43 protein-coding genes (1 of these 43 running past the window's edge) are annotated in these 41,143 nt (G+C 29.2%); 12 read left to right on the top strand and 31 right to left on the bottom strand.

The window, feature by feature from the left end; all coding sequences use genetic code 11:
• The 6 genes from CRU95_RS16985 to CRU95_RS09345 all read left to right on the top strand — a co-directional run.
• Positions 1 to 177: glycosyltransferase (locus CRU95_RS16985; protein WP_129100877.1), on the top strand; the 177-nt coding region annotated here is incomplete at its 5' end.
• A 91-nt stretch (positions 178 to 268) separates the two neighbouring features.
• On the top strand, positions 269 to 451 hold the full coding sequence (locus CRU95_RS09365; protein WP_129100876.1) for a hypothetical protein: 183 nt from the start codon (positions 269 to 271) through the stop codon (positions 449 to 451).
• Positions 448 to 696, top strand: a complete 249-nt coding sequence (locus CRU95_RS09360) for a hypothetical protein (RefSeq protein WP_129100875.1) — start codon at positions 448 to 450, stop codon at positions 694 to 696. The genes CRU95_RS09365 and CRU95_RS09360 overlap by 4 nt, the downstream gene beginning before the upstream one ends.
• A gap of 15 nt (positions 697 to 711) precedes the next feature.
• Complete coding sequence (locus CRU95_RS09355) at positions 712 to 1,794, top strand: glycosyltransferase (protein ID WP_129100874.1); 1,083 nt, start codon at positions 712 to 714, stop codon at positions 1,792 to 1,794.
• Positions 1,787 to 3,694 (top strand): glycosyltransferase family 2 protein, encoded by a 1,908-nt coding sequence (locus CRU95_RS09350; protein ID WP_129100873.1) that lies wholly within the window; start codon positions 1,787 to 1,789, stop codon positions 3,692 to 3,694. Before CRU95_RS09355 ends, CRU95_RS09350 begins: the two co-directional genes overlap by 8 nt.
• Positions 3,691 to 5,094: a glycosyltransferase gene (locus CRU95_RS09345; RefSeq protein WP_129100872.1), complete on the top strand. Its 1,404-nt coding sequence runs from the start codon at positions 3,691 to 3,693 to the stop codon at positions 5,092 to 5,094. Before CRU95_RS09350 ends, CRU95_RS09345 begins: the two co-directional genes overlap by 4 nt.
• Before the next feature lie 59 nt (positions 5,095 to 5,153).
• On the opposite strand, the gene CRU95_RS09340 is transcribed toward CRU95_RS09345, so the two are convergent.
• The 12 genes from CRU95_RS09340 to pseB are packed head-to-tail and all read right to left on the bottom strand — an operon-like array spanning position 5,154 to position 16,564.
• Positions 5,154 to 6,152 carry a GDP-mannose 4,6-dehydratase gene (locus CRU95_RS09340; RefSeq protein WP_129100871.1) on the bottom strand — a complete coding sequence of 333 codons (999 nt, stop codon included), beginning with the start codon at positions 6,150 to 6,152 and terminating at the stop codon, positions 5,154 to 5,156.
• 56 nt (positions 6,153 to 6,208) lie between these two features.
• On the bottom strand, positions 6,209 to 7,570 hold the full coding sequence (locus tag CRU95_RS09335; protein WP_129100870.1) for a CDP-glycerol glycerophosphotransferase family protein: 1,362 nt from the start codon (positions 7,568 to 7,570) through the stop codon (positions 6,209 to 6,211).
• Positions 7,570 to 8,934, bottom strand: coding sequence for a bifunctional cytidylyltransferase/SDR family oxidoreductase (locus CRU95_RS09330; RefSeq protein ID WP_129100869.1), 1,365 nt, complete (start codon positions 8,932 to 8,934; stop codon positions 7,570 to 7,572). Before CRU95_RS09330 ends, CRU95_RS09335 begins: the two co-directional genes overlap by 1 nt.
• A gap of 3 nt (positions 8,935 to 8,937) precedes the next feature.
• Entirely contained in the window at positions 8,938 to 10,278 is a 1,341-nt protein-coding gene (locus CRU95_RS09325) for a fatty acid--CoA ligase family protein (RefSeq protein WP_129100868.1), read from the bottom strand.
• Complete coding sequence (locus CRU95_RS09320; protein WP_129100867.1) at positions 10,278 to 10,979, bottom strand: SDR family NAD(P)-dependent oxidoreductase; 702 nt, start codon at positions 10,977 to 10,979, stop codon at positions 10,278 to 10,280. Before CRU95_RS09320 ends, CRU95_RS09325 begins: the two co-directional genes overlap by 1 nt.
• Positions 10,979 to 11,266: a hypothetical protein gene (locus CRU95_RS09315; RefSeq protein ID WP_129100866.1), complete on the bottom strand. Its 288-nt coding sequence runs from the start codon at positions 11,264 to 11,266 to the stop codon at positions 10,979 to 10,981. The genes CRU95_RS09320 and CRU95_RS09315 overlap by 1 nt, the downstream gene beginning before the upstream one ends.
• 8 nt (positions 11,267 to 11,274) lie before the next feature.
• Complete coding sequence (pseI, locus tag CRU95_RS09310; RefSeq protein ID WP_129100865.1) at positions 11,275 to 12,297, bottom strand: pseudaminic acid synthase; 1,023 nt, start codon at positions 12,295 to 12,297, stop codon at positions 11,275 to 11,277.
• Positions 12,294 to 12,851 carry a hypothetical protein gene (locus tag CRU95_RS09305; protein WP_129100864.1) on the bottom strand — a complete coding sequence of 186 codons (558 nt, stop codon included), beginning with the start codon at positions 12,849 to 12,851 and terminating at the stop codon, positions 12,294 to 12,296. The genes pseI and CRU95_RS09305 overlap by 4 nt, the downstream gene beginning before the upstream one ends.
• Positions 12,848 to 13,744 (bottom strand): UDP-2,4-diacetamido-2,4,6-trideoxy-beta-L-altropyranose hydrolase, encoded by an 897-nt coding sequence (pseG, locus tag CRU95_RS09300; RefSeq protein WP_129100863.1) that lies wholly within the window; start codon positions 13,742 to 13,744, stop codon positions 12,848 to 12,850. Before pseG ends, CRU95_RS09305 begins: the two co-directional genes overlap by 4 nt.
• Positions 13,741 to 14,442 carry a pseudaminic acid cytidylyltransferase gene (pseF, locus tag CRU95_RS09295; RefSeq protein ID WP_129100862.1) on the bottom strand — a complete coding sequence of 234 codons (702 nt, stop codon included), beginning with the start codon at positions 14,440 to 14,442 and terminating at the stop codon, positions 13,741 to 13,743. Before pseF ends, pseG begins: the two co-directional genes overlap by 4 nt.
• Positions 14,435 to 15,565 (bottom strand): UDP-4-amino-4,6-dideoxy-N-acetyl-beta-L-altrosamine transaminase, encoded by a 1,131-nt coding sequence (gene pseC, locus CRU95_RS09290; protein ID WP_129100861.1) that lies wholly within the window; start codon positions 15,563 to 15,565, stop codon positions 14,435 to 14,437. Before pseC ends, pseF begins: the two co-directional genes overlap by 8 nt.
• 6 nt (positions 15,566 to 15,571) lie before the next feature.
• Positions 15,572 to 16,564 carry a UDP-N-acetylglucosamine 4,6-dehydratase (inverting) gene (gene pseB, locus CRU95_RS09285; protein WP_129100860.1) on the bottom strand — a complete coding sequence of 331 codons (993 nt, stop codon included), beginning with the start codon at positions 16,562 to 16,564 and terminating at the stop codon, positions 15,572 to 15,574.
• Between the two features lie 104 nt (positions 16,565 to 16,668).
• Here pseB and CRU95_RS09280 point away from each other — a divergent pair, with 104 nt between their 5' ends.
• The 5 genes from CRU95_RS09280 to CRU95_RS09260 all read left to right on the top strand — a co-directional run bounded on the left by CRU95_RS09280 (position 16,669) and on the right by CRU95_RS09260 (position 20,510).
• On the top strand, positions 16,669 to 16,881 hold the full coding sequence (locus CRU95_RS09280; RefSeq protein ID WP_129100859.1) for a hypothetical protein: 213 nt from the start codon (positions 16,669 to 16,671) through the stop codon (positions 16,879 to 16,881).
• An 84-nt stretch (positions 16,882 to 16,965) separates the two neighbouring features.
• On the top strand, positions 16,966 to 18,006 hold the full coding sequence (recA, locus tag CRU95_RS09275; RefSeq protein WP_129100858.1) for a recombinase RecA: 1,041 nt from the start codon (positions 16,966 to 16,968) through the stop codon (positions 18,004 to 18,006).
• A gap of 150 nt (positions 18,007 to 18,156) precedes the next feature.
• Positions 18,157 to 19,434 carry a phosphopyruvate hydratase gene (gene eno / locus CRU95_RS09270; RefSeq protein ID WP_129100857.1) on the top strand — a complete coding sequence of 426 codons (1,278 nt, stop codon included), beginning with the start codon at positions 18,157 to 18,159 and terminating at the stop codon, positions 19,432 to 19,434.
• Positions 19,435 to 19,446: 12 nt separating this feature from the next.
• Positions 19,447 to 19,704: a septum formation initiator gene (locus tag CRU95_RS09265; protein ID WP_129100856.1), complete on the top strand. Its 258-nt coding sequence runs from the start codon at positions 19,447 to 19,449 to the stop codon at positions 19,702 to 19,704.
• Complete coding sequence (locus CRU95_RS09260) at positions 19,701 to 20,510, top strand: AMIN domain-containing protein (protein WP_129100855.1); 810 nt, start codon at positions 19,701 to 19,703, stop codon at positions 20,508 to 20,510. The genes CRU95_RS09265 and CRU95_RS09260 overlap by 4 nt, the downstream gene beginning before the upstream one ends.
• Here CRU95_RS09260 and CRU95_RS09255 read toward each other — a convergent pair.
• The 6 genes from CRU95_RS09255 to CRU95_RS09230 form a co-directional block, all read right to left on the bottom strand.
• On the bottom strand, positions 20,484 to 21,641 hold the full coding sequence (locus CRU95_RS09255; protein WP_129100854.1) for a cation:proton antiporter: 1,158 nt from the start codon (positions 21,639 to 21,641) through the stop codon (positions 20,484 to 20,486). The two genes, CRU95_RS09260 and CRU95_RS09255, sit on opposite strands and share 27 nt — an antisense overlap.
• A gap of 14 nt (positions 21,642 to 21,655) precedes the next feature.
• On the bottom strand, positions 21,656 to 22,507 hold the full coding sequence (locus CRU95_RS09250; RefSeq protein ID WP_129100853.1) for a biotin synthase: 852 nt from the start codon (positions 22,505 to 22,507) through the stop codon (positions 21,656 to 21,658).
• Positions 22,494 to 23,009 (bottom strand): metallophosphoesterase, encoded by a 516-nt coding sequence (locus tag CRU95_RS09245; RefSeq protein WP_129100852.1) that lies wholly within the window; start codon positions 23,007 to 23,009, stop codon positions 22,494 to 22,496. The genes CRU95_RS09250 and CRU95_RS09245 overlap by 14 nt, the downstream gene beginning before the upstream one ends.
• Positions 23,010 to 23,011: 2 nt before the next feature.
• Positions 23,012 to 25,408: a type I DNA topoisomerase gene (gene topA / locus CRU95_RS09240; protein WP_129100851.1), complete on the bottom strand. Its 2,397-nt coding sequence runs from the start codon at positions 25,406 to 25,408 to the stop codon at positions 23,012 to 23,014.
• Between the two features lie 89 nt (positions 25,409 to 25,497).
• A complete protein-coding gene (locus CRU95_RS09235) occupies positions 25,498 to 26,277 on the bottom strand; it encodes a UDP-N-acetylmuramate dehydrogenase (protein ID WP_129100850.1) in 780 nt (259 codons plus the stop codon).
• A gap of 16 nt (positions 26,278 to 26,293) precedes the next feature.
• On the bottom strand, positions 26,294 to 27,157 hold the full coding sequence (locus CRU95_RS09230; RefSeq protein WP_129100849.1) for a menaquinone biosynthesis family protein: 864 nt from the start codon (positions 27,155 to 27,157) through the stop codon (positions 26,294 to 26,296).
• 145 nt (positions 27,158 to 27,302) lie between these two features.
• Here CRU95_RS09230 and CRU95_RS09225 point away from each other — a divergent pair, with 145 nt between their 5' ends.
• Positions 27,303 to 27,707 carry an EF-hand domain-containing protein gene (locus tag CRU95_RS09225; RefSeq protein WP_129100848.1) on the top strand — a complete coding sequence of 135 codons (405 nt, stop codon included), beginning with the start codon at positions 27,303 to 27,305 and terminating at the stop codon, positions 27,705 to 27,707.
• Positions 27,708 to 27,746: 39 nt separating this feature from the next.
• Here CRU95_RS09225 and nuoN read toward each other — a convergent pair whose 3' ends face one another.
• The 13 genes in view from nuoN to CRU95_RS09160 are tightly spaced (at most 13 nt apart) and all read right to left on the bottom strand, a layout consistent with a single transcriptional unit that may run on beyond the window.
• Positions 27,747 to 29,228: an NADH-quinone oxidoreductase subunit NuoN gene (nuoN, locus tag CRU95_RS09220; protein WP_129100847.1), complete on the bottom strand. Its 1,482-nt coding sequence runs from the start codon at positions 29,226 to 29,228 to the stop codon at positions 27,747 to 27,749.
• On the bottom strand, positions 29,228 to 30,754 hold the full coding sequence (locus CRU95_RS09215) for an NADH-quinone oxidoreductase subunit M (RefSeq protein ID WP_129100846.1): 1,527 nt from the start codon (positions 30,752 to 30,754) through the stop codon (positions 29,228 to 29,230). Before CRU95_RS09215 ends, nuoN begins: the two co-directional genes overlap by 1 nt.
• Before the next feature lie 13 nt (positions 30,755 to 30,767).
• Positions 30,768 to 32,699, bottom strand: a complete 1,932-nt coding sequence (gene nuoL / locus CRU95_RS09210) for an NADH-quinone oxidoreductase subunit L (RefSeq protein WP_129100845.1) — start codon at positions 32,697 to 32,699, stop codon at positions 30,768 to 30,770.
• Positions 32,700 to 32,999, bottom strand: coding sequence for an NADH-quinone oxidoreductase subunit NuoK (gene nuoK, locus CRU95_RS09205; protein ID WP_129100844.1), 300 nt, complete (start codon positions 32,997 to 32,999; stop codon positions 32,700 to 32,702).
• Positions 32,996 to 33,568: an NADH-quinone oxidoreductase subunit J gene (locus CRU95_RS09200; RefSeq protein ID WP_129100843.1), complete on the bottom strand. Its 573-nt coding sequence runs from the start codon at positions 33,566 to 33,568 to the stop codon at positions 32,996 to 32,998. Before CRU95_RS09200 ends, nuoK begins: the two co-directional genes overlap by 4 nt.
• An 8-nt stretch (positions 33,569 to 33,576) precedes the next feature.
• Positions 33,577 to 34,200, bottom strand: coding sequence for an NADH-quinone oxidoreductase subunit NuoI (gene nuoI / locus CRU95_RS09195; protein ID WP_129100842.1), 624 nt, complete (start codon positions 34,198 to 34,200; stop codon positions 33,577 to 33,579).
• The gene (gene nuoH / locus CRU95_RS09190; RefSeq protein WP_129100841.1) at positions 34,197 to 35,204 is read right to left on the bottom strand and encodes an NADH-quinone oxidoreductase subunit NuoH; all 1,008 of its coding nucleotides are present in this window, start codon (positions 35,202 to 35,204) and stop codon (positions 34,197 to 34,199) included. The genes nuoI and nuoH overlap by 4 nt, the downstream gene beginning before the upstream one ends.
• 1 nt (position 35,205) lies before the next feature.
• On the bottom strand, positions 35,206 to 37,680 hold the full coding sequence (locus CRU95_RS09185; RefSeq protein WP_129100840.1) for an NADH-quinone oxidoreductase subunit G: 2,475 nt from the start codon (positions 37,678 to 37,680) through the stop codon (positions 35,206 to 35,208).
• Entirely contained in the window at positions 37,677 to 38,483 is an 807-nt protein-coding gene (locus CRU95_RS09180) for a hypothetical protein (protein WP_129100839.1), read from the bottom strand. Before CRU95_RS09180 ends, CRU95_RS09185 begins: the two co-directional genes overlap by 4 nt.
• Positions 38,476 to 38,772, bottom strand: a complete 297-nt coding sequence (locus CRU95_RS09175; RefSeq protein ID WP_129100838.1) for an NADH-ubiquinone oxidoreductase subunit E family protein — start codon at positions 38,770 to 38,772, stop codon at positions 38,476 to 38,478. Before CRU95_RS09175 ends, CRU95_RS09180 begins: the two co-directional genes overlap by 8 nt.
• Before the next feature lie 11 nt (positions 38,773 to 38,783).
• Positions 38,784 to 40,010 (bottom strand): NADH dehydrogenase (quinone) subunit D, encoded by a 1,227-nt coding sequence (gene nuoD / locus CRU95_RS09170; RefSeq protein ID WP_129100837.1) that lies wholly within the window; start codon positions 40,008 to 40,010, stop codon positions 38,784 to 38,786.
• A gap of 3 nt (positions 40,011 to 40,013) precedes the next feature.
• Complete coding sequence (locus tag CRU95_RS09165; protein WP_129100836.1) at positions 40,014 to 40,835, bottom strand: NADH-quinone oxidoreductase subunit C; 822 nt, start codon at positions 40,833 to 40,835, stop codon at positions 40,014 to 40,016.
• Positions 40,835 to 41,143: the 3' portion of an NADH-quinone oxidoreductase subunit B family protein gene (locus tag CRU95_RS09160; protein ID WP_013136771.1), read on the bottom strand. 201 nt of this gene lie beyond the right edge of the window; the window shows 309 of its 510 coding nt (coding positions 202-510); its start codon lies beyond the right edge, outside the window; its stop codon occupies positions 40,835 to 40,837. Before CRU95_RS09160 ends, CRU95_RS09165 begins: the two co-directional genes overlap by 1 nt.

Below are 41,143 nucleotides of genomic sequence, written 5' to 3'. Positions count from 1 at the left end.
CTTTCCCTAAGTGAACATGAAGGATTTGGTATGCCGATTATTGAGGCAATGAATTATAAAATCCCAGTTCTTGCATATGATAGTGGAGCAATCCCCTCAACTTTAGGGAAAAATGGACTTCTAAAAAGAAAAATACTTCTTAAAGAGTTTAATTACATAAATGTAAAAGAATTCTAATCTAACTATAGTAAAATAACATATCATATTTTATAAAAAGTTAAATCAAATCTAGTTAATATGTATTTATAAATTAGTAAAAGGAAACTCTTTGGATAAAGAAATTCATAAACTTAATAAAAAAATAAATTTACAAAAAAAACAAATAAAAAATCTAAACAAAATACTTACTAATTATGAAAATAACTTAAAAAATATCATTAATCAAATTTTAGATGATAAGAATAAAGAAATAATAGAAAATATAAAAAATAAACTTGAAGGTAATTTATGAAAGACAAAGAAGAAAAAATATTTAAATTAAAACAAACAATTAAAGATCAAAAAAGGACAATTAGACTTCTTGAAAAGAAGATTTCTTCATATGATGAAAAATTTATTTCTCAAGAAATCTCAAAATCTATTTTTCATCATAATCAAGCAATCAATCATAGAGTTGATCAATTTTTATTTGATGCTAAAATTTTAATTGAAAAAGATTCAGAATTATTAAAAAAAGTAAAAAAACTCAAATTTTAGGAATCATCAATTTATATGAAAAATAAAATAAGTATCAATCAATATTCACCCGCGATAGCATATGGGGATGGGATTTCAAATAGTTTAATTTTTATTCAATCTTTATTAATAGAATTAGGATTTGATTCCAAAATTTATATACATAAAAAATCAACTAATAGTTTACCTATAAAAAATGAATTTTTTTACATTAATGAGTATAGAGAAAACCCAAATAATTTTTTAATCTATCAATTTTCCACAAAAGATCCTAATCATGAATTAATAATGAAATTTAAAGATAAAAAAATTATGTTATATCAAAATATAACACCTTCACATTTTTTTGAAGGTATTTCATATAAAGAAATATCTAATTTTGCAAGAAAACAATTATCAGAATCTGTAAATTCTTTTATTGCAGCTATTTCAATGTCTGAATATAGTACGGCAGAACTTCTAAAGAATAACTATAAAAATGTTTCTATAATTCCTTTATTAGTTGATTCTAGAAAGAATGATAATAAGAAAATAAACCAAAACTTACTAAAGAAATATGATGATTCTTTTAATATACTATTTGTAGGGCGGGTTATTCAAAATAAATGCCAACATAATCTAATAGATGTTTTATATCACCTTAAACTAAATGGAGAAAAAAATATAAAACTATTTATAGTAGGAAGAGATCACTACCCAGAATATTTTAAATTTTTATTTGAATATACAAAAAACTTAGGATTGGAAAAAGATGTAATTATAACAGGTCCAGTTGATGATAATGATTTACACACCTATTATCAGATAAGTGACTTATATCTTTCCCTAAGTGAACATGAAGGATTTGGTATGCCGATTATTGAGGCAATGAATTATAAAATCCCAGTTCTTGCATATGATAGTGGAGCAATCCCCTCAACTTTAGGGAAAAATGGACTTCTAAAAAAGAAAAATACTTCTTTTATAAGTAAAGAAATATTAAAAGTAAAAAATAATACTTCAAATAGAAATTCATTAATCAAAAAACAACAAATACATCTTAAAGAGTTTAATTACATAAATGTAAAAGAAAAGTTTCATAATTTTTTAATACAAGTTACAGAGGATAAAAATGCCTAAAATTACAATAGTTACTGTCACTTTTAATGCACAAAGATATATAGAAAGAACTATAAACAGCGTCCAAGAACAAGACTATAAAAATATTGAATATATTATTATAGATGGGGCAAGTACTGATGACACTATAAAAAAAATAAAAAATAAAAATGTCAAATTAAATCTTATATCAGAAAAAGATAATGGCATTTATGATGCAATGAACAAAGGTATAATCAATGCAACAGGGGATTGGATTTTCTTTTTAAATGCAGGAGATATTTTTTACTCAAAAAATACAATATCAACTCTAGTAAAAGAACTTAATCAAAAAATTGATATTTTATATGGAGATATAGTTCTTGTAGATGAAGCTATGCAAAATAAACAATATTTAATGGCAAGTGGTATCGAAAATGCTTCAATACAACCTCCTTTTTGGCATCAAGGAATGCTTATAAAAATATCTCTACATATAAATAGATTATATGATTTAAGATATAAATCATGTTCAGATTATGATTTTATGATGTATTGTGTTACAAATAATTTTATTTGTAAATATATTAATTTACCTTTTGCTTATTATTTAGAAGGTGGAGAATCCACAACAAATATTTATAAGAATAGGCTCGAAGGTATCGCAATAGCCTCTAAATATATAGATATAGACCTCTTACCTACAAACTTTTTCTTTAGTGATTTTATTGAAAACCATGCAGAAAAATGTAATCTTAATATAAATATATTAAGAAATAAGTTTGGAAAAAACATTCGTAATCTAGAAGTATTACTAAAAGAGATAAAAAATAAATACAATAAAATTGCTATTTATGGATGTGGAACAATTACTAATTTAATAGCACCTTATTTAGGGAATCAATTAATAATCATTGCTGATAAAAATCATCAAACAATAAATACAAAATTACCATTATGTGCTCCTAAAAAGTTAAAAGAATATGAGTTTGATACTATAATAATAAGTCAGATTGGTCAAGAACAACAAATTTCAACTTATTTAGTCAATGAGCTTGGTGTAGAATTAAATAAAATAACATCATTAGATAGTGTTGTTCTTGACTTAAATAGTATTGCTAGAAATACTATTTCTAAAATAAAAAAAGGTGAAGATTTTGAAGTGGGGATATGTACACAAAAACAATTAGAATCAGAAGTTTATAAAAAGTGGATTTCTTATTTTAAACAAAATCCTTCTCGACTGCATAGAAAATATTGGGAGTTTGCATTTATAAGTGAAGCTTTATCAAAAAGACATCTATTACAAAAAGGCTATAAAGGATTAGGCTTTGCTGTAGGAGAAGAACCTTTAGCCTCCACATTCTGTAGTTTTAATGTTGAAGTTTTAGCTACAGATTTAAACTATGAAGAAGCACAAAAGCAAGGTTGGACAGATACAAACGAGCATGCAAAAGAATTAGATCAAATTAATATTAGGAATATTTGCGATAAAGAAAAATTTAAAAACCTATGTTCTTTCAAAAGTCTTGATATGAACAATATACCTGATGATTTAATTAACTTTGATTTCATTTGGTCTGCGTGTGCATTAGAACATCTAGGTTCAATAACAAAGGGTGAAAACTTTATATATGATTCATTAAAATGTCTAAAGCCTGGAGGAATTGCCGTTCATACAACAGAATATAACTTTTCTTCAAATACAGATACCATTGAAACAGGGGCAACTGTTCTATTTAGAAAAAAAGATATTGAACGAATTGTACAAAAATTACAAGAGATGGGACATGAAGTTGAAAAGATAAATTATGAAGGAGGTGATATGCCTATAGATAAATACATAGACTTACCTCCATACTTAGAAGATAATCATATAAAACTATTACTAGATAAATATGTCATTACATCTATTGGATTAATTATAAGAAAGAAATTATGAAAAATATAGCAATAATAGGGCATGAATTCCACAAAAAAACTTTATCTACAAAATTCTTTTGTGACATGCTAACGAAATATTATGATATTACTTTTTTTTGGACTCATACTCGTGAGTACAAGGCAGATATAACAAATTTTAGGATCAATGATATTACAAATTTACATGCAATTATTTTATTTCAAATATTTCCTGATATTCAAGAATTAGAATTATTTAATAATAAAAATATAATATTAATACCAATGTTTGATAATGACTTAAAAATAGATTACTCTAAATGGAGTAAATATCACAACTATAAATTCATAAATTTTTCTAAAACTTTGTTTGAAAAATTAGATTTTCTAGATTTTAAAAAGAATTTATATGTACAATACATGCCAAGTTTAGATTCAATAAAACCTAAAATACTTAATAAAGAAAATAATAAACCTAAAATATTCTTTTGGCAAAGATCAAAAGAGATAAACTGGATTTTGATTAAAAAACTTATCGATTTTACTCAGATAGAATCTATTCATATGCATAGAATATCTCCCATAGAAGAAAAAGATGATTGGTTTGAAAAACCTAGTGAAAATGATATTATAAATTACAATATTTCATTTTCACATTGGTTTGATTCAAAAGAAGATTTTTTTAATAAAGTTAACGAATTTGATATTTTTATTGCTCCCCGACTCTTTGAAGGTATTGGACTAGCCTTTTTAGAAGCAATGAGCCTTGGAAAATGTATTGTTGCACCAAACTTCCCAACAATGAATGAATACATAAAAGATAAACAAAATGGCTTTTTATATGATTTTACAAATCCTAAAAGAGTAGATTTAAATAATTGGAAAGAAATTTCACATAATGCAAAATATACAGCCTCTTTAATTAAAGATAAATGGATAAAGTCTGAGAATAAGATAATTGAGTTTATAGATTTAACAGATGAAAAAAATATTTCATATAATGAATACCTAGATTCTTTAGAATTAAGTAAAGTGAAAAATCATTTTATTATTGAAGATATTAAAATTAATAATTACCTAAATATTAATACTATCAATCAAAGTAGTATGGATTTTTCAAAGTATCTAAGTCTTCTGATTAGTTTTTTCAAAAAAAATATAAATAATGATAATAAATATATTATTTATGGAGCAGGAACGGGATGTGAACTTATTACAAAATTAATTGACAAAAAGAATATTCTATTTATAGTTGACTTGGATGAACAAAAATATTCAACAACTATTAATAATATAAGCATATACCCTATTGAAAAACTATTAATAAGTGACGAAAAAATTATAATTAGTTTATTTGGAAGATATGAAAAGATTTATCAATTCTTAACAGAAAAATATAAAATAAAAAAAGATAGGATTATATCTTTAGATTTTAGGTAAAGTAACTCACAATTTTATATCTTCTGAATTTATTATTAAGATTAGTTTCTATTTTATAACTAGCTGTTATTATATTTCTTCATCTCAATATCTATCATATTTTTAATTATTTCTTTTAAACTTACTTCATTAGTCCAGCCAATAGTTTTATTTATTTTATCTGTATTTCCACACAAAGGATTATGCTCACTAGCTCTAAAAAATTTTGGATCCACTAAAACATAATCTTTATAGTTAAGTTCTAAATATGAAAATGTTTCTTCTAGAAAATCTCTCACAGTATTAAGTTTACCGCTTGCAACGATATAATCATCAGCTTTAGGAGCTTGCAACATCATCCACATTGCTTTAACATAATCAGGAGCATATCCCCAATCTCTCCTTGCATCAAGATTTCCCAAATATAACTTATCTTGAATTCCTAATTTTATTTTTACAGCAGATGAAATAATTTTTTTAGTAACAAAATGATTCCCTCTTCTTGGACTTTCATGATTATACATTATTCCAGTACAAGCAAAGATATTCTCTTTTTCTCTATAGTTTTTTAGTAAATAATGGCTAGATACTTTCGATATACCATATATACTTTTTGGATTAAAAGGCGTTTCTTCATCTTGAGGTGAACAATTTGGTTCACCAAACATTTCACTACTACCTGCAAAATAGAACTTACAGTCTTTTTTTACTTCTCTTATTGTTGATAATAAATAATGTGTAGAGTTAAAATTATTACTCATAGTTTCAAATTCATCATTGAATGAATAATTTACAAAACTTGATGCAGAAAGATGATAACACTCATCAGGCAAAATTTTTGAAAATATCTTATAAATTGTCAAATGATCACTTAAACTACCCTCATGTAAGAATATAGATTCTTTTATATTTTTTATATTATTAAGTTTTTCTTCATCTTCAATTGATTCTCTTCTTACTATTCCATGAATTTCATAGCCCTTACTTAATAAAAATTCTGCAAGATATGAACCATCTTGTCCTGTTATTCCAGTTATTAATGCTACATTTTGTGAGGAAGTTTTGTTTTGTTTTACCATATTTAATTACCTTTAGTATTATCTATTAATTTTAGCATATCTTGAAACTTTACTTTTCATTTATAGTCTAATTCTTCGATTAATCTTAAGGAACTATTTCCTTTAAAAGCAAAAAATTTATTACATATCTTTTTTCTTTGATTTATATAATTATCTTCAACAGAAAGTAATGATAAAATTAGCTCATCTTGATTTTTTACTTTAATACCTGGAGAATACTCATTATAATCGAATAAAAATGTCATATTTATATTATAATCATCAATGTCATAATTAAAAAATACAATTGGCTTATCAACTAACAAAAAGTCATAAACTATTGATGAATAATCACTAATCAATATATCAGTATGTTTTAGTAATGGATAAATATCACCATTAGCATTATGAAAAAGAATATTAGAATATTCATTATCTTCATAATTTTTATAATATTCCAATACAAAAGGGTGTAATTTAACAATCATATAATAATTTATTTCTTTTAATGACTCATTTAAAGTATTAAAGTCTAAATGTACCTTAGTTTGTTTCTCTCTATGTGTTGGCATATATAAGACTATCTTTTTATCAGATTTTACAAATCTATATATCTCTTTATCACAAAATAATAAATCTAAATCATCTTCTTTATATTCTTTATCTAAAATATCATTTCTAGGATAACCTGTATCTAGGAAAGTCTTTGCACTGAAAATATTTTTAAAATTTGTCTCATTTGTCCAATTTGAAGTTGATACAAAATAATCATAAGTAATATTATCCATTTTTGACATTTTTTTTAAACCAACACCATGCCATAGCTGAATAGTTTTTTGTTCTTTATGCAAAGGTGGTAAATATGTATAATTACCTTGGTCAAAAATTATAAATTTCGCTATAGCAATATTATAATCAGCCTCATTTGTTTCCAATAACTCACAAGGCAATTTTTTTAATTGTAACTCTTCTAATTGTTCCACATTATCAGTCAATATTACAGTATCTATTCCATTTCTAAAACAATACAAATAAAAGAATTTATTATTAGAAGAAATAAACCCTTTACTTATAAAAACAAATTTCTCTCTTTTTATATCAAACTTTTTGGGTAAGTATTTGAATTGATACTCTTTAGAAGTAATTTTATTAGAGAAGTTATATTTATTCTCTCTTAATTCAACTTCATAAATTATATCTTTTTTATAATATTCCAAATATTCATTATAAATGGCAAAAAAATGATTAGGACTAAGAATTAATATACTATCAAATTCTATACTTCCAATCTGATCTATTTTATATATATTCTCATCTGATTTATTTTTATCAATAAATCCTATAACTTCAATATTTTGTTCAACTAAATATTGTTTTAAAGCAAGTGTTAAAGGAGAACAAGGAGATAGTAAAACTTTTTTATTCAAGAATTCTTTCACTAAATACCTTTTTTTATATCTATTACTAAACCTGAGTACTCTTCTATCATTGTATTAATTGTACTTAATGCAACATCATTTACACTTAGAAGTGTTTCTTCTGGTTCTATTCCAAAATTATCAACTCTCATTTTTGTTTTTGTTCTCGCTGGATTTATGGCATTTACTTTTATTCCATCATTTTTCCACTCTTGTGCAATAGCTTGTGTAAAATTAACAATGGCAGCTTTTGTCGCACTATACAAACTATATAGTTCTCTACCACGAGTGTAAGAGCTTGAAGTAAATTGTAACAACATACCTTTTGACTCTTTCAAGTAATTAAAACTTGCATTTGCAATATTTACAGCACCTGTAAAATTAATATTTATTTGAGTTGTTATATCATTATTATTCATCTTTGACAACTCTTTTTTTTCTAAATACCCAACACAATTTATTACATAATCAATTCTTTTATTCTCTAGATATACTCTTTCTAATGCAGCCTTTACATCTTGTAGGTTTTGTATATCTATACCATTTTTTCTACTTAAAGAATAAACATTACAAAACTCTTTGCAAATATTTGATAACTCTAATCCTATTCCACTATTTCCACCAAAAATCACAACAACCTTATCTTTTAATTTTGTAAAATCTAGATTCTTTGAACTATTTGTAATAGTTTCAAGTTGTATTAATTTTTCTGCAAAAAGTAAGTCTTCTGGGTATGTAATTTTTATATTTCTTTCTTCACCTTCAACTACAAAAATATCTATCTCAGGCAAAAAACTTTTAACTAATCCACAATCATCAGTAAAAAGTAAAGGCTCTTTACTCTGTCTTGCTAATTCATGAGCTTTTTTTATAATTGATAATTTAAAAGCTTGTGGTGTTTGCCCTCTTCTTAAAAATTCTCTTACTGGAATACTATCAATTACATTATTCTTTTTATCAACTTTTATTATTGTATCTGCAGTTGGTATAGCCACATCAATAGCACTATATTTTTCAAGTGCTTTTATAGTATTTGTTATAATTTCATTTGATATAAAAGGTCTTACTGCATCATGAAAGATTAAATTTACATCATTTTTTTGCTGATACAATCTTATAGCCTCATAACTAGAATCATATCTCTCTTTTCCACCATTAATTATATGCCTAACCTTTGAAAAGTCATTTTCTTTACAAATTACAAATAATTTGCCATGATATTCCTTATTTGCAACAATACATATCTCATCAATATTTTGATTATATTGAAATTGTGTAATAGTATATTCAATAATATTTTTTCCAGCCAAATTTATAAATTGTTTTGGAATATCTGCTCCAAAACGAGAACCAGTTCCAGCTGATAAAATAACGGCTACATTCATATATTAACTCTTTCTTCTTATCTTTTTAAATCTATCAGAAAAATTAGTTCTCTCTACCAGATTTACTTTTGTAGGTATTTTATATTTATCTAACTTACCTTTACAAAAAGTTCTAACAAGTTTCTTTAACTCTTTCTTATCAAGTTCTTTTGAACAAACTACATCACAAACAACTGTTTGTCCTGTAATTGCATTTTGTTCGCTATAAACCATACAATCTTCTATCTCATCCATAGATAAAACAACAGATTCAACCTCAGCAGGTAGAATTTTTTCTCCACCTACATTAATTACCTCTTTGCCTCGACCTATGATTTTTAAATATCCATCTTCTATCTCTTCAACCAAATCACCAGTTTTAAACCAACCATCACTTGTAAAAGAGTCCATGTTAGCATTTAGGTATCCTAAAACTTGAGTTTTACTTCTAAGCCAAAGCTCTCCTTCTACTATTTTATACTCTTGATTTTCATCTTCTATCTTCATATACAAAGAATCAGATGATTTAGAACTTGTTGTACTTATTCCTGTCTCACTTGTGCCAAAGGTTTGTAGAAATTTTACCCTTGGAAATATCTCTTTTAGTTTTATCAAAAGAGATTCTGGCATAGCTTCTGTTCCATAAGTTATCATTCGAAGAGTTCGCAAGTTATAGTTTAAATACTCTCCTGAGATTAGAATAAGGTTTAAAAAAGTAGGACTAGAAGGTAATACCATGATTTTATAATTTTGAATAAGCTTACAAATTGTCTTAGCATCTCTATTTTTAGGAATAATTAGACAAGCACCCATTGAAAGAGCATTGAAAAGTGTATTTAATCCACCTATATGGTCAAACATAAGAAAAACCAGCATATTCATAGCTTTTGCTCTTTTGTCTTTGTATGTGCTTATTAAGTTGTCTAGATTATGTATCATCGCCTTTGGTTTACCTGTACTTCCACTTGAAAAAAGTACTAATCCAGAGTGTTTATTATCTTTTAGAGTGTTTATCATCTCATGGGAACTATTTACAGCCAATTTATCTATTTTTATTTCATTATCAATTTTTATTCTATATTCACAAAATGATTCTTGCATATACTCAGTTTGAAGTTTTTCTAAAGTTGTAGTTATGGGTACTATTATATTTTTATTATCATATAAAGCAAAAAACAAAGCTATATTTTCAAAAGAATAATCACCTAAAATAGCTACAACAGATGAACTTGGAATTTTATCTTTTAAAATCGTTTGATATTCATAAATTTTATTTAATAAATTTTCATAAGAGTAGCTTTTATCTTCAACTACTATTGTAGATAACTCTTTAAATGTAGAAAATTTATCAAATAAATAATTCATTAGTTAGAAACCCCACCAAGATATATTATTTGTCCCGTTATAAAATCACTTTTTTTACTTATAAAAAAATCAATCACATTTTTTATATCATCAAATTGTCCAAATCTTTTTATGGTTTGTTTTGCCAAAAGTTCATCTATTTTATCTTTTGGTACTGCTTTTATTAGGTCTGTTTGAACAGGCGTTGGGCCTATGGCATTTACTGTTATATTAAAAGGTGTTAACTCTTTTGCAGATGTTTGGGTGAAATTCTCTATAGCTGCTTTACTTGCAGCGTAGATAGCTTCTCCTTCAAGTCTAAGAGCGCTTGCAACTGTTGTATAGTTTACTACTCTTCCATACTTTTGTTTCATCATAACTTTTGCAACTTCTCTTGTGAAGATAAATGTTCCTAAGAAGTTTGTAGCAAATATCTTTTCTACACTTGATACAGAAGTTGTAAGGATATGATTCATAGATGCCATTCCAGCATTATTTAATAAGATATCGATTTTACCAAACTCTTTTTTTACAGTTCGTACCATCTTTATAACTGCTTTTTCATCATTTACTTCTAAAGAAAAGTGTCTATAGTTTTCATGGTTTATAGAACTCTCAGCCCTTGAACAACCTATTACTATCTCACCATTTTCTAAATAGTAGTTTGCTAAAGCTTGCCCTATTCCTTTTGATGTTCCAGTTATAACTATAATTTGGCTCATTATTCTTCCAAAAGTAATTTAATATAAATTGTTAGACTCTCAACACTTCGAAAGGGAGAAGTCTTAGCACTCATAGCCTTTTCATCTGCTAAAACAATTTCTTTTTCAAACTCCTCACTAATTCGCTCTTCTAAGTCAGTTATAAAAGATACTAAAGCAAGTGAATCCATGCCATTTGTTCCATAAAGTTTTGTTTTACTTGTAGGATTTTCAAAGTTTTCATTCTCTAACTCTTCATTTAATTCAACTAAAGTTTCACATATTATATTTTCTATTTTCTCTACCATCTTTTCTCCTACTCTACTCTATCGCCCAAAGTATAATCTTTTGTAGCCTTTGTTCCTATTATATCTTTTTTATATTTAGGATGTTTACCATATCCTGGTCTTACACTTTTTATATTTTCTTGTGAAAAAACTTCACCTTTTTTTATATCTTTACATACATATAAACTTCTACAAAATCTTCTTTGAACTTCTCTTTTCTCATCAAGTCTATAATCAACTCTTCCTAGAAGTTTTTCAGTATCTCTTATATCTTTTACCATTTTAGTAAATTCAAGCTTATCCATTGAAAACTCACTATCCGGTCCTCCAATAGATTTATCCAAGATAAAATGTTTTTCTATTACTCTAGATCCCAAAGTTACAGCAACTATAGGCGCAGTACTTCCAATAGTATGATCTGAAAATCCACTTATTACTCCAAAGGTTTCAGCCATGTCAGGTATCATTTTTAGATTTGCCAATTCCATTGGTGCTGGGTAGGCACTTGTACATTTTAAAAGTATTATCTCTTTATTTCCAACTCTTTTACAGATATTAACTACATCTTCTATCTCTTCATATGTGGCTATTCCAGTACTTATTATAATTGGTTTCATTTTAGAAGCTACATACTCTACAAGTTCATAGTCAGTGATTTCAAAAGAGGCTATTTTGTAAGCACTTAGATTAAACTGCTCTAAAAAATCAACTGAACTCTTATCAAAAGGAGTTGAAAAAATATCAATATCAAGGCTTCTCGCATAAGAAAAAAGCTTTTCATGCCACTCCCAAGGAGTAAAAGCCTCTTCATAAAGTTCATAAAGACTCTTTCCATCCCATAAGGTTCCACCATCTATCATAAAATCATCTTTTTTACAATCCAAAGTTATGGTATCAGCTCTATAGGTTTGGATTTTAATAGCATCTGCTCCAGCTTCTTTTGCTGCTTTTATTGTATCAAGAGCAGTTTGTAAAGAGCCATTATGATTTGCACTAAGTTCAGCTACTATGTATGTTTTATCTCTAGTAAAATCAAACTTCCCTATTTTCAAACTTCAACTCCATCATAAGAAATTATTTCAAAATCAAACTTTTTAAACTGTTTCATCACTCTTTTTAAAAATGGTTTCTCTTTAGCATTTTCAAACTCTAGATTGCTCATCTTCATAGATATTATTTTATCATCTTCTTTGAAAATTTTAAAGCCTAAGTTTTTGTCATAAGATATTGTATTGATATTCTCTTTCTTAACATCTAAAAATATCTCTTCTTTTTGAAAAGTTTTAAAAATATACTCTAAAAAATAGATTGGAACAAAAGATTTAATCATAATATTTGCCTCTTCCAAAAAGAAAATTCCCCATTTAATATCTTCTTTTATATTAAAAATATTTACTCCACCTATAATTTTATCTTCAAAGATTATGGCAAAAAACTTTTTATCACTATTTTTTAAACCCTTTACAAAACTTATATGATTTATAAGTTCTATAACACCTGTATCTAAAGATACATCTCTAATATAATCTTTATTCCTTATCTTCAAAAGGTCTTTATGCTCTTCATTTGATAAAAAAAGATAATCTTTTAATACTATTTTATTCATATCTTTGCCTCAAACTTTTTTAAAAACTCTTTTTTTGAAAATCTTTTCATACAAGCATGTCTGTTCTTTTTTAGATACTTCATCATAAACTTTTGATTTGAAGCTGTTTGTATGGCTATAAACTCTTTATTTAAATATATTATTTCATGTAGTATTGTACTTGGACTTACTATTGCTAGGTCTATTTTATGGATTAGTTTAGCTACATTTTTACTATTTATTATTAGTTTTATATTCTCATAATCTTTTATAAACTCTTTTAGACTCTTTATATTTTTATTTGCATAGGTTGTTAGAAGATAAATTTTTATATCTTTTTTCTTTTTTAGACTTTTCAAGACTTTTAATGAAATATTATCAAAATCACTTCCACCAAAAGCTATTAATACTTTTTTCTTTTTTGATTTATTTCGTCTCAAATGCTCATAATACTTAAACTCTTCTCGTATTAAAGTATATTTTTCACCACATCTTAACTCACAAAAAGATGGTACTAAATCTTTATACTTCTTTTCTTGGGCATAAATGTTGTGATTTAACAAAATATCACAATAGTGTTTTTCATAAGTATCATCAAAAACTAAAACTTTCAAACTAGGATTTTGATTTTTGATTTGCTCTTCATAGCCATAATCTATTCCATAGTGGTCAATGATTAGAAAATCTATATTCAAGCTTTTTATTAAATCATTTAACTCTTCTACATCATTTGAATTTAATATTTTTAAATCATAGCCTGCATCTAAGATTTTACTATTTATATTTCCCTCTAACTCTTGACAAGCAAAAGTTATATTTGAGTTAAAATAGCGCTCTACTAAAGCCAAATCCCTCATAATATGCCCAATACCAATTTTAGATGAAGAGTCAGCTCTAACTAAAATATTTTTCATGATATTTTCTTTTGTCTTTTTAGAACTTCATATAAAACTTCTGCTCTCTCCCAATCTTCCAAAGTATCAATATCTTGAACTAAATACCGAGGGAGAATAATAGGAATAGTATCTTTTCCAAACATCACATCACTAGATTGTTTATGCAGATTTTTCCAATAAAATTGTCCAGCATCTTGATAAGCTTCTTCCAAATCTTGACTTCGTTTAGAAAAGTTTTCAGGCCAAAACATCTCACATCTATCATTTTTGATTTTAAAAGTTCTCTGAATAGGAAAAGGCATAGAAGTTGCACTAAAAGAATTAACAGCATCACTATTTTGAAGTCTCTCTAAGCCCTTTTGTATATACTTTACTTGAAGTAATGGTGCTGTTGCATAGATACTGCAAACATAATCATACTTTTCACCCTGCTCTTTCAAAAAAGATAAAGCATGTGATATAACAGCACCTGTTCCTGTAAAGTCATCACTTAGTTCAACTGGTCTTAAAAAAGGAACATCAGCTCCATACTCTTTGGCAAATTGAGCAATAGTTTCATCATCTGTTGAGACTACAACTTTGTCAAATAGTTTTGATTTTAAAGCAGTTTCAATAGTATATGAAATAAGAGGTTTTCCAAAAAAATCTTTTATATTCTTTTTAGGAATTCTCTTACTTCCACCACGAGCAGGTATTATACAAACGCACTTAGACACCTAGCACCTCTAACATTGAAGAGATTACATAATCTTGTTCTTCAATAGACAAAGTTGGATAAAGAGGTAAAGAAATAGCCTCTTTATAATACTTATCCATAATAGGAGTATTTTCTTCTCCGTAACCTAAGTTTTTATAGAATGGTTGTTTATTTATTGGAATATAGTGAAACTGTAAACCAATATTTTTTTCTCTCATTTTAAGAACAAACTCTTTTTTACCAGTATCAAATCTATCAAAGTCAATATACACTACAAAAAGATGATAAGCAGATTCGTTAGTAAAATCATATATAGGTTTTACAAAATCATATTTTTCAAAAAGTTCACAATATCTTTTTGCTATTACTCGTCTTTTATCTAAAAAATCATCAAGTCTTTTTAATTGTGAGATACCCAAAGCACAAGCCATATCTGTAAGCCTATAATTAAATCCCAACTCAGTCATATCATAATGCCAAGGTGCAATTTCACTATTTGCTTTCATACCATGATTTCTCAAAACCAACAGCTTCTCATAAATCTCTTTAGAATTTGTAGTAATAGCCCCACCTTCACCAGTAGTAAAACCTTTTACAGGATGAAAAGAGAAAGTTGAGATATTACTATTTTTGCAAGAACCAGCTTTTACACTGTCATTTACTGCTCCAATAGAGTGTGCACAATCTTCTAATATCTTTATATTATATTTATCTTTTAATTCTTTTAATCTTTTTTGATTTACACTAAGCCCTGAAAAATGAACCACATAAATTGCTTTGATAGAAGAGTCTTTTTTTAAGGCCTTTTCACAAAGGTCTAAATCAATATTTCCATCTTCTTTTATATCCACAAAAATTGGTTTTGCATTTACATAAAGAATAGAATTAGATGTGGCTAAAAAAGAATTCACCGTTGTAAGAACTTTATCATTTTCATTTAAAAGTGCAAGTGAAGCTAAGTGTAAAGCCGCTGTCCCATTTGATACTGCCACACAATATTTAGCGCCAGTATATTTACAAAGAGTCTCTTCAAACTCTTTTATCTTTGGACCAGTAGTTAAATAATCACTTTTTAAAGTTTCAACAACTGCCTCAATATCTTCATTTGATATATTTTGTTTACTATAGGGAATAAAGTTCATTTATTATTAAATCTTTTTTATTAAATTTAAAAACTCTTTTTCACCCAACCACTCACTATTTTTGGTCGAATTATATTCAAAGCCTTGTTCAACTTGAATACCTTTTTCTCCTAAATTATTCTCAAAATAATCCCTTACAGAGTGAAACTTAATAGTAGGTCCAATTACAAAATGATCTTCAAATTCTATTGTTAGATGGGAATCATCAGATGGACACATTATTTCATGGAGTTTTTCTCCTGGTCTTATTCCAACTATTTCATGGGGTAAGTTTGGTGCCATTGCACTTGCTAAATCAACTATTTTCATAGATGGAATTTTTGGTACAAAAATCTCTCCACCTTTCATTCTCTCAAAATTTTTAAGTACAAAATTAACACCTTGTTCAAGTGTTATCATAAATCTTGTCATTTTTTCATCTGTGATTGGTAAAGATTCAGCTCCATTTTTAATTAGTTTTTCAAAATAAGGAACAACTGAACCCCTACTTCCTAAAACATTTCCGTATCTTACTACTGCAAAAGAGATATCTCTTTTTCCAACTAAGTTATTAGCTGCTACAAAAAGCTTATCTGATACTAGTTTTGTTGCTCCATAAAGATTTACTGGATTTGCTGCTTTGTCAGTGGATAAGGCAATTACTTTTTTCACCCTATTATCAATGGCTGCATCAATAACATTTTGTGCTCCATCAATATTTGTTTTTATACATTCCATTGGATTGTATTCTGCTATTGGTACATGTTTTAAAGCTGCTGCATGAATCACATAGTCCACATCATTCATAGCTTTTTTTAATCTACTTGCATCCCTTACATCGCCAATAAAATACCTCATGCTCTTATTGTTATAATCTTGGGACATTTCATATTGCTTAAGTTCATCTCTTGAATAAATTATTATTTTATTTGGTTTATACTTTTCAAGTATCATCTTAGTAAACTTTTTACCAAAACTTCCAGTTCCACCAGTAATTAAAATATTTTTATCATTAAACATTAAAAGCCTTTATTTATAATGTTCAATTTTACCCAATATATTATTTAACTTTTATTTTAAGAGCAAATATGTAATAATTTAATAAATTCAAACTTAGGTATTTTATGTCAGAAAATTTCATTCCTGAAGATATTATCAAAATTCAAAAAAAACTTGCCAGCTTTGAAAAGGGTTCAAGGAATTATAAAAAATATACTAAAATACTAGCAAAACACATAAAAAAATTCACTATGAAAAAAAGAGTTACTTCTCACATTAAGACAATTGAAAATATTCAAAAAATAGATGAAGAGTTAAATAAAAAAGATGAAGAATAAATTTCATTACAATTTGTAATAATTTTTCTTAATTAAAAAAGTTTCTGCTAGAATACACAAAAATAAAAACACGCAGGAAAAATTATGGATGATAATCAAAAAAAATCACTAGACTTAGCAATTAAACAAATTGACAAAGCTTTTGGAAAAGGTTCACTAGTAAGATTAGGGGATAAAGAAACAGTTCCAGTTGAGTCTATAAGTACAGGTTCATTGGGACTTGACTTAGCATTAGGGGTTGGAGGATTACCAAAGGGAAGAGTAATAGAAATATATGGACCTGAATCTTCAGGTAAAACTACACTTACACTTCATGCAATAGCAGAGTGTCAAAGACAAGGTGGAGTTTGTGCTTTTATTGATGCAGAACATGCACTTGATGTTATTTATGCTAAAAACTTAGGTGTTGATACAGATAACTTACTTGTTTCACAACCAGATTTTGGAGAACAAGCCTTAGAAATACTTGAAACTGTTATTAGAAGTGGAGCTGTAGATTTAATAGTAATTGACTCAGTTGCAGCTTTAACTCCAAAAGTAGAGATTGATGGTGATATGGATGACCAACAAGTTGGTGTTCAAGCTAGACTTATGAGTAAGGCTCTTAGAAAAATTACTGGTATTTTACACAAAATGAACTGTACTGTAATATTCATTAACCAAATCAGAATGAAAATTGGTATGACAGGATACGGAAGTCCAGAAACTACAACTGGTGGAAATGCACTTAAATTTTACTCTTCTATTAGACTTGATATTAGAAGAATCGCTACTCTTAAACAAGCTGAAAACTCTATTGGAAATAGAGTAAAAGTAAAAGTTGTAAAAAATAAAGTTGCCCCTCCTTTCAAACAAGCAGAATTTGATATCATGTTTGGAGAAGGTATCTCAAAAATGGGAGAACTTGTTGATTATGGTGTTAAACTTGATATTGTCGATAAAGCTGGAGCTTGGTTTAGCTACAATGATAGTAAAATAGGACAAGGAAAAGAGAATTCAAAAGTATTCTTAAGAGAAAATCCAGAAATAGCAAAAGAGATTGAAGATAAAATTCTTGAAGCTATGGGTGTAAATGATGCTGTGCCATTTGATGGTGATGAAAGTTCAGAAGAAGGTGAAGATTAATCTAAGAGAAATTCTCTTAGATTAAATCCCTTTACAACTACAATATACAAAACTACCCCAAATAATCAGAAATCCCCCCAATCACAAAAGAACTTTAAAATAAAATTTTAGATAAAATGATATAAATTTAAATATTTATAGGAGACCTACATGGTATATATTGATAACATTTATGCTGATGAAGTATTAGATTCAAGAGGAAATCCAACAGTTAGAGCGACAGTAATTTTAAGTGATGGGACAAAACAAAGTGCGATTGTACCAAGTGGGGCAAGTACTGGAAAAAGAGAAGCACTAGAATTAAGAGATGGGGATGATAGATTTTTAGGAAAAGGCGTTTTAAAAGCAGTTGAAAATGTAAATACAACAATTGCAAATGAACTAATCGGTCTAAGTCCATACAATCAAGCAGAAGTAGATGCTACTATGAAAGATATTGATGGTACAAGCAATTATTCAAACTTAGGTGCAAATGCTGTTTTAGGTGTATCTATGGCAGTTGCACGAGCTGCAGCAGAATCTTTACATGTACCATTATATAGATATTTAGGTGGAGCAAATGCTATGACTATGCCTGTACCTATGTTTAATATCATAAATGGTGGAGAACATGCAAATAACTCTGTTGATTTTCAAGAATATATGGTTATGCCAGTTGGTTTTGAAAACTTCAATGATGGATTAAGAGCAGTATCTGAAATCTACCAAAATCTAAAAAAAGTAATTGATGAAATGGGTGAATCAACTGCAGTTGGTGATGAAGGTGGATTTGCTCCAAATTTAAAATCAAATGAAGAACCTATTCAAGTTATTTTAAAAGCAGTAGAAAAAGCTGGATATAAAGCAGGTGAGCAAATTGCAATCGCACTTGATGTTGCAGCTTCAGAAATCATCAATGACAAAGGTCTTTATGTATTAAAATCTGAAAATAGAGAATTAACTTCAAAAGAGTTAGTTGCTTATTATGCTGATTTATGTTCAAAATACCCAATTGTATCTATCGAAGATGGTTTAAGTGAAGATGATTGGGATGGTTGGAAAATATTAACTGAAGAATTAGGTTCTAAAATTCAACTTGTAGGTGATGATTTATTTGTTACAAATGCAAATATCCTAGCAGAAGGGATTCAAAAAGGTATTGCAAATTCTATTTTAATCAAACCAAACCAAATTGGATCAGTTAGTGAAACAATGCAAACAATTAGATTAGCACAAAGAAACAATTATAATTGTGTTATGTCTCATAGATCTGGTGAATCAGAAGATGCTTTTATTGCTGATTTTGCAGTAGCTTTAAATTGTGGACAAATCAAAACAGGAAGTACGGCAAGAAGTGATAGAATCGCTAAATATAATAGATTATTGGAAATTGGCTCTGAAATAGCATATGCTGAATATTTAGGGAAACAACCTTTTTTTAAAAAATAATAGTAGAATAATATGGCAGAAAAAAGTAATCGTTTTATAAGTAAAGAAGTCAAACGATTTACTGTAATAGCAATAATTTCTATTGCTATTACACTTTTTCTAAGCTATCATGTGGCAAACTTACTCTTTGGAGTAAATTCTTTTGAGGTCTATAAATCACTTAAAAATAAAAGGTCTTATTTGATTAGTGAAATTAATAGACTTCAAGAGAGTAATGCGAGATTACAAAAAGAATATTTTGAATTAAAAAATTTGGAGCCAGAAGAATGAAATCTTTATCTTTAATTGTTACATCACTATTAATGGTTGCTTCTTTAGAAGCAAGAGAAAATCCGTTTATGCCAACAAAAGCATATGATGATGAAGTTGCAAGACTTATGGAGATAGATCAAAATTATCCACCTGAATTTATGGAGAAAAACCAAGATATTCAAACAGAAGATATGACTCCTGTATTAAGAGAAGGTGATGTAAATAAACCAGCTCCTACTGCTGTTGCAAAAAGTGAAGAAGAGCTGAAAAAAGAGCAAATGGAAAAAGAAGCTCAACTAAGAAAAGAAAAGGAGCTTCAAGAAGCTCTAAAAAAAGTTGCAATTGCTAAAAAAGAAGCTGCAGAAGCAAAATTAGCAAAAGAAAGAGCAATCACAAAAGCTAAAGAACTTGAAGAAAGAGGCCCTGTAGTTTATGTAAAGCCAAGAGCTACAACAGAAATTATGCCAAATGAGACGGAAACTCCTACTATGCAAGATGACACAAAAATGGATGTAAAAAATGTAGAAATACTACCATTTTTAAAACTTGAATACTCAAATGATAAAATGGCTTTAAATACAAAATATAAAATTATGAAAAAATTTTATCTAGAAAATGAGAAAAAATTAATCATTGATTTTAAAGCTAATGTTTCATTTTTTACTAAAAATATAGTTTTAGATTCTACTAACTTCAAAAAAATAACTGTGGGGAATCATGGAGAAGAACACTTTTTTAGAGTTGTTGTAGAAGTAGAAGATATGCCTTCAAATTATGATGTATCTTTTGATGATACTTTAGTTTATATTCTTCCTAAACAATAAGGTATTTAATAATTTTATTATTATCATTACAATTAGAACTTCTAAAATAGAAGCTAATATAAATGCATAATAATAAAATTGCGTAATACTATGATTGTGATATGCCAGAGTAATAACTGCTATTAAAAGAGTAAGTGGCATTGAATGAGAAAGTCCTATCAATAAAAACTTTCCTCCCTTTAAATCTTTCATAAATAAAAATGATGCTACAAATCGTATGAAAATCATAGCTACAACTATCATCAAAGCTTTTACAAATAATCCATCATGAAATAAAGATTGTAACTCAAATGAAGTACCTACATGAATAAAAAATATTGGCACAAGCCAACCAAACCCAAAGTGCTCTAGTTTTGTGGGAAGTGCTTTATTATGCTCAAAAAAAGTTTTGATAAAAGTTCCAGCAATAAATGCTCCAAATGCAACTTCAAGTTTCAGATAAATCATTATAGTAATCAATAAAAAGAAAATAGCCATAGAAACACGAATATCTTGTTCTTGATGATCTTCATCTGGCATAAGATATCTTTTTATCTCAGGATACCACCATAATAAATTATGAAATATCTTGTATATAATTATCAACACAACTAAAAAAGCGGTAAATAACATCATGGTTTTTGCAAATTCCCAGCCAAATCCAACTTCAAGTCCAGCAGAAACTGTTGTTAAAACTATAATAGAAACTATCTCTCCAACAAGACCTATCAGAATAGATAAAGATACCCAATCCTCTTCTCCATACTCTTTTTTAAGTGCAGCTAACATACCTATAGAGATCAAAGGAAGAGTAACTACAAAAATATTACTTAATTCAAAGTACCAAGTAATAATAAAAGATAAAGAGAATAATATAGCATTATAAACAAGTGATTTTTTCAAAATCAAAGGGTCTGAATCTATTATCTTTCTTAAATCGACTTCAAGACCTGCTAAAAACATCAAATATAAAAATCCAAGTTCTGCAACTAACTCAAAAATAGTGTGTTCTGTAATAAGTGAAAAATATACAGCAAGAGCACCCAATATAATCTCAACAGGAACCGTTGGTATTTTAGTAAACTTTGATACTAACGGAGATATAAAAATTATAGTTGAGATTGTAATAATTATTAGGATTTCATCTGTCATTTAGTTTCCTGTTTTTAATCTCTTTCTCTTTTTATTTTGAAGCCTAACTTTTCAAGTTCTTCCATATCTTCAATTGGAGATTTTCCAGCAGTTGTTAAATAATCTCCAATAACAAAGGCATTTGCACCTTTTTCAAAGATTTTATATTGTTCTTCACCAAACATTAACTCTCTTCCACCAGCAACCATGATTTTCATAGCATTTGGCACCATTTTTCTAGCTAGCACAATTAATTCAAATGCCTCTTCTCTTGTAACACTATTTTCGACAATTGGTAAAGCCTTATTTGGATGAAAGAAGTTTAAAGGTACGTTCATAGGTTCCAATGATGCGATTGATTCAAGCATAGAGATTCTTTGCTCTTGAGTTTCACCAAGACCAAAAATTCCACCACATACAAGTCTCAATCCCACTTCTTTTACATTTTTACAGGTTTGATATCTCTCTTGCCAAGTATGAGTTGTAACAATTTGGGGATAATAATCTTCTGCTGTTTCTAAGTTATGATTATACGCATCAACACCAGCTTCTTTTAATGTTTGAAGTTGCTCAACACTTGCAGTTCCATTACAAGCAATTAATATAAGTCCTAGATTCTCTTTTTTTACAGCCTTTGCAGCTTCAACAACAAACTTTAGTCTCTTATCATCTAAGCCTTTTCCAGCAGTTACTAAACAAAATCCATTAGCATTATTTGCTTTTGCTCTTTTTGCTTCTTGGACAATTTGTTCTATCTCTTTTCTTTTATATCTTAATATATCTGCTTTGTATTTTACACTTTGTGTACAAAATTTACAGTCTTCATTACATGTACCACTTTCAATATTACAAATAGCACATAAAAATATTTCTTTATTTTCGTTCATATCTAATCTCTTTTTTTAAAAATTCTTTTTCATTAATATTTCTTGAGTAATAATTAATTATATACTCATTTGGGTTAATTTCCAACAATACACACTCACTCAAAGGTTTCTCCCTAGCGCATATTTCACCAGGATTTAAAAATAAAGTACCTTCTTTATAGTCACTTTCAAACATATGAGTATGTCCAAAAATCACTACATCACTATCCCCATTTAGATAAAAAGGTAAGTGCATAAGTTTAAACTTTACATCTTCTATTTTAAAAAAATAAGGTTCATTTTCTATTTTGTACTCATTTGAAAGACGAACTAAGGAGTTATCATTATTACCATATACACATACATAAGGCAAAGTTGACTCTTTTAATAATTCTAAATTTTCTCTCAAACACAAATCGCCTGCGTGCACTAAGTATTGTGCACCTTGTGATTTTAAAAAATCAATAGCTTCTTTTGTAAAATCAACTTTATTGTGACTATCAGAAAGAACTGCTACTTTCAAGTTTATTTCTCTTTTTTAGCAGTTGTTTTCTTTACTGTTGTCTTTTTTGCAGGAGCTTTCTTCGCTGGGGCTTTTTTTGTTGTTGTTTTCTTTTGTGTTGTTTTTGCAGCAGCTGTTTTTTTAGCTGGTGCTCTTTTTGAAGTTTTAGAATCATTTTCAATAATACTTAAACAATCTTCCAACTCTAAAGAGGCAGCATCTTTACCCTTTGGTATTTTATAGTTTTTTCTACCTTGTTTGATATAAGGTCCATATCTTCCATCAAGAACTTGAATTTTTTCTTTTTCAAAGTTTTTAATAGTAGCCTTTGCTTTTTCTTCATCAATTTGTTTTATTATTTCTAAAGCTCTTGGTAGTTCAACTTTATAGGGATCATCTTCTTTTAGTGAATAATATTTTGTTTTTACTTGCAAATATGGACCAAATCTTCCAATATTTGCTTTAATATCTTCACCATCAGCAGTTTGTCCTACAACTCTTGGAAGAGTAAATAAAAACATCGCTTCATCCATAGTAATCGTATCCATATTTAGATGAGCTGGAATCGCTACAAAAAGAGGTTTTTCCTCATCATCTTTTGTTCCAATTTGAACAAATGGCCCAAATCTTCCTACTCTTGCACTTACAGGTTTTCCAGATTTTGGATCAGTTCCTATTTCTCTTATTTGTAAATAATCTTCTTTATTTACACTCTCTTCCTTTTCATCAATAGTTTTTTTAAAATCTCCATAAAAGTCTTTCATTACTTGTTGCCAAGCAATTTTCCCCTCTGCAATGTCATCAAACTCTTCTTCAACTTTTGCTGTAAATCCTAAATCTAAAATATTAGGGAAGTGATCTGTTAAAAATGAATTTACAATTTCACCAGTTGGTGTAGGTATAAGTTTTTTATCTTCTGATTTAGTTATATACTCTCTTGCTTGAATAGTAGATATTGTAGGAGCATAAGTTGATGGTCTTCCAATTCCTTCACTTTCTAGTTTTTTTACAAGAGAAGCCTCTGTATATCTTGCTGGTGGTTTTGTAAAGTTTTGTTCTAAATCTAATTTTTCTAAATCTAATTTTGTTCCAACTTTAATTGATGGTAATATTTTTTCACTACTATCAAGTGCCGATTCAGGATTATCACTTCCTTCTGTATAAACTTTCATAAATCCAGGGAAGATAATTCTTTGTCCCTTAACTTGGAATTCATACTCTTTATCTTTTCCAGCACTTATTTTATATGTTGTATTTGCTATTTTTGCTGTTTGCATTTGAGTAGCAAGTGTTCTTTTCCAAATAAGACTATAAAGTCTAAATTGTGCATTGTCCACATAAGCTTTTATCATACTTGGTTTTAAACTTAAATCAACAGGTCTAATAGCCTCATGAGCTTCTTGTGCTCCTTTAGCTTTTGATTTGTATACCCTTGGACTTTTTAGGCTATATTCTGCACCATAGGTTTTTTCAATCACTTCTTTAGCTGCACTTGTAGCAACTGTTGAAAGATTTAAGGAGTCTGTTCTCATATACGTAATCAAACCACCCGTATGATTTGGGATATTTTGAATATTTCCTTCATATAGTTGTTGTGCTATTACCATAGTTTGTTTTACAGAATATCCAAGTTTTCTACTAGCTTCTTGTTGTAGTGTAGAAGTTGTAAAAGGCGCTGCTGGATTTCTTTTACTTTCATTCTCTTCTATATCAAAAAGTTCAAAATCCCCTTGATTTATTGAAGCTTCAATTACTTTTGCTTCTTGTTCATTTTTGATTTTTTTTACTTTTCCATCGATTTTTGCTAATTCAGTATTTAACTGAGGATTTATAAAATCAGCTTTTATTTTCCAAAACTCTTCAGGAATAAAGGCTCTAATTTCATTTTCTCTATCAACTATTATTCTAACAGCAACACTTTGAACTCTTCCAGCACTAAGACCATATCTAACTTTTTTCCATAATAGTGGTGAAAGTTCATATCCAACAGCTCTATCTAATATTCTTCTTGCTTGTTGAGCATCAACTAAGTTTTGATTTACTTCCCTTGGATTTTCTAGAGCTTTTAAAATTGCACCCTTTGTAATCTCATGAAATACGATTCTTTTTAGTGGGTTTTTTTCAACTTTAAGTGCAGGGATAAGATGCCAAGCGATAGCTTCTCCCTCCCTATCCTCATCGGCTGCGAGGTAGATAGTTGTATCTTTTGTTATCTCTTTTTTCAAATCAGCAATTACTTTTCTTTTATCCGTGGAAATCAGATATTGAGGTTTGAAATCATCAGCTGGGTCAAATCCCAATTTTGATTTTGGTAAATCTCTTACATGACCCATAGATGCCATAACTTTATAATCTGATCCTAAGAATTTTGAAATTGTTTTTGCTTTTGCTGGTGATTCGACGATAACTAAATTTTTCACTATAAAAATAACCCTTCTGATTTTTTTTGAGCAAGAATTCTAACATAATTAGATTAAAAGCACTTAAGCTTTAAAATTAACATCTTTATCTAAAAAATTATTACCTCTGTTTGTAAATCAATATTAAACTCTGTTTTTACTCTTTCTTTTGCTAGATTTATCAAATAAATTGCATCTTCAAAAGTTCCACCACCATCATTTACTAAAAAATTAGCATGTACTTTCGAAAATGACATTCCATTTTTATTAAACCCTTTTAATCCAACTTGTTCAATCAATCTTCCAGCACTATCTCCTATTGGGTTTTTAAAACAGCTTCCAGCACTAGGAGTTTGTGGTTGATTGTTTCGCATTTTTGTAAAAAGTTCATTCATTTCTTTACTATATCCACTTGATATATTAAATACAAGTTCATAAACTATAGTATCTATATTTGAATATCTATATCCGTATTGTACATCTTCTTTTTTAATATATCCATCTTTTGTCTTAATACAATCAATATAATTAAAAATTTCCCACTCTTTTAAACCGGCATTCATTTTAATCAAACCACCAAGATTTCCAGGAAGTTTTCCAAGAAATTCAAAATTTGCTAGATTATTTCTTTTTGCATAAGATAAAAGTTTACCAGATTTTGTAGCACATCCAACATAAAGTTTATCTTCTTTTTGTTCTATATAATTAAATTCTTCACTTAAAACTGCAAATTTTGGAGGAGTATTTGAGACTAGAAGATTATTTGCACGACCAATTATTTGATAGTCGCTATAATCTCCTATTTCATTTATAACCAATACATCCACTATTGGTCCTATATGAATTGATGAATATTTTGAAAAGTCGATACTCTTTGTGTAGTTATTCATTATTCTCTATTCATTATTACTTATTACGAAGTTCTTCATATTCACTTGGAATTAAAAACTCCCTTGATTTAACAAGACTATTATAGAAGCCATGTTTATACCCTAGTTCATATAGCTTATCTAAGGCCTCATATTGAAGTTCACTCAAACTTATAGAATCATCATTTGCATAAAGATCTAAATACTTATCAAGTGTTGGAGCATCAACTCTTATAAGTCCTCGCTCCAATAACATATCAGATAATATTTTCTTATTTTTATTTGCAACATGAACTGCTTTTATTAGAGTATTTTCATAATCAATTGCATAATTTAGTGGAATTGATCTTCTTAAACACATTCCACCAAGGGGAAGAGGTAAATCTTTTCCAGCTAACTCTTGCCAAATATCCCAAATCTCACGTTCAACTTCTAAACTATCATCATAATTTAAAATTGATTCATGGATTAAAACACCTGCATCAACAGTACCATCAATTACAGCTTGTTCTATATCTAAAAAGTTCATATAAGTAATTCTTGCATCTGGATAAGCGATTCTAAATAGAAGTCCATTAGTTGTATATTCTCCACTTAAAGCCACTTTGAAGTTTTTCTTTAATTTTGTCTTTTTTTTCTTTACTAATTTTGGTCCATAGCCATTACCAAAGGAAACTGCTGTTTTTAAAAGTGCATAATCATCTTTTACAAAAGGATATAAAGCAAAAGAGATTGCACAAATATCATATTCACCTCTTAAAGTAGCTTGGTTTAAACTCTCAATGTCATCTGCAATATTATCAAATATTGTATCTTTTGGAGTAACCCAACCAAATTTTATAGCATAATACATAAATATATCATCGGCGTCTGGTGAATGTGCAACACTAATTTTTTTCAAAGTCTATCCTTCTTTTTTTATGAAAAAGATTGTATCAAGTTATGGTTTTATCTTTGGTTATATAAAAATATGAATGAGTATTCAAAAGCTTTGCTTTCTTTTTATTAAAAGAGTATAATTAATTAATCTAATTAAGGAGATTATTATGAAAGCATGTAAATTAGTCCTTGGACTTTTAGCAGCAGCAACATTAGTTTCAACACTTAATGCTACTGATTATACACAAAGAGGACCTTCAAGTTTTGAAGAGTATGACACAAATAATGATGGTTTTGTATCTGAATCTGAATTTTATGATTTAAGAGCAAAAAAAATGGAAGCAAAGGCAAATCAAGGTATGAGAATGAAAAATGCAGCAAATGCTCCAACTTTTGAAAGTTTTGATACAAATGGCGATAAAAAACTAAGTAAAGAAGAACTTTTAGAAGGTCAAATGAAAAATATGAAACAAAACATGAATCAAAAAGGTATGGGAAATAAAATGAACTCTGGCCAAGGTATGAATAAAGGTCAAGGTATGGGAAAAGGAATGAATAATTCCAACCAATAACTCTCTTCACAAGGTCATATTTATGACCTTGTGTTTTTTCTAATATCCAGCTATTTGAATATAATAAGAGATAGTTTCAAGTATATTTTGAATAAAGAATATTGAAATAATCATAAACACTGCACAAGAAGCAACAATCACTTTACTAGTAGTTGTAGCATTTACCATAAATTTTATTCCTTCAACACTTGGCTCTTTTAAGAACATATAAACTATTGGTCTTAGATAATAATAAGCTGCAATTGCAGAGTTTAAAGCCATAATAAGAGCCAATACCATATACCCACCATTAACAGCTGCTCCTAAAAGATACATTTTCCCCCAAAACAGTGCAAAGGGAGGCAGTCCGGCAAGAGATAGTAAAAACAATCCAAAAATAACAGCAGTCATAGGAGATATTTTAATAAGTCCAGCATATTTTTCTAAAGCATGATCTGAACTAAAAGTACTATAATCTTTACTTCTATTTAGCCATAACATAGCAAAAGCACCAAGATTTGTAATTGAAAATAAAATCCAATATAAAAACATAGCCGTTGTTGCTTGTGTTGTACCTATCATAATTGCAGATAAGGCAAAACCTGCATTTGAAATAGAAGAATATGCTAACATTCTATTTACATCTTTTTGAAGTAGTGCTATTACATTTGGAATAGTCATTGTTAAAACAATAATTGCTATTAAAATAGCTTCTACAAACATATTTCCAGAAGAGACAAATATCTCAAAAAATCTTAAAGCTACAACAAAACCTGCCATTTTTGGAACAATTGACATAAACCCAGCAAGTGAAGCAGTTGAGCCTTCATATACATCTGCAACCCAAACATGAAAAGGTACTAAAGAAAGTTTAAATCCAAGAGCAGCTAAGATAAATACAATTCCAAGTAATATAAGAGGATAGTTTTCAAAATCACTTGTAAAAAGTACTTCTGAAATCTTACCAAACTCTACGGTTCCTGTTATAGCATAAAAAATCATTGACCCAAAAGCAAAAAAGGCAGCAGCTAGTGCACCCATTGTAAAATATTTTATTGCAGCTTCTATTGCGTTTGCTCTATTGTGCATAGCAATAATCGTATATAAAGCCATTGAGGCTGTTTCAAGTCCTACAAATATCAAAATTAGTGAATCAGAACTAACCATAAATTGAAAACCTGCAATCATAAATAAATATAAGGCATAAAATTCTGGATATCGTTGTTCATTGAATCTTTGTTTTGTAAATGATAATAATATAAATAAGATAGAAGCAATTACCATAATTGCTTGAGCAAGAATTGAAATACCATCAATCATCATCAAGTCAAACATACCTCTAACATCACCATTATAAGTTACTACTGCTACTAAATCTACTATTAAAAATAAAACAGCCAACATAATATACAAAGACTTGTCAAGTTTTTTATTTGCCAAATCTATGCATAAAATAATTAAAGCTCCTACAATGGCAATTGACATAGGAACTAAAGTTTGAATATTTAAATTTGCAAAATCAATTGAAATAGCTGGTATCATTATTTTGCCTCCCCAATTGTATTTGACGACATAAGTTGTGCTTTAGAAGCTGGTTGCTGTGCTTTTATTTGCATAACTTGAACTAAATGTTTCACAGAAGTATTAACTGGTTCTAAAATAGGTTTTGGATAAATTCCTAAAATAATAACCAAAGCAACTAAAGGAATAAGTGCGACTAACTCTCGCCCCTTTGCATCTTCTAAACTCTCATTATTTGTATTTGTTATTGGTCCAAAAAAAGTCTTTTTATATAAAACTAACATATAAACGGCCCCTAAGATAATAGTGAGTCCAGCAATTATGGTAAAAAGTGGTGATACTTTAAAGAATCCCAATAAAGATAAAAACTCTCCCACAAAACCAATAGTTAAAGGCAGACCAATCGAAGCCATAAGCATAATTGCAAAGATTGTTGCATACTTTGGCATAACCTTAGCCAAACCTCCAAATTCACTCATCATTTTAGTATGTCTTCTATCATAAATCACACCTACAAGCATAAACAGAGCTCCTGAAACAATACCATGTGAAATCATCAAAAATATTGAACCACCAATTCCTTCAACATTTAAAGCAAATGTTCCTAAAATAATAACACCCATATGAGATACTGAAGAGTATGCAATCACTTGTTTTATATCTTCTTGGGCATAAGCTACCATTGCTGTATAAACTATAGCAATAAGAGCTAATATTGCCATTGGTATCATATAATATACTGCTGCATCTGGAAACAGTGGAAGTGAAAATCTTATAAATCCATAAGTTCCCATTTTAAGCAATACCGCAGCTAGTATCACTGAACCAATTGTTGGAGCTTGTCCGTGCGCATATGGAAGCCAAGTATGAAATGGCACCATTGGAACTTTTATAGCAAAGCCTAAGAAAAAGGCTACAAATAACCAAAGTTGCATATCAAATGGCAATATCAGCATATTCCAATCTAAAAGATTAAAACTCCAAGAACCTGCTGTCACATAATATACATAACCTAAATAAAGCATACCAAGAAGCATCACTAAAGAACCAGTGAAAGTATAAATAAAGAATTTAATTGAAGCATAAATTCTTAAATTTCCACCCCATGCTCCTATTATATAAAGCATTGGAATAAGTGATAACTCCCAAAATAGATAAAATACAATTGCATCTAAAGCTAAAAATACACCTACCATAGTCATCTCTAAAAATAACACAGTAATAATCATATTTTTTAAAGCTCTTTTTTCAGTTAATCCTATAATTGATATAAAAGTCATAAAAGTAGTCATAAGAACTAAAAATAGTGAAATACCATCTATTCCTACAACATAACTGATTCCATAAGCATCAATTAATGGTGCTGTTTCTAAAAACTGCATATCAGGCATTGAACTATCAAAGCCATACCAAACTAATAGTGAAATGAAAAACTCAACGGCTGTTACAATAATTGCATAAGTTCTAATAGAATCACTCTTTACTAAAAACCCTATAAATGCAGCAAATGCCGGAAAAAATATTAAAATTGATAAAATATGTTCCATACTTTCTAACCCTTTACTTTAAAAACCCAAGCGCTACACTTAGAACTAATAATAAAACAAACCCATAAACCATCACTTTTAATAGTGTCGATAAATTACTTGATTGAAGAGGTCTAACCCCTTTACCTGAGGCATAAACCAGTTTTCCAATACCATCAACAATAAAATCAATAATTTTAAGATCAATATATTTCCATGCAAATTTACTCATTGCCAAATATGGTTTTGTTATTACATACTCTAAAAAATGAGGCATGAAATATTGATTTGCTAATAGTTTATAAAAGAAGCTATCTTTTACATTTTCACTAAAATAAGTACCTGCTCTTACATACCTAAGTGTTGCAAATAAGACTCCAGCGATTGCCATGGCACTTGTAACTATAATAAGTACAAGTACAACTTCTTCATGAACATGAACATTTAATCCTGGTAATACTTTTATTATCATCTCTTCAAAAGAATCTTTAAACCAACCTGTAACAATTGCAAGTATTGCAAGTGGGCTCATAGCTGCTATTACAAAGCTATAAGTTTCATGTGGATGATAACCAAGCTTTTTAAATCTCTCTTCACCAAAAAATACATACATAACAAGTCTAAATGAATAAAAAGCAGTCAAGCCAGCTGTTACCCAAAGAATAGTCCATAAAATATATTCATGAGCACCAAAGGCAACTTCTAAGATTAAATCTTTAGAATAAAATCCTGCAAGTGGCCAAATACCTGAAAGAGCGGCAGAAGCTATTATCATAATAATAGCCGTACCTTTCATGTGCTTATATAGTCCACCCATATTTTTTATATTTATCTCATCATTTAAAGCATGCATAACATTTCCAGCTCCTAAGAAAAGAACTGATTTAAAAAAGGCATGGGTTGCTAAATGGAATAATGCCACCCAATAAGCTCCAAGACCAGCTGCTACAAACATATATCCAAGTTGAGACAAAGTGGAAAATGCAATGATTTTTTTAATATTAGAAGCTACCATTGCTTGAGATGCTGCAAATACTGCAACAAAAGCACCAAGACAAGCGATACCATAACCAACTTCTGGAACAGCTGTAAAAATTACATTTGCTCGCACAAGTAAATAAACCCCAGCTGTTACCATAGTCGCTGCATGAATTAGTGCAGATACTGGTGTTGGACCTTCCATTGCATTTGCAAGCCATTGATTAAATGGAAATTGTGCTGATTTACCCATAGCACCAATAAAAAGGAAAATTGCAATTGCTATAATAATTCCATGGGACAAGTTTCCAACATTTGCAAATACGACATCATATTGAAGAGAGCCTAGATTCCAGTAAATCAAAAATATTCCAACTAACATACCTAAATCTGCAACTCTATTCATAATAAAAGCTTCATTTGCTGCATATGAAGGTGAGATTGAAGAGTAAGGTGAAAGAGTAGAATATGGTGAAGTATATACATCTTTTGATTTTGCTTTATCTTCTTTGTGATACCAAAATCCAATCAATCCCCAAGAACAAAGACCAACCCCTTCCCATCCAATGAACAATCCAGCAAAGTTATCACTCATAACTAATATCATCATAGAAAAAACAAAAGCTGATAACCAAGCAAAATATCTATTAAATGATTTGTCATGATCCATATAACCAATTGAATGAATATGAACCATAGTTGAAACAATAGTTACGACTACCATCATCGTAGCACTAACTGCATCTGCTACAAAACCAAAAGGAATACTAAGATTTCCTATTACTATCCAATCCATAAGTTTTACACTTATTATCTCATCTGATGAAATAATATTAAAAAGTAAAATCAATGAAGCAACCATAGAAACAGCTAACATCAAACTTGTGAAAATCCCAGTAAACAAAGTTTTAGGTTTCATTGAAAATAGTGAGGCAACTATTGAACCAACTAAAGGAGCAAATAACGCAATATATACAAATTTTTCCATTTACCCCTCCATATTTTGTAAAGTATCTAAGTTGATAGAATTTTTTCTTTTATATAATAAAATTAATAATCCCAAACCAACAGCAACTTCACTTGCAGCAATTGCTATTATAAAAAATGCAAACATTTGACCTGTCAAATCTTGATGGAAATGTGAAACAGCAGCAAGTCCGATATTCACAGCATTTAACATTATCTCTGTTGAAAAAAATAGCATTAAAAGATTTTTTCTTCTAATCACACCTACTAAACCTAAACAAAATAGAAGTGATGAAAGTATTAAATACTCATTTAAACTCATTTGCTATCCTTTTCATTTGATGATTCAAGGGCATCTATTTCATCTTCACTAAGTTCTGAATATGATACATCCATCTTTTTACCAGCAAGTATAATTCCACCTATCATTGCAACTAATAACATTACAGCTGCAACTTCAAAGGGAACTAAAAATTTTGTAAATAAAATAACCCCAACATCTTGAGTATTTCCATACTCTGGATGAACTGCATAATCAGAAATTATATTAGTTGATATAATTGGAGAAAGAAAAGCTACAACCGTAATAAGTGCTGCTAATCCACTAAATAAAAATACTAATCTTGGGTTTTGAATTTTTTCTTTTACTTCACTCATAGAATCAAAAAACATCATTCCAAAAGCATAAAGAGCCATAACAGCACCTGTATAAACTACAATTTGTACGATTCCTAAAAAATCTGCATTTAACAAAAAGAAAAAAGCAGAGATAAAAATCATACCAGCTGCCAGAGAACTTAGTGCATATAAGGCATTATTTGTAAATACTGTTATTCCAAACATAAATACTGTCAAGATTGCAAACAAATAAAAAGCTACTATTTCAAACATCATATCTCCTAATACTCTAGTGGAGTTTTTTTGATTTTTTCATCAGCATCAGGAGATACTGCACCAAAACCTGGATACTCTTGTTGTTGTGCTAATTTATCAAGTGGAGTTAATAAATCATCTTTTACAACAAAGTGCGCTCGTTGTTCTCCTGCATTTTCATATCTTCCCCCATGAACAATGGCAAGTTCTGGACAAACCTCAGCACAATATCCACAGAAAATACATCTACCGAAGTTTATTGTATATTCTAAAACCTCTTTTCTAGAGTTTTCATCAATTCGTGTATCCATTCTAATACAATCAGAGATACAAATTTTTTCACAAAGTCCACATCCAATACATCTGTTTTCACCTGATTCTAAAAGACCAAGTAGTTTATGTACAGCTCTATATCTAGGTCCTATTGGTAGTTTTTCAGCAGGATATTGCACTGTGTGCATTTGTTTATTAAATAAAGCTTCTCTCATCATATTAAAAGTAACTCTTAGTCCAGTAAAAAGTTCCCCTTTTATTGATCTTTTAAATATTTGTTTAAACTCTTGCCAAGGAGTTTCAGGAGAACTATTATCTTGAATATTTATATAATCATGCTCGCTTATATTTCTATTTTTTAAATCTTCTAAATTCATCCTATACTCCCAACTATCATTACAAATGCACCAGTAAGTAAAATATTAACTACTGCTAGTGGCATTAATATTTTCCAACATAACCACATCAATTGATCTGGTCTGACATGTGGCCAAGAAGCTCTTGTCCATAAGAAGAAAAATATTAAAAATGATACTTTTAAAATAATCGCTAATCCACCTGGAATAAACCATAAATCATTGTACCCACCAAGAAAAATCAGTGAAATCAAAAATGAGATTGTAAATAAATTTGCATATTCACCTATAAAAAACATTCCCCATCTCATTCCAGAATACTCTGTTGCATAACCTGCAACAATTTCAGCTTCATGTTCAAGTAAATCAAATGGTGTTCTGTTTGTCTCTGCAAATCCTGCCATCACAAAAAGAATAAAAGCCAAGGGTTGAGTCCAAATAATCCAAGAAGTAAATCCTGCACTTTGATACTCATTTATATCAATTAAAGATAAAGAACCCACTAACATAAGAGGTGCTAAAAGAGCAAGTCCAGATACAACTTCATAAGATAAAAGTTGAATGGCAGTTCTTGCCCCTCCTAATAGTGCCCATTTATTTCCACTACTCATACCAGCTAATAAAGGCCCATAAAGTCCAACTGAAGCCACACCCATTACAAATAAAACACCCACATTGATATCTGCAATAATTGGTCTAATCGTATATCCAAAGATTTCAAACTCTGGGAAAAAGGGAACTGCGGTCATTGCAATAAAGGCTGTGGCTGCTGTTATAATTGGAGCAATCATAAAGATTGGTTTTACAGCATTTTGAGGAATAAAATCTTCTTTTGTAAATAGTTTTATCCCATCACAAACAATTTGTAATAATCCATAAGGTCCAACATTTGTAGGTCCCAATCTTCTTTGCATAAAAGCTAATATTTTTCGTTCAATATAAGTTGTAAACCCAGCAATTGCTGAAAATACAGCTAATATAACTACAGCTTTAACGATTGTCTCAATTATAATACTTGTCTCCATATTACACCTTTTTCACATTTGCACTTGTAAATCTATATCCATCAAAAAGAGCTTTTGTATTTAACTGTTTTTCAAAGCTTGATACATATGCAATTTCCCCTGATACTTGATTATCAAAATAAACATTTACTTCTATTTCACTTCCATTTGCACTTAATAGTACTTTATCTCCAACACTTAATTCCAACTCTTCTAAAAATGACTCATTTGCAAACATTCCACTTTCTAAATTATCTTTAAACTCATGGGCTATTGCTGTGAATTCATTGAATTGATTGATTGGATTTGCTTTATAAATAGTTATTTCTGAAGAATTAACTTCAAAACTTGCATTTTGTTTTTTGGCTATTTCATCACTTGAATCCACATCAAGGGTATTTAAAATATAACCTCTATGTTCACTCCAATCATTTGCAAAGTAGTTAGTTAAACTATCAAATTCAAGAGCTTGGAAACCTTTATCTACTGGTAAAGATTTTGTATACAAAATAGTGTGTTCAACTTCTGTTCCAAGTAAGGTATTTGCAATATCATTTAATACATAACCCTTATAAGGTAAAGCTGCATTTGTAGGAACAACTCTTTTATCTATATTTGCAAATGTTCCTTCTTGTTGGTTAAGAGCTGGCATATCTAAATCTCCATCTCCTAAAGCTGATAGTTGGAAATCTGCTTTTACATTGTATCCTACGCAATAACTTCCTTCAACTTCATCTAAATCACAAATCAAACTAACCCCTAAAGTGTTTGTAGAAGTAGGGATAATCACAACTTTAAATTGCGTATATTTTTCTACTAAGGCTGCTAATTTTGCAAGATTTTGTGAATTTGGATGAGTGATTAAATCTTCACCTAAAATCAAAGTGTAGCTATCTTTTTTATCTTTCATAGCTTCAATAGTTTCAAGTAGTGTTGCATCTGCATTTATCTCATCAAGTAATCTTGTATATTCATACTCAACTTCTTTTGTAACTTTTTTAGGAACCATCTTAGTTACTTCTTTTTCTTCACCACTCTCTTCATCTTTTACAATAGATACTACTTTTTCTTTTATCATCTCTGTAATAGATTTAACTCTTGTCTCTTTATATGAGTTAAGAGTTGTTTGAATATTTTCTGGCAAGTTTTCACCAAATCTATCTAAAATAAAGTATAAAATAGACTCTTCTGCTAGTGGATTATGATAAATAAACTCTGTAGTTTTTCCCCTTTTACCACATTGTTCCATTACTGGATCACCCATTGGATGAAAATATAATCCAGCTCCCTTATTCATAACAACTGAGTTATTAAAAGCATACTTTGTATTTGGAGAATCAGATTTTAAATAAGAGCCAACAGAAATTACAAAGTTAGAGTTATGTATATCTTTTAAATCTGCACTATAAAGTGATTTACCACTAACACTTGAATATGCATCAAGAAATTTTTTATAAGATAAGGCATCATTATTTATAAGTTTATATGCAAACTTCTCTTTTAATTTTTGTAAAATAAAAGCCTCTTCATTTGTAATAAATGAATTAAACTTAATAGTATCAGCTTTTTTAAATGCTTCAATTGCTTTATCAAAAGCTACCTCATCTTGGCTTTCAACTCTATTTTCAAAGTCATATCCAAATCTAGCAGCGCCATTTATTGAAGCATAATGATGTTCATTTGTAACCCTATAGATTTTTTGCACATTATGATTTACTATTGACTCATGTTTCACTTCATAATAAAGCAAGGCACAATCACTTGAGTGAGGATTTGCTGCTGGTATTTTTGTAAGCTCCCAAGAGTTTGATTTATATTGGAAATCATTTGATACAAGTGCTCCCACGGGACAAACAGAGATACACTCTCCACAATCAACACACTTATCTTCTTCAAATCCTATAAGTGATTTATTTAGTTTATTCCACATAGCATATGCATCTTTTGGCATACTTGCTTTAAACACACTAGGAAGAGCGTCAGCTCCTCTTTTTACAGTTGATAAAGCATTTGAACCAATCATATCTTTACATACTGTTACGCACTTCTCACAAACAATACAAAGTCCTGGGTCATAATTCATAACTCCCCAATGTTCCCTTGGTCTGTTTACATCTCTTATGGCATAGCTTTGAGAATCTACTTTTTGATAAAGAGTATAGTTTTGAAGTTCACAATCACCACTTTGATCACAAACTCCACATTGTAATGGATGATTTACATCATAAACTTCCATTACTGCTCTTCTTTCTTTTTCTATATTATCAGTTGTAGTTGTGATATTCATACCATCTTTTGCTTTTGAATTACAGGCATAGATTTGTTTTCCATCAGATTCAACTAAACATAATCTACAGGCTAATGTTGGTGAACATCTAGTTAAATAACAAATCGCAGGTATAAATATTCCATTTGCTCTAGCAATATTTAGTACACTTTCACCCTCTTTTGCCTTTAACTCTTTGCCATCAATTGTTAAAGTAATCAAGTCACTCATTCTTCAACCTTTTCAATTTTTACTTGTTTATACCTATAGCCTCGAGATAAGAAACTACTATCTTCTTCATTTACACCACAAATTGCAATAGTACCTTGTAAATTTTTATCTAAAATAAAAGTTTTTTGAACAGAATCTTTTCCATAATTTAAAAAGATATCATCTTTATCTTGCACTTTTGCAACTCTAGCAAATGATTCACTTCCATATACAAAACTATCATCTTCATCTGTGTTATATTTATAAATTACTGTTCCATTATATGAACTTAACTCTTCAACATCTTCGAGAGTTTCATTTGAAGTTATTTCATCATCTGTTAATATAACTACATTAAAATCAGTAAACTCTTCAAAAGCTTTTAGCATAGAGTATAGATTGTCTACTCTTTCATGGGTAAATAAATCTTGCCCTATAATTATAGTTTTGTTTTTTTTATCTAAAGATCTTTTAACCATCTCTTCAAACTCTTCTTCCCCGGCACTACTTTCAGCGGAGATATAACCATGATCTAAGTCTTTTAAATATTTTTCTAAAGAAGCACTTCTATTTTTTGTAAAAAAATCTAAAAGTAGAGCTAAAACTCCCTCTTCACTTCCAACTTCATACTTTAAAAACTGTGTATAGAAAAGTTTTAAATCAATATCATCTATAGGATGCATATAAATAAATTCTGCTTCATTTTTTGCAATAGCTTCTAAAATCAAATCTTTAACTTCTTCGTTATCTCTTGAAATCATTGAACCTAAACATATAATGTAATCACTTTTTGAAACTATTTCTAAATTTGTATTTTTATTCATCATCTTCATCTTCTTTATCTTTTTCTTTTTTTGGTTCTTCTTCAAACGGTTTTATTTCTGGTTTTACTTTTTTTACAACTATTGTCCAATCTACTTCATTGAATTTTAAAGAGTTCATTAAAGTATATCCAGCTTCATAAATAACATCAGCTGATTTTTGGATATGTGAAAAATCTCCTATTTCAAAAAGAAATATTGCATTTTCACCATCTTTTATATCTTTATCCATAAGTTCTAGCATTCTAGAATAAAAATCATCTTTTAATGGTCTTAAATCATATCTTTTCATATATCTACTCCTTATCTATCAATCTCACCAAAAACTACGTTCAAGTTACCAATAATAGTAACAACGTCAGCTAATTGGTGACCAACTAATATTTCTTCCAAAATAGATGTATGCCAAAAAGAAGGAGCTCTTACTTTCATCTTATAAGCATAAGGACTTCCATCACTTACAATCATAAATCCTAACTCACCTTTTGGTGATTCTGTTGCCACATAAACTTCACCACGAGGTGGTCTCATACCTTGAGTTACTAAAACAAAGTGTTGCATCAAGGCATAATTTTGAGTCATAATATCCTCTTTTGTAGCTGAGATATATTCAGGCTCATTTGCCATAAGTTGTGAAGGAGAAGCTTTATACATAGGGACTAATTGTCTTAATATTTTTGATGATTCTCTCATCTCTTGCATATGCACTTGATATCTTGCAAAACTATCCCCAGCAGTTGCTATTGGTATATCAAAATCAAGCTCTGGATAGATACCATAAGGCATCTCTTTTCGCAAATCCCATTTTTGACCAGTAGCTCTCAATATTGGTCCTGTACATCCCCAAGATTTTGCTGTTTCATTATTTATTACTCCAACATTTTCAAGTCTCATTCTCCAGATTCTATTATCTGTTAAAAGTGCTTCATATTTTGGTATTTCCACAGCTAAGATGTCTAAATACTTCTCTAAATCTTCACACCAATTATCAGGTAAATCTAAAGGTACTCCTCCTATTCTAACTGCACTATGAGTAAGTCTTGCTCCACAATAGTCTTCTATCAAATCTAAAGCAAACTCTCTTTCTCTAAAGGCATATAAAAATACAGACATTGCTCCCACATCTAAAGCATGAGTTGCAAGCCAAAATAGATGAGAGATTATTCTATTTAGCTCTATTAACATAGTTCTTATTATCTCTGCTCTTCTTGGTGCTTCTATTCCTAATAGCTTCTCAACTGCTAGGGCAAATCCATAATTATTTGAAGTAGAGGCTATATAATCCATTCTATCAGTTGTGGGCATGAATTCATTATAAATCATATTCTCACCCATTTTTTCCATACCTCTATGTAAGTATCCAATATGAGGCCTAGCTTTTACTATCTCTTCACCTTGCAGTTCTAAAATAAGTCTCATTTGTCCGTGAGCAGATGGATGTTGTGGTCCAAAATTGACCACCATAGTATTATCTTCTCGCTCAAAGTTTATATTTTCAAAAAAAGGTTTTAGTCTATTGGTTTGTTGCATTATCTACCTTCTCTCATCTAATATTTTTGATTTTTTCTCATCAAAATCTTTAACAAGTCGTTTTCCGAAAAGTTTAACTCCACCCTCTTCTGTATAAGCAAGTGGGGTTTCTTTTTCTTCTCCCTCAACTATTGGTGTTCCAAAAGGAACTTCATGACCCAATCTTGAAAATCTTGTAGTGTCATATCTATCAATAGCTGCATCGTCTCTCTCTTCTGGACCTATTTCTTCTCTTGCTTCTTTTCCAAAAATATGATCTACTTCGTACCATTGTGCAACTTCATCACCATGAAGAGGATATGTCTTTCTTAAAGGGTGGTCATACCAATCATCAGGCATAAGTATTCTTTTCATATTTGGATGATTTATTACTTTTACACCATACATATCGTACATTTCACGCTCTGACCAATTTGCCATTTTAAATAAAGAGTAAACTGACTCTATAGTTTGTTTTTCTTCAATAAAACACTTAACTCTCATTCTTTTATGTTTACTCATAGAAAGCATTTCATAAAAGATTTCAAAACCACTTCTAGCAGATAAATAATCTATTGCAGAAAGTTCCATAAGCATGTCATATTCTAACTCTTCTTTTAAAAGTTTTAGTGTAGTTACATTATCTTTTGGGTTTATATATATTACTAACTCTTTATTTTCAACATAAGCTTCTAGTATTTGAACTTTTGAACTTATTTTTTCTATATCTTTTTCATAGATTTCATCACTTCTGGGATCACTTCTAGGAACCATAGGAGAGACAAAAAATCTATCAGTGTAGTATGATTTTTTTTGTACATTATCTTTAGGAGTATATTTTCTCATTATACTAACCTCTTTTTCTTTTTAGATAAAAATGAAGATTCTCTTCTTATTTTCTTTTGAAGCATCATAAGTGCATATTGTAAGGTTTCAGGTCTTGGAGCACATCCAGGAAGATAAATATCCACAGGTATTACTCTATCTACTCCTTGAACAGTGGCATAGGTATTAAACATTCCACCTGTATTTGCACATGACCCCATAGAAATAACCCATTTAGGATCTGGCATTTGGTCATATAGTCTTCTCATATATTCAGCATGCTTTTTTGTCAAAGTTCCAGCAACAATAAGTACATCTGCTTGTCTTGG

The sequence above is a fragment of the Arcobacter sp. F2176 genome, assembly GCF_004116465.1.
In the GTDB taxonomy this organism is placed as follows: Bacteria; Campylobacterota; Campylobacteria; order Campylobacterales; family Arcobacteraceae; genus Arcobacter; species Arcobacter siniprincipis.
The sequence above is the reverse complement of the archived record's forward strand: the minus strand, read 5'-3'. Positions and strand labels throughout refer to the sequence as shown.

Coding starts and splice junctions, on each gene's coding strand:
- pseB (WP_129100860.1), bottom strand. CDS start 16,564: ATGTTTAATGATAAAAATATTTTAATTACTGGTGGAACTGGAAGTTTT.
- CRU95_RS09165 (WP_129100836.1), bottom strand. CDS start 40,835: ATGAGAAAATATACTCCTAAAGATAATGTACAAAAAAAATCATACTAC.
- CRU95_RS09360 (WP_129100875.1), top strand. CDS start 448: ATGAAAGACAAAGAAGAAAAAATATTTAAATTAAAACAAACAATTAAA.
- nuoH (WP_129100841.1), bottom strand. CDS start 35,204: ATGGAGACAAGTATTATAATTGAGACAATCGTTAAAGCTGTAGTTATA.
- recA (WP_129100858.1), top strand. CDS start 16,966: ATGGATGATAATCAAAAAAAATCACTAGACTTAGCAATTAAACAAATT.
- CRU95_RS09250 (WP_129100853.1), bottom strand. CDS start 22,507: ATGAACGAAAATAAAGAAATATTTTTATGTGCTATTTGTAATATTGAA.
- CRU95_RS09315 (WP_129100866.1), bottom strand. CDS start 11,266: ATGGTAGAGAAAATAGAAAATATAATATGTGAAACTTTAGTTGAATTA.
- nuoL (WP_129100845.1), bottom strand. CDS start 32,699: ATGGAAAAATTTGTATATATTGCGTTATTTGCTCCTTTAGTTGGTTCA.
- CRU95_RS09175 (WP_129100838.1), bottom strand. CDS start 38,772: ATGAAAAGATATGATTTAAGACCATTAAAAGATGATTTTTATTCTAGA.
- CRU95_RS09305 (WP_129100864.1), bottom strand. CDS start 12,851: ATGAATAAAATAGTATTAAAAGATTATCTTTTTTTATCAAATGAAGAG.
- nuoI (WP_129100842.1), bottom strand. CDS start 34,200: ATGAATTTAGAAGATTTAAAAAATAGAAATATAAGCGAGCATGATTAT.
- eno (WP_129100857.1), top strand. CDS start 18,157: ATGGTATATATTGATAACATTTATGCTGATGAAGTATTAGATTCAAGA.
- pseC (WP_129100861.1), bottom strand. CDS start 15,565: ATGAACTTTATTCCCTATAGTAAACAAAATATATCAAATGAAGATATT.
- CRU95_RS09330 (WP_129100869.1), bottom strand. CDS start 8,934: ATGAATGTAGCCGTTATTTTATCAGCTGGAACTGGTTCTCGTTTTGGA.
- nuoN (WP_129100847.1), bottom strand. CDS start 29,228: ATGATACCAGCTATTTCAATTGATTTTGCAAATTTAAATATTCAAACT.
- CRU95_RS09260 (WP_129100855.1), top strand. CDS start 19,701: ATGAAATCTTTATCTTTAATTGTTACATCACTATTAATGGTTGCTTCT.
- CRU95_RS09200 (WP_129100843.1), bottom strand. CDS start 33,568: ATGTTTGAAATAGTAGCTTTTTATTTGTTTGCAATCTTGACAGTATTT.
- CRU95_RS09185 (WP_129100840.1), bottom strand. CDS start 37,680: ATGAGTGACTTGATTACTTTAACAATTGATGGCAAAGAGTTAAAGGCA.
- nuoD (WP_129100837.1), bottom strand. CDS start 40,010: ATGCAACAAACCAATAGACTAAAACCTTTTTTTGAAAATATAAACTTT.
- CRU95_RS09280 (WP_129100859.1), top strand. CDS start 16,669: ATGTCAGAAAATTTCATTCCTGAAGATATTATCAAAATTCAAAAAAAA.
- CRU95_RS09325 (WP_129100868.1), bottom strand. CDS start 10,278: ATGAATTATTTATTTGATAAATTTTCTACATTTAAAGAGTTATCTACA.
- CRU95_RS09225 (WP_129100848.1), top strand. CDS start 27,303: ATGAAAGCATGTAAATTAGTCCTTGGACTTTTAGCAGCAGCAACATTA.
- CRU95_RS09355 (WP_129100874.1), top strand. CDS start 712: ATGAAAAATAAAATAAGTATCAATCAATATTCACCCGCGATAGCATAT.
- pseG (WP_129100863.1), bottom strand. CDS start 13,744: ATGAAAAATATTTTAGTTAGAGCTGACTCTTCATCTAAAATTGGTATT.
- nuoK (WP_129100844.1), bottom strand. CDS start 32,999: ATGAGTTTAAATGAGTATTTAATACTTTCATCACTTCTATTTTGTTTA.
- CRU95_RS09345 (WP_129100872.1), top strand. CDS start 3,691: ATGAAAAATATAGCAATAATAGGGCATGAATTCCACAAAAAAACTTTA.
- CRU95_RS09350 (WP_129100873.1), top strand. CDS start 1,787: ATGCCTAAAATTACAATAGTTACTGTCACTTTTAATGCACAAAGATAT.
- CRU95_RS09180 (WP_129100839.1), bottom strand. CDS start 38,483: ATGAATAAAAATACAAATTTAGAAATAGTTTCAAAAAGTGATTACATT.
- CRU95_RS09340 (WP_129100871.1), bottom strand. CDS start 6,152: ATGGTAAAACAAAACAAAACTTCCTCACAAAATGTAGCATTAATAACT.
- CRU95_RS09320 (WP_129100867.1), bottom strand. CDS start 10,979: ATGAGCCAAATTATAGTTATAACTGGAACATCAAAAGGAATAGGGCAA.
- CRU95_RS09235 (WP_129100850.1), bottom strand. CDS start 26,277: ATGAATAACTACACAAAGAGTATCGACTTTTCAAAATATTCATCAATT.
- CRU95_RS09255 (WP_129100854.1), bottom strand. CDS start 21,641: ATGACAGATGAAATCCTAATAATTATTACAATCTCAACTATAATTTTT.
- CRU95_RS09215 (WP_129100846.1), bottom strand. CDS start 30,754: ATGGAACATATTTTATCAATTTTAATATTTTTTCCGGCATTTGCTGCA.
- CRU95_RS09265 (WP_129100856.1), top strand. CDS start 19,447: ATGGCAGAAAAAAGTAATCGTTTTATAAGTAAAGAAGTCAAACGATTT.